General features: G+C 65.2%; 49 protein-coding genes and 1 pseudogene (1 of these 50 only partly in view). 16 read left to right on the top strand and 34 right to left on the bottom strand.

Translation table 11 applies throughout. The features are described 5' to 3' along the window. The 3 genes in view from mmsB to AC1RDJ_RS13495 are tightly spaced (at most 26 nt apart) and all read right to left on the bottom strand, a layout consistent with a single transcriptional unit that may run on beyond the window. Positions 1-638: the 5' portion of a 3-hydroxyisobutyrate dehydrogenase gene (gene mmsB / locus AC1RDJ_RS13505; RefSeq protein WP_493027699.1), read on the bottom strand. 256 nt of this gene lie to the left of the window's left edge; the window shows 638 of its 894 coding nt (coding positions 1-638); it begins with the start codon at positions 636-638; the stop codon falls past the left edge of the window. Positions 639-648: 10 nt separating this feature from the next. Further along, the gene (locus tag AC1RDJ_RS13500) at positions 649-2,163 is read right to left on the bottom strand and encodes a CoA-acylating methylmalonate-semialdehyde dehydrogenase (RefSeq protein ID WP_493027698.1); all 1,515 of its coding nucleotides are present in this window, start codon (positions 2,161-2,163) and stop codon (positions 649-651) included. A gap of 26 nt (positions 2,164-2,189) precedes the next feature. Further along, on the bottom strand, positions 2,190-3,407 hold the full coding sequence (locus AC1RDJ_RS13495; RefSeq protein ID WP_493027697.1) for an ABC transporter substrate-binding protein: 1,218 nt from the start codon (positions 3,405-3,407) through the stop codon (positions 2,190-2,192). A gap of 119 nt (positions 3,408-3,526) precedes the next feature. On the opposite strand from AC1RDJ_RS13495, the gene AC1RDJ_RS13490 reads away from it, so the two are divergent. From AC1RDJ_RS13490 to AC1RDJ_RS13480, 3 genes are all read left to right on the top strand, one after another. Beyond that, on the top strand, positions 3,527-4,444 hold the full coding sequence (locus AC1RDJ_RS13490; RefSeq protein WP_071326533.1) for a LysR family transcriptional regulator: 918 nt from the start codon (positions 3,527-3,529) through the stop codon (positions 4,442-4,444). 52 nt (positions 4,445-4,496) lie between these two features. Further along, positions 4,497-5,027 carry an isochorismatase family protein gene (locus AC1RDJ_RS13485; protein WP_493027696.1) on the top strand — a complete coding sequence of 177 codons (531 nt, stop codon included), beginning with the start codon at positions 4,497-4,499 and terminating at the stop codon, positions 5,025-5,027. Positions 5,028-5,135: 108 nt separating this feature from the next. Beyond that, positions 5,136-7,013, top strand: a complete 1,878-nt coding sequence (locus tag AC1RDJ_RS13480; protein ID WP_493027694.1) for a transthyretin-like family protein — start codon at positions 5,136-5,138, stop codon at positions 7,011-7,013. Positions 7,014-7,228: 215 nt separating this feature from the next. Here the strand turns inward: AC1RDJ_RS13480 and AC1RDJ_RS13475 are convergent, their stop codons facing one another. Then, positions 7,229-8,392, bottom strand: coding sequence for an acetyltransferase domain-containing protein (locus AC1RDJ_RS13475; RefSeq protein ID WP_071324179.1), 1,164 nt, complete (start codon positions 8,390-8,392; stop codon positions 7,229-7,231). A gap of 18 nt (positions 8,393-8,410) precedes the next feature. Continuing rightward, positions 8,411-10,519, bottom strand: coding sequence for a TonB-dependent siderophore receptor (locus tag AC1RDJ_RS13470; RefSeq protein ID WP_493027692.1), 2,109 nt, complete (start codon positions 10,517-10,519; stop codon positions 8,411-8,413). A gap of 187 nt (positions 10,520-10,706) precedes the next feature. On the opposite strand from AC1RDJ_RS13470, the gene AC1RDJ_RS13465 reads away from it, so the two are divergent. Beyond that, positions 10,707-11,399, top strand: coding sequence for a hypothetical protein (locus AC1RDJ_RS13465; RefSeq protein ID WP_493027691.1), 693 nt, complete (start codon positions 10,707-10,709; stop codon positions 11,397-11,399). 114 nt (positions 11,400-11,513) lie between these two features. Here the strand turns inward: AC1RDJ_RS13465 and AC1RDJ_RS13460 are convergent, their stop codons facing one another. Continuing rightward, a complete protein-coding gene (locus AC1RDJ_RS13460; protein ID WP_493027690.1) occupies positions 11,514-12,416 on the bottom strand; it encodes a LysR family transcriptional regulator in 903 nt (300 codons plus the stop codon). A 128-nt stretch (positions 12,417-12,544) separates the two neighbouring features. On the opposite strand from AC1RDJ_RS13460, the gene AC1RDJ_RS13455 reads away from it, so the two are divergent. Together AC1RDJ_RS13455 and AC1RDJ_RS13450 are read left to right on the top strand one after the other, a co-directional pair. Continuing rightward, the gene (locus AC1RDJ_RS13455) at positions 12,545-13,531 is read left to right on the top strand and encodes a zinc-dependent alcohol dehydrogenase family protein (protein ID WP_493027689.1); all 987 of its coding nucleotides are present in this window, start codon (positions 12,545-12,547) and stop codon (positions 13,529-13,531) included. Between the two features lie 80 nt (positions 13,532-13,611). After that, the gene (locus AC1RDJ_RS13450; RefSeq protein WP_071324184.1) at positions 13,612-13,956 is read left to right on the top strand and encodes a hypothetical protein; all 345 of its coding nucleotides are present in this window, start codon (positions 13,612-13,614) and stop codon (positions 13,954-13,956) included. Between the two features lie 22 nt (positions 13,957-13,978). On the opposite strand, the gene bla is transcribed toward AC1RDJ_RS13450, so the two are convergent. The 12 genes and pseudogenes from bla to AC1RDJ_RS13390 form a co-directional block, all read right to left on the bottom strand. After that, complete coding sequence (bla, locus tag AC1RDJ_RS13445; protein ID WP_493027688.1) at positions 13,979-14,914, bottom strand: subclass B3 metallo-beta-lactamase; 936 nt, start codon at positions 14,912-14,914, stop codon at positions 13,979-13,981. 79 nt (positions 14,915-14,993) lie between these two features. Continuing rightward, complete coding sequence (locus AC1RDJ_RS13440) at positions 14,994-16,757, bottom strand: M56 family metallopeptidase (protein ID WP_493027687.1); 1,764 nt, start codon at positions 16,755-16,757, stop codon at positions 14,994-14,996. Next, complete coding sequence (locus AC1RDJ_RS13435) at positions 16,754-17,158, bottom strand: BlaI/MecI/CopY family transcriptional regulator (RefSeq protein ID WP_493027686.1); 405 nt, start codon at positions 17,156-17,158, stop codon at positions 16,754-16,756. The genes AC1RDJ_RS13440 and AC1RDJ_RS13435 overlap by 4 nt, the downstream gene beginning before the upstream one ends. 181 nt (positions 17,159-17,339) lie before the next feature. Continuing rightward, positions 17,340-18,839 carry a hypothetical protein gene (locus AC1RDJ_RS13430; RefSeq protein WP_493027685.1) on the bottom strand — a complete coding sequence of 500 codons (1,500 nt, stop codon included), beginning with the start codon at positions 18,837-18,839 and terminating at the stop codon, positions 17,340-17,342. 104 nt (positions 18,840-18,943) lie between these two features. Beyond that, positions 18,944-20,287 (bottom strand): DUF3422 family protein, encoded by a 1,344-nt coding sequence (locus tag AC1RDJ_RS13425; protein WP_071324188.1) that lies wholly within the window; start codon positions 20,285-20,287, stop codon positions 18,944-18,946. Between the two features lie 122 nt (positions 20,288-20,409). Continuing rightward, complete coding sequence (locus AC1RDJ_RS13420; protein WP_493027684.1) at positions 20,410-21,618, bottom strand: multidrug effflux MFS transporter; 1,209 nt, start codon at positions 21,616-21,618, stop codon at positions 20,410-20,412. Beyond that, positions 21,615-22,295, bottom strand: coding sequence for a CerR family C-terminal domain-containing protein (locus tag AC1RDJ_RS13415; RefSeq protein ID WP_493027683.1), 681 nt, complete (start codon positions 22,293-22,295; stop codon positions 21,615-21,617). Before AC1RDJ_RS13415 ends, AC1RDJ_RS13420 begins: the two co-directional genes overlap by 4 nt. 121 nt (positions 22,296-22,416) lie before the next feature. Beyond that, complete coding sequence (locus AC1RDJ_RS13410) at positions 22,417-22,887, bottom strand: copper chaperone PCu(A)C (RefSeq protein ID WP_198043712.1); 471 nt, start codon at positions 22,885-22,887, stop codon at positions 22,417-22,419. 19 nt (positions 22,888-22,906) lie between these two features. After that, positions 22,907-23,503 carry an SCO family protein gene (locus AC1RDJ_RS13405; RefSeq protein WP_289888764.1) on the bottom strand — a complete coding sequence of 199 codons (597 nt, stop codon included), beginning with the start codon at positions 23,501-23,503 and terminating at the stop codon, positions 22,907-22,909. Positions 23,504-23,585: 82 nt separating this feature from the next. Continuing rightward, positions 23,586-23,972: a DUF2946 domain-containing protein gene (locus tag AC1RDJ_RS13400; RefSeq protein WP_493027682.1), complete on the bottom strand. Its 387-nt coding sequence runs from the start codon at positions 23,970-23,972 to the stop codon at positions 23,586-23,588. A gap of 36 nt (positions 23,973-24,008) precedes the next feature. Continuing rightward, entirely contained in the window at positions 24,009-24,599 is a 591-nt protein-coding gene (locus AC1RDJ_RS13395) for a helix-turn-helix domain-containing protein (RefSeq protein WP_289888766.1), read from the bottom strand. 62 nt (positions 24,600-24,661) lie between these two features. After that, positions 24,662-25,347 (bottom strand): annotated as a pseudogene (locus AC1RDJ_RS13390) (Crp/Fnr family transcriptional regulator). 141 nt (positions 25,348-25,488) lie between these two features. Between AC1RDJ_RS13390 and AC1RDJ_RS13385 the strand changes: the two are divergent. Continuing rightward, positions 25,489-27,123: an acyl-CoA synthetase gene (locus AC1RDJ_RS13385; RefSeq protein WP_493027681.1), complete on the top strand. Its 1,635-nt coding sequence runs from the start codon at positions 25,489-25,491 to the stop codon at positions 27,121-27,123. 9 nt (positions 27,124-27,132) lie between these two features. Here AC1RDJ_RS13385 and AC1RDJ_RS13380 read toward each other — a convergent pair whose 3' ends face one another. The 8 genes from AC1RDJ_RS13380 to AC1RDJ_RS13345 all read right to left on the bottom strand — a co-directional run bounded on the left by AC1RDJ_RS13380 (position 27,133) and on the right by AC1RDJ_RS13345 (position 37,881). Next, a complete protein-coding gene (locus tag AC1RDJ_RS13380) occupies positions 27,133-28,545 on the bottom strand; it encodes an MFS transporter (protein ID WP_493027680.1) in 1,413 nt (470 codons plus the stop codon). A 169-nt stretch (positions 28,546-28,714) separates the two neighbouring features. Then, positions 28,715-29,431, bottom strand: a complete 717-nt coding sequence (locus tag AC1RDJ_RS13375) for a ribonuclease T2 family protein (RefSeq protein WP_493027679.1) — start codon at positions 29,429-29,431, stop codon at positions 28,715-28,717. Between the two features lie 191 nt (positions 29,432-29,622). Continuing rightward, positions 29,623-30,723 carry a branched-chain amino acid aminotransferase gene (locus AC1RDJ_RS13370; RefSeq protein WP_493027678.1) on the bottom strand — a complete coding sequence of 367 codons (1,101 nt, stop codon included), beginning with the start codon at positions 30,721-30,723 and terminating at the stop codon, positions 29,623-29,625. A gap of 109 nt (positions 30,724-30,832) precedes the next feature. Next, on the bottom strand, positions 30,833-31,330 hold the full coding sequence (locus tag AC1RDJ_RS13365; protein WP_071324198.1) for a Fur family transcriptional regulator: 498 nt from the start codon (positions 31,328-31,330) through the stop codon (positions 30,833-30,835). A gap of 133 nt (positions 31,331-31,463) precedes the next feature. Next, positions 31,464-33,797 (bottom strand): TonB-dependent receptor, encoded by a 2,334-nt coding sequence (locus AC1RDJ_RS13360; RefSeq protein ID WP_493027677.1) that lies wholly within the window; start codon positions 33,795-33,797, stop codon positions 31,464-31,466. 91 nt (positions 33,798-33,888) lie between these two features. Beyond that, the gene (locus AC1RDJ_RS13355) at positions 33,889-36,285 is read right to left on the bottom strand and encodes a TonB-dependent siderophore receptor (protein ID WP_493027676.1); all 2,397 of its coding nucleotides are present in this window, start codon (positions 36,283-36,285) and stop codon (positions 33,889-33,891) included. Between the two features lie 83 nt (positions 36,286-36,368). Beyond that, complete coding sequence (locus AC1RDJ_RS13350) at positions 36,369-37,379, bottom strand: FecR domain-containing protein (RefSeq protein ID WP_493027675.1); 1,011 nt, start codon at positions 37,377-37,379, stop codon at positions 36,369-36,371. Then, positions 37,369-37,881 (bottom strand): sigma-70 family RNA polymerase sigma factor, encoded by a 513-nt coding sequence (locus tag AC1RDJ_RS13345; protein ID WP_071326538.1) that lies wholly within the window; start codon positions 37,879-37,881, stop codon positions 37,369-37,371. The genes AC1RDJ_RS13350 and AC1RDJ_RS13345 overlap by 11 nt, the downstream gene beginning before the upstream one ends. Positions 37,882-38,160: 279 nt before the next feature. Between AC1RDJ_RS13345 and AC1RDJ_RS13340 the strand changes: the two genes are divergently transcribed. The 4 genes from AC1RDJ_RS13340 to AC1RDJ_RS13325 all read left to right on the top strand — a co-directional run bounded on the left by AC1RDJ_RS13340 (position 38,161) and on the right by AC1RDJ_RS13325 (position 42,068). After that, complete coding sequence (locus AC1RDJ_RS13340; protein WP_493027674.1) at positions 38,161-40,698, top strand: PepSY domain-containing protein; 2,538 nt, start codon at positions 38,161-38,163, stop codon at positions 40,696-40,698. A 128-nt stretch (positions 40,699-40,826) separates the two neighbouring features. Continuing rightward, positions 40,827-41,012 (top strand): hypothetical protein, encoded by a 186-nt coding sequence (locus AC1RDJ_RS13335; protein ID WP_493027673.1) that lies wholly within the window; start codon positions 40,827-40,829, stop codon positions 41,010-41,012. Between the two features lie 198 nt (positions 41,013-41,210). Continuing rightward, a complete protein-coding gene (locus tag AC1RDJ_RS13330) occupies positions 41,211-41,366 on the top strand; it encodes a hypothetical protein (RefSeq protein WP_156894877.1) in 156 nt (51 codons plus the stop codon). A gap of 303 nt (positions 41,367-41,669) precedes the next feature. After that, entirely contained in the window at positions 41,670-42,068 is a 399-nt protein-coding gene (locus tag AC1RDJ_RS13325; protein WP_071324201.1) for a bacteriohemerythrin, read from the top strand. Here AC1RDJ_RS13325 and AC1RDJ_RS13320 read toward each other — a convergent pair whose 3' ends face one another. Beyond that, positions 42,069-42,938 carry a hypothetical protein gene (locus AC1RDJ_RS13320; RefSeq protein WP_493027672.1) on the bottom strand — a complete coding sequence of 290 codons (870 nt, stop codon included), beginning with the start codon at positions 42,936-42,938 and terminating at the stop codon, positions 42,069-42,071. 312 nt (positions 42,939-43,250) lie between these two features. Here AC1RDJ_RS13320 and AC1RDJ_RS13315 point away from each other — a divergent pair, with 312 nt between their 5' ends. Both AC1RDJ_RS13315 and AC1RDJ_RS13310 read left to right on the top strand, forming a co-directional pair. Continuing rightward, complete coding sequence (locus tag AC1RDJ_RS13315) at positions 43,251-45,494, top strand: TonB-dependent siderophore receptor (RefSeq protein WP_198043713.1); 2,244 nt, start codon at positions 43,251-43,253, stop codon at positions 45,492-45,494. Between the two features lie 187 nt (positions 45,495-45,681). Continuing rightward, the gene (locus tag AC1RDJ_RS13310; protein WP_493027671.1) at positions 45,682-47,493 is read left to right on the top strand and encodes a carbohydrate binding domain-containing protein; all 1,812 of its coding nucleotides are present in this window, start codon (positions 45,682-45,684) and stop codon (positions 47,491-47,493) included. Between the two features lie 30 nt (positions 47,494-47,523). On the opposite strand, the gene AC1RDJ_RS13305 is transcribed toward AC1RDJ_RS13310, so the two are convergent. Further along, positions 47,524-48,282 (bottom strand): nucleotidyltransferase domain-containing protein, encoded by a 759-nt coding sequence (locus AC1RDJ_RS13305; protein WP_493027670.1) that lies wholly within the window; start codon positions 48,280-48,282, stop codon positions 47,524-47,526. A gap of 124 nt (positions 48,283-48,406) precedes the next feature. Between AC1RDJ_RS13305 and AC1RDJ_RS13300 the strand changes: the two genes are divergently transcribed. Continuing rightward, on the top strand, positions 48,407-48,973 hold the full coding sequence (locus tag AC1RDJ_RS13300) for a methylated-DNA--[protein]-cysteine S-methyltransferase (protein WP_493027669.1): 567 nt from the start codon (positions 48,407-48,409) through the stop codon (positions 48,971-48,973). Between the two features lie 61 nt (positions 48,974-49,034). Continuing rightward, positions 49,035-49,409 (top strand): DUF1294 domain-containing protein, encoded by a 375-nt coding sequence (locus AC1RDJ_RS13295; RefSeq protein WP_071326541.1) that lies wholly within the window; start codon positions 49,035-49,037, stop codon positions 49,407-49,409. A gap of 16 nt (positions 49,410-49,425) precedes the next feature. Here AC1RDJ_RS13295 and AC1RDJ_RS13290 read toward each other — a convergent pair whose 3' ends face one another. Then, the gene (locus AC1RDJ_RS13290) at positions 49,426-50,145 is read right to left on the bottom strand and encodes a hypothetical protein (RefSeq protein WP_493027668.1); all 720 of its coding nucleotides are present in this window, start codon (positions 50,143-50,145) and stop codon (positions 49,426-49,428) included. Positions 50,146-50,319: 174 nt separating this feature from the next. Between AC1RDJ_RS13290 and AC1RDJ_RS13285 the strand changes: the two genes are divergently transcribed. Then, positions 50,320-50,499, top strand: a complete 180-nt coding sequence (locus tag AC1RDJ_RS13285) for a hypothetical protein (protein ID WP_071324205.1) — start codon at positions 50,320-50,322, stop codon at positions 50,497-50,499. Between the two features lie 144 nt (positions 50,500-50,643). Here the strand turns inward: AC1RDJ_RS13285 and cydX are convergent, their stop codons facing one another. The 5 genes from cydX to AC1RDJ_RS13260 all read right to left on the bottom strand — a co-directional run. Further along, positions 50,644-50,769, bottom strand: coding sequence for a cytochrome bd-I oxidase subunit CydX (gene cydX / locus AC1RDJ_RS13280; RefSeq protein WP_071324206.1), 126 nt, complete (start codon positions 50,767-50,769; stop codon positions 50,644-50,646). A 22-nt stretch (positions 50,770-50,791) separates the two neighbouring features. Further along, entirely contained in the window at positions 50,792-51,946 is a 1,155-nt protein-coding gene (gene cydB / locus AC1RDJ_RS13275) for a cytochrome d ubiquinol oxidase subunit II (RefSeq protein WP_289888793.1), read from the bottom strand. Between the two features lie 13 nt (positions 51,947-51,959). Further along, positions 51,960-53,537, bottom strand: a complete 1,578-nt coding sequence (locus AC1RDJ_RS13270; RefSeq protein WP_493027666.1) for a cytochrome ubiquinol oxidase subunit I — start codon at positions 53,535-53,537, stop codon at positions 51,960-51,962. Positions 53,538-53,648: 111 nt separating this feature from the next. Further along, on the bottom strand, positions 53,649-55,331 hold the full coding sequence (locus tag AC1RDJ_RS13265) for an amino acid ABC transporter ATP-binding/permease protein (protein ID WP_071324208.1): 1,683 nt from the start codon (positions 55,329-55,331) through the stop codon (positions 53,649-53,651). Beyond that, on the bottom strand, positions 55,328-56,352 hold a 1,025-nt coding region (locus tag AC1RDJ_RS13260; RefSeq protein WP_493027665.1), incomplete at its 5' end, for an ATP-binding cassette domain-containing protein. The genes AC1RDJ_RS13260 and AC1RDJ_RS13265, both read right to left, overlap by 4 nt.

Here is a 56,352-nt window from a genome sequence, read left to right as displayed (position 1 = left end):
CGGCCCGAGCTTTTCGCCATCACGTCCGACACCACCTTCGGATCCAGCCCATTGGCCACGCCCAGGCGTATGGCTTCGCTGGTGCCGATCATGAGTATGCCCAGCAACATGTTGTTGCAGATCTTGACCGTCTGGCCGCTGCCCGATGCGCCCGCGTGGAAGATGGCCTTGCCCATGGTTTCCAGGTAAGGGCGCGCCACCGCCAGCGCGGACTCCTCGCCGCCCACCATGAAGGTCAGCGTGCCGTTGGCGGCGCCCGCCGTGCCGCCCGAGACGGGCGCGTCCAGCATCGGCAAGCCCTTCTCCTGCGCCGCGCGGCCCACCTGGCGCGCCGCCTCGGTGGAAATCGTCGAGCAGTCGATCAGCAGGGTGCCGGGCCGCGCCTGCGCCAGGATGCCCGCCTCGCCAAGGTAGGCGCCCAGCACGTGGCGGCTGGCCGGCAGCATGGTGATGACGATGTCGGCGGCCCGGATCGCGGCCCCCTGGTCATCGGAGACGAGGCCGCCGCCGTCGGCAAACTGCTTCACGCTGGCCGGCAGCAAGTCAAAGCCCGTGACGGCATGGCCGGCCCGCACGAGGTTTTGCGCCATGGGCAAGCCCATGTTGCCCAGGCCGATAAAAACGATGTTGCTGCCCATGGCCGCCCCCTTATTTCATCGCAATGGTGGTGTTGACGCCGCTGCCGCCATCGTCCGGGGCAAACCAGCGCGCCGTGACGGTCTTGGTCTGCGTCCAGAAATACAGCGCCTGCTTGCCGTTCGGGCCCAGGTCGCCCAGTTTCGACGCGCGCGAGCCCGTGAAGCTGAAATAGGCGACGGGCACGGGAATGGCCACGTTGATGCCCACCTGGCCGACGTCGATCTCGTTCTGGAACTTGCGCCCCGCCCAGCCGGACGAAGTGAAGATCGAGGTGCCGTTGCCGTTCGGGTTGGCGTTGATGAAGGCGATGGCCTGGTCCAGCGTATCGGTCTCGACGACGCACATGGCGGGACCGAAAATCTCCTGCGTGTAGACGGAATTGGACGCTGCCACCTTCGAGAAAATCGTCGGCCCCATGAAATTGCCGCCCTCGTAGCCCGCCACCTTGTGGCCGCGGCCATCGAGCAGCAGCTGCGCGCCTTCGTCCACGCCGGCCTGGATCAGCTTTTCCGCGCGCTGCATGGCGGCCTTCGACACCATCGGGCCCAGGTCGGCATCGCGGTCACTGCCCGGCCCCACTTTCAGGGCCTTCGAGCGGGCGACGATTTCCGGCAGCCAGGAACGCGCCTCGCCCACCAGCACGACGACGGAATTGGCCATGCAGCGCTGGCCGGCCGCGCCGAAGGCGGCGCCGATCAGGTTATTGATGGCCTGTTCCTTGTTGGCGTCAGCCAGCACCACGCAATGGTTTTTCGCGCCCATCATCGACTGCGCGCGCTTGCCCGATTCGCTGGCGCGGCGGTACACATGCGTGCCCACGTGGGTGGAGCCGATGAAGGAGACGGCCTTGATGTCGGGATGGTCGCACAGCATGTTGACGACGTCGGCGCCGCCGTGCACGACGTTCAGGACGCCGGCCGGCAAGCCCGCCTGGTACATCAGCTCGACCAGGTACATCGACGAGGACGGGTCCTGCTCCGACGGTTTCAGCACGAAGGTATTGCCGCAGGCGATGGCAATCGGGAACATGAAGCACGGCAGCATGACGGGGAAGTTGAACGCCGTGATGCCGGCGCCCACGCCCAGCGGCTGGTAGATATTGTAGACATCGACGCCGGTGGCCGCGTTTTCCGCGATCTCGCCCAGCTGCAGGGTGGCGATCGAGCACGCGTGCTCCACCACCTCCAGGCCGCGCATCACCTCCCCTTCCGCGTCGGGCAGGGTCTTGCCGTGTTCGCGCGTGATCAGCTCGGCCAAGGTAGCGATATTTTCGCGGATCAGGTGCTGGTACTTGAGCATGATGCGCATGCGCGCGGCCAGCGGCGTGTTGCGCCAGGTCTTGAACGCTTCCTTGGCCGTGGCGACGGCCAGGTTGACTTCGTCCGGCGTGGAAAACGGCACGCGGGCGACGATTTCCTGCGTGGCCGGGTTGACGACATCGCGCCATTCGGTGCTGGCGGACGCATGGTGCTTGCCGCCGATATGCAGGGGGACGGCGGGGACTTGGGTCAGGGCTTGGTTCATGTGAGGCTCCGTAAGGTGTTCGGTGATTATTTCTTGACCAGGTTGCATGCGGCCGCATCCATCGGCTTGAAGGCCTGGTCGGCGGGGATGGTCGACAGCACTTTCAGGTAATCCCACGCGCCCTTCGATTCGGCCGGGGTTTTCACCTGTACCAGGTACATATCGTGGATGACGCGGCCGTCGGGGCGGATCGAGGCATTGTTCATGACGGCGTCCTTGATCGGCAGCTGGCGCATCTTGTCGGCGACGATCTTCGAGTCGTCGCTCTTCGCCGCCGCCACCGATTTCAGGTAGTGGTAGACGCTCGAATACACGCCGGCCTGCACCATGGTCGGCTTGGCGCCCTTGTTGAGCGCCTCGAAGCGCTTGGCGAACGCGCGGCTGCGGTCATCGTAGTCCCAGTAAAAACCGTCCGCATAGACCAGGCCCTGCGCCGTGTCCAGGCCCAGCGCATGCACGTCCGACAGGAACACGAGCAAGGCGGCCAGGCGCTGGTCCTTGCCGCTGCCGATGCGGAATTCGCGCGCCTGCTTGATGGCCGACACCGTGTCGGCGCCGCCGTTGGCCAGGCCGATCACCTGCGCCTTCGAGCCTTGCGCCTGCACCAGGAAGGACGAGAAATCGGACGCGTTCAGCGGATGGCGCACGGCGCCCAGCACCGTGCCGCCATTGCGCTTGACGACATCGCTGGCGTCCTTTTCCAGCGAGTGGCCGAACGCATAGTCGACGGTGACGAAGTACCAGGATTTTTGCCCTAATTTTGTCAGCGCCGCCGCCGTGCCGGCCGCCTGCGAATACGTGTCGAACATCCAGTGGAAGCCGTTCGGCGAGCAGTCTTCATTGGTCAGGCGCCCCGTGGCGGGGCCGCTGAACATGGCGATGCCGCCCTTCTCCTTCATCAGCTTTTGCACGGACAGGGCCACCGAGGAATTGGTCAGGTCGGCGATGGCGTCGACCTTGTCGCGGTCGATCCACTCGCGCGCCTTCGAGGCGGCGATGTCGGCCTTGTTCAGGTGGTCGGCCGACAGGATCTCGATCTTCATGCCCTTGCATTCGGCTTTCAGGCAATCCTCGACGGCCATCTGGCTGGCGACGACGGAACCGCGCCCGCCCATGGCCGAATACGGGCCGGACATGTCGGTCAGGATGCCGACCTTGACGACGCCGTCGGAAATCTGCGCCTGCGCGCCGGTGAAGGACAGGGTGAGCGCCAGCGCGCCCAGGGCCAGAACGGTTTGTTTCATGCTTGTCTCCAGGTGGATAAGTTTTCTTATATGTTTAGATGCATTCTGCATGTGTAAAAATATGCGCTCAAGTGAAATTAATGCATAATTCCTTTGCAAAAATGCACAAGGAGAAAAAAGTGCTCGATTGGGACAATGTACGGGTGTTTCTGGAGCTGACGCGCAGCGCCGGCCTCGTGGATGCGGCGAAAAAACTGGGCATCGACCATTCCACCGTGTCGCGGCGCATGCGCAAGTTCGAAGAGCAGGTGGGCACGCAGCTGTTCGACCGCAACTACGTGGGCTACCAGCTGACGCCGGAGGGCCACCGCCTGATGGAATACGCGGAAACGATGGAAAGCACGGTGTTTGCCGCCACCGAGGAGCTGGGCGAACATAACCGGCTGCTGTCGGGCCAGGTGCGCCTGGGCGCCACCGAGGGCTTCGGCGCCGTCGTGCTGGCGCCGCACCTGGCGCACTTTTGCGGGCGCTACCCGCACATCAGCGTCGACCTGATCGCCGTGCCCCGTTTCGTCAGCCTGTCCAAGCGCGAGGCGGACGTGGCCATCTCCATCGAGCGGCCCCAGTCCGGCCCCTACGTGGTGACGAAGCTGTCCGACTACCGGCTCAAACTGTACGCCACCCCAAGCTACCTGGCGCGCCATGCGCCGATCACCAGCGTGGCGCAACTGGCGCAGCACCCGATCATCGGCTATGTGGACGACCTGGTCTTCAGCGCGGAGCTGCGCTACATGGACAATGTGGCGCCCGACTCCCTGCGCGCGTTTCGCAGCACCAGCGTGATCGCGCAATACCATGCGGCGCGCGCGGGCCAGGCGCTGGCCATCCTGCCCTGCTTCGTGGCGCAGCAATCGAACGAACTGGTGCCCGTGCTCGACGGCGAGATCGACCTGCTGCGCGCCTTCTGGATGATCTCGCCGAGCGAGCGGCGCAACATCGCCCGGGTCAGCGCCCTGTGGAATTACCTGCGGACCGCCATCGAACTGAATCATGCCTACCTGATGGGAGAAACGGCCACGCCCAGCTGGCCCGCCTGAACCAGCCGCGGCGCGCTACACTGTCGCCACAGACTAATTAAAGGAGGATGCGATGCTGATGGATGCCAGCCAGGCCGTACTGGTGATAGTCGACCTGCAGGGCCGCTTGATGCCGGCCATCCACGACGCCGGCCTCGTGCTGGCGCAAAACCTGCGCCTGGCAAAGATCGCCCGCCTGCTCGATGTGCCCGTGCTGAGCACGGAGCAGAACCGCCAGGGACTGGGGCCGAATGTGGAGGAAATCGCCGCGCTGTGCCAGCAGACCTTGCACAAGACGCATTTCGGCGCCTGTGCCGACGGCTTGCAGGCCATCCTGCCGCCCGGGCGCAGACAGATCGTCGTCACGGGCTGCGAAGCGCATGTCTGCCTGCTGCAGACGGCCATCGGCTTGCTGGAGCTCGGCTATGACGTGATCGTCGCCATCGACGCCGTCGGCTCGCGCCAGGCGACCAGCCGCGACGCCGCCCTGGCCCGCCTGGACAGGCTGGGCGCCCACCTGGTGACGGTCGAGATGCTGGCCTTCGAATGGGTGCGCGATTGCAAGCACCCGCGTTTCCGCGAAGTGCTGACGTTAATTAAATAATACGCGAGGTTTAAGCCAGATCAAGCCCATCGACGCCCCATTTGCTAGCTTGGTAACAGCGCCGCCTTTCCGCGCGGTGCGCCTGTTCCAACCAGCAAGGGAGCCATCATGGCCTACATCCTACGCGGCAAGCTGTGCGGCCTGATTTGCGCCGAGTGTCCTGAACCGTTGTCCCACGTCATCGTGCGCCTGTACCGGCCGCGCGAGACGCAGAACATCACGGCCCTGGCCGTGGCCAGCGCCAAGGAAACCTTCGCCATCCTCAGCGACGAGGAAGTGCAGGCCAAGGCCCCGTTCCTGCTGGCCGAGGCGCGCACGGATGCCGACGGCAACTACAGCTTCACCCTGGGCGACAACGAGCAATACCATGGCGAGGCCGTCGAAGTCGACATCCTGTGCCCCAGCGTGCCGCACCTGAAGCCGGGGCCGAAGGATCCCGTGCCGCTGCAGTTTTCCATCACCACCCTCCAGCCGCGCTGGCGCCAGGTCGACAATGATTTCCTCGCCGTCTGGGACTACTGCCTGCCGCAACGCTTCTGGTGCCTGGTGCGCGCCCGCTTCGGCGCCTGGACCATCTGCGGCCGCCTGCGCACCTGCGACGCGCCGCACACGCCGATCGCCGGCGCCACCGTGCGCGCGTTCGACGCGGACTGGCTGCAGGACGACGCGCTCGGCGACGCCGTCACCGATGCCACGGGCCGCTTCCGCATCGACTACCTGACGTCCGACTTCACGCTCACGCCGTTCTCGCCCTTCATCAACGTGGAATTTGCCAGCGGACCCGACGTGTATTTCACGGCGCAGCTGGGCAGCGTCACCATCCTGTCGGAAACCCAGGCCGACGGACGCCAGCCGGGCCGCGAAAACGTGGGCCACTGTTTCTGCGTAGAACTGTGTTCGAAAGACGTCCTGCCGCCCGATGTGGAAGGCGTGCCCCACTGGCAGCAGGTGGAAGTGTTCGACATCCACCCGTTTCCCGCGCCGGCCGGCTTCTCGGCGCAAGGCTATGCGGGCGGCGCCGGCGCCTCGTATGTGTTCGGCGGCGGCGTCACCTTGAAAGGCAAGTGCCCGCTGCGCAACAGCGCCATTCCCGCCAACCCGCTCGAATACCGCTTCCTCATCGGCGAATGGACGTGGCCGGGCGGCAGCGACGACCCCACGGCCCTGCCCTCGGTGGCGCCCGCCAGCCTGGCGCCGCTGACGCAAATCCTCGGCACCCATGTCGGCTATGTGTTTTACACGAATGGACTGGGCCTGGGCGACTCGGCACAGGTCATCGTCGATGCAGGCGACTTGAAGCCCGGCGGCTGGATACGCGTCGACGGCAAACCCGTCACGGTGGACATGCGCGACGGCACGACGGCCATCGTCAACGTGGCGCCCAATATCTTCCTGCGCACCTTCGACTTGCTCACCGTAAATACGCCGGCCATCACCAGCCTGCATCCGGCCAAGCTGCCGGGCGGCTTGCCGCTGCCCGACGCGGGCCGCAGCCTGACGGCGGCCGAGAGCGAGCCGATACGCCGCTACCGCCTGGGCTTCGAGGTGCGCGACGGCACCAGCCTGGCGCCCGTGGCCAGCGACGGGCTCGATGCCATCGTCTTCGACAACTCGCCCGTCATCGTGGCGCTGGACCTGGAAGAGCTGCGCAGCAATGCCTGCAACCCCATCGCGGGCGGCCTCGTGCATATTCTGTACACGATCGACCATCCGCACCTGCGCTTTTTCAACATCACGATTTCCAACAACAATGGCATCCAGCATCCGCCGCCACCGATGCCGGCCGCCAGCTTCACGCCACCGCCGCCACCCGGCAATTATTTGTTCCGTGGCGGCGCGGGCGGGCCGCATCTGTCGGGCAACAATGGCGGCTTCCCCGTCAACGTGGCGCTCGATCCGCCATGCGCCTACCGCGTGGCCATCACATGGCAAACGCGGCACTACCTGGCATCGGCGCATAGCATAGACCGCCTCTACTGCAAATAAGGCGTAAAAGCCTGCTGCGCGTCGCCACTGGCGGCCGGCGGTGCGCACGGTGTCGGCGCTCCTGTCTCGACGGCTCCGCCTTGGCGGCGCCATCTCGGCAGTCCCCCCTCGGCGGCCCCGTGCCTGGTACGGTTCCGCGCTTTGGGCCGGCGGGGGCGCCGGGCCTCGCTGCCGCTCGCTACGGCATGCCATGCGTTATTGCTGGTCAGGGCTGGTCAGAAATAGCGCACCCAGGCTTGCTTCGAGTTGCGCTTGTAGCGGGCAAAGGCGCGGCAGGGAAAGTACAGCACGGGCATCAAGGCCAGCGCCAGCAGCCACACTTGCCAGATGTGCTCGACACCATGGCGGTTGCCGTGCTTGGCGCCCAGCACGGCCGTCAGGGTCAGGCCGATGGCCAGCAGCAGGTACAGATGCAGCAGGTAATAAAACATGGGGGCGCCGCCAAACGTGGCGCAGGCGCGCGTGAACCAGTTATCGATGCGTTCCAGCCAGGCCAGACCCAGCAGGCCCAGGCCCAGGGTGAACAGCAGGAAGTCGAGCGACGGCGGATACTTGGTGAAATTAAGCATGCTCATGGCCGTGCGCAAGGCCGTGTCGCCCGCCACCCACGGCAAGGTTTCGCCATAGAGATTCAAACCGCGCAGCACGGCCAGCAGCAGCAAGCCGCCGCCGCCCAGGGCCAGCAGCCAGCGCCGCCTGGCCGCAGGAGCAAAGGCGCGGGCGTACAAGGGACCGGCCGCATAGCCGAGCACGATCACGCCTATCCACGGCAGCAGCGGATAGCTGACCTTGATCTTCATGGCGCCATCGGCCACCAGGTAGCCGCGCTGCAACAGCACCGTCAGCAGGTAATAGGCAACGCTGCCCTCTTCCGCGCGCAGTCCCGTGAGCACATGCTGGCCGGCGATCGTCGCCACGCCCAGCGCCACCAATAGCGGCACAGGCAATCGATGCAGCACGGCCAGCGCCATCATGGCCAGGCCGATGACCCAGATCACCTGCAAGTACAGCACGGCCGGTGGAAAGGCGCCGCTCCACGCGAAGTTGACGAACACGAGTTCCAGCACGACCAGCAGCAAGCCCCGCTTGAACAGGAAACCGGCCGCGCTGCGGGGGCCGGAAGCCGGGTGCGCATACAGCCAGGCCGACAGGCCCGTCAGGAAAACGAACATGGGCGCGCACACGTGGGCGGCCAGGCGCGTGAAGAACAGGGCCGGATCGACGCTGGCAGCTTCCATCGGATCGCTTACCTGGTGGTGCAGGAAGACGGTTTCACGCACATGGTCGAACAGCATGATCAGCATGACGAGGCCGCGCATCACGTCGATGACGGCAATGCGCGTGCGCAGGGTGGCGGGGAAAGTCAGTGGCATGGTCATTATTTTCAGAAACAGCAATTAAAAACGGTAGTGCGCCTGCAGGGTCAGCGTGCGCTCGGCCCCCGGCGCCACCCACAGGGGGCTGTAGGAACTGGCGTAATAGCGGCGGTTGAACAGGTTGTCCACGTTCAAGGCCAGACGCAGCTTCGTCGTTGGCGAATAGGACGCCAGCAGCCTGGCCGTCGTGTAGGCGGGCAAGGTGAACTTGCTGCTGACGGCCACGTCGCCCAGGCGCTCGCCCACGTATTGAACCCCGCCGCCCACGCTGGCCGTGCCCGCGCCCAGCGCGAATTGCTGCTTAGCCAGGATATTGGCGCCATGGCGCGGCACGTTGGCAAAGCGGCTGCCCGTGACGATGGTGTTGTCGCCGCGCGTGACGGTGGCGTCCGTGTACGCGTAGGCGCCCGACACGCGCAGGCCGCGCGCCAGTTCGCCCGACACATCGAGTTCCAGGCCCCGGCTGCCCACTTCGCCCGCCGCGATGGCGAAGTCCGTATTGGCGGGATTCGTCGTCAGCACATTGCTCTTGCGAATGTCGTAGACGGCCACCGTGCCCGTCAGCTTGCCCGTCTCCAGCTTGGCGCCCAGCTCATACGAACGGCTGCGCTCGGCCGGGAACGCCTGGTTGGCGATACTGATGCCGCTGTTCGGCCGGAAGCCCTTTGCCGCGCTCGCATACAGCGACCACGTTTTCGACGGCCGGTACACGAGTCCCGCGCGCGGGCTGGTGGCCGATAGCGACTGGCGGTTGCTGACGTTTAAGCGATTGTTCGTCACGTCCTGCGTGTACGTATCGTGGCGCACGCCGACCAGCGCCTTCCAGTGCGCGCCCAGGTCGAGCTGGTCCTGCAGGTACAGGCCGCGCGCCCGCTGCCCTTCCTGCGTGTCGATGGACAGGGCCAGCGGCGCGGCCTGGCCGCCATACGCGGGCGCATAAATGTCGATCGCATACGGATTGGCGCTGGACGGATTGCGGCGCAGCTGCACGCGATGGTCATCGAAATGATACGCATCGACGCCGGCCAGCACTTCGTGCGCCAGCGCGCCCGTCGTGAACTTGCCCAGCAGTTCGATCCTGGCCGACACATCGGTGGCCGAGAAATCGCGGTGGCGACGCTGGCGGTTCAAGGTACGCCCATCGGCCAAGAGCTTGTTCGCCTCGGTCGAATAGCCGCTCAATGCGCTGTCGCGGTAGGAAGCGCCCGCCTGCAGCGTCCAGGCGTCGGACAGCGCGTGGTGGATGAACAGCTGCTGCCCCAGCGACTTGACCGTCATGGGGCCGTCACCCGGTTCGCCGAGAAAGCGCGACACGGGCACGGCACCGAGCCGGCCGTTCACGGCCAGCACGCCGCGGTCGAACGGCGCGCGCTGCCGCACCGCCTCGATTTCGTACGACACGCTCGTGTGCTCGCCAGCCAGCCACAGGAACGAGGGCGAAAACAGGCTGCGCTCGACGGTGAGCGTGTCGCGGAAGCTGTGTCCCGCCTCATGCGCCGCATTCAGGCGGTAGGCGACGGTGTCGCTCAACGGCCCCGTCAAATCCAGGGCCGCGCGGCGCGTGCGGAAACTGCCGAGGGAAACATCGGCGCTGTATTCGGGCGCGAACTTCGGCTTCTTCGTCGCGATATTGACGGTGCCGCCCGGCTCGCCCCGGCCGTACAGGGCCGACGCCGGACCTTTCAGCACTTCCACGTTCTGCGTATTGGCGCCGTCGCGCATGCCGTTGTAGCCGCGGCTGGAGCTGAAGCCGTTGACCATGTAGTCGGAGCCGAAGTTCGGGTCGCCCGTGAAGCCGCGCATGGCATAGCTGTCCCACAGGCCGCCCAGCGGACTTTGCCTGGCGATGCCGCTGGCCAGTTCCAGCGCGCCGGCCAGGGTCGTCACGCCCGCGTCGCGCAGCAAGTCGCCGGTGAGCACGCGCACGCTTTGCGGCAAGTCCATCAACAAGGCGTCCGTCTTGGTGGCGCCCGTGGCCGACAGGCTGCGGTAATGCTGGCGCTCGCCGCTGACGGTGACGACGTCCGGCAGCGGCACTGCCGCCGCTTCGGCATCGGGCCCGGCCGCCAGCGCCAGGGGGCTGGCGGCGGCCAGCAGCAGCGCCATCGGACGCCGGAAAGGGAGGGACATGGAAATTCCTGAGAAAGAATGAGATGCAAACGGATTGCATTATAAATGATAATTCATTCTCATTAATGACTTCCTCGGCATCGCCACCTTCCTGCAATTGATACAGCACAGACCTTGGCACGCGCGCGATAACCATTCCCGCGTTTGCGCATCACACTGAATGTCGACCTCAAACCGGAGAATTGGCATGCTACGTACAATCAATTGCCTGCATCGCCTGCCGCATATGCTCTTGCTGCTCGCATTATCACTGAGTGCCCAGGCACAGTCGTTCAAGCTGTGGCAACCAGGCACGTTTTCGGATTTCGCATACAAGCCGGCAAGCCTGTGCGCGGATTGCTATGTACAGCTGGTGGAAGTGACTGCGCCCGCCACGGGCATCGTTGTGAGCGGCAGCGATCCCGCCTGCGGCACCAATGAAGTGACGACATTCTTTGATGTCGTCGGTGCGGCCGTGGCAACGCACATCGATCCGGATGCGTCCGCCAACCTGGCAGAACTGGGCAAGCGCCTGGTTTACCGCTCCGTGCGTAATCTGGTGGGCGGTTCATTCCAGACATTTCTCGACGCCAATGGTCCTCGTAGTCCATATGCCAACTGCGCGCCGCTTGCCGCACTCATTCCCGCCGATGCGATGGTGACGACCATACATCTGGGTATTAACGACCTTGCCGCCGGACCCGGCAGCTGCCTGCCCGGAACAGACTGTTCCACAGGCTATGCGCGCTTTCTCAATGTTCCAGAGGTAAGGTCGGTTGCCAATGGCGGGCAAATCGTTGCCACCACGTTTGCCAACTGGTCACGCGACAGAGACAGGGTGGGCAGGATGTTCGTCGTCTTTCGTATGCCGCATGGCAAGATACCGATCACCTATGAGTGACTGCGAAAATATTCCACACCAGACATAGGATGTAAGGCTGGTCCGACCGCACATGGGTGTTTTGAGCACGCCGAAAAACAAGGTGGGTTCATCCTGCCCGCAAGGTATCGTCGTTCATGCTTGTTCGCGAAAAATCTGCGCGAGAAATTCGACGAACACTTGCACCTTGGCCGCGCGCAGCTGGCGCGGGTGGAACAGCGCCCACACGTCGGGGCCGCGCGTGCGGAACGGCTGCAGCACGGGCACCAGGCTGCCCTCGCGCAGGGGTTGCAACACGGAAACGGAGAGCGCCTGCACGATGCCGCAGCCGGCCTGGGCGGCGGCAAGCATCGATTCGATATGGTCGAAGGCCACGGTGGCGGGCGGGGTATGCGCCTGGATGCCGCCGTCGTCCTCGTCCTGGAACAGCCACGGCCGCACCTGGCGCGATTTCGGATATAAAAAATGCAGGCAGGCAAACTGGTCCAGTTCCTGCGGCGACCGCGGCATGCCGTGCCGGGCGATGAAGTCGGGCGACGCGCAGCACAGGTAATCCATGGCAAACAGGCTGCGCGCCACCAGCGCGGAATCCTGCGGCGCGCCGATGCGCAGCATGACGTCGACGCCCTCCTCCACCATGTCAATCAGGCGGTCGCTGACCGTCAGGCGCAGGGAGATGTCGGGATAGGCGGCGATAAAGCGGGGCAAGGCGGGCGCCACCAGGTTGCGGCTGATGCTGCTGGGCATATCCACGCGCAGGCTGCCCGAGGGACGCTCGGCCGCCTGCTGCAGGCCCGATTCCAGCGCCGCCATGCCAGCCAGCACCTGGCGCGCCTGCGCATGGCATTGCAAGCCTTCGGCCGTCAGCGACATGCTGCGCGTCGTGCGCTGCAACAGGCGTACGCCAAAGTGCTTTTCCAGCGCCGCCACCTGGTTCGTCACGGACGAGGTGGAAATGCCGAGGCGCTGCGCCGCCTTGCTGAAGCCGCCCGCCTCGACCACGGCGCAAAACACTTGCATCGCTTCCAGCCTGTCCATGCCCGCTCCCCTCGCTCATCGTAGCTGGCGATTATCCACGATACTGAAATAGTGCATCGCGCCACGCCCCGTTTTTCTTTGCCGGCATGCCGCCTAGACTGGCCGCATCACCCCAACCGGAGAAACTGATGCAAGCCCTCGTCCTCAACACCTTTGCCACCCCCATGACCATCGCCTCCCTGCCCGTGCCGCGGCCGGGGCCGGGACAGGTCCTCGTGCGCATCGCCGCCAGCGGCGTCAATCCGCTCGACACGAAAATCGCCGCCGGCGCCGCACCGCATGCCCGGCCGCGCCTGCCCGCCATCCTCGGCGTCGACCTGGCCGGCACGGTGGCGGCCGTCGGTGACGGCGTGACGCAATTTGCCATCGGCGAGCGGGTCTACGGCATGGCGGGCGGCATCGCCGGCATTCCCGGCTCGCTGGCCGAGTACGGCGTCTTCGAGGCGGCCCTGCTGGCGCCCGTACCGGCAGCGCTGAGCTTGCGCAAAGCGGCCGCCCTGCCCCTCGTCTTCATCACGGCCTGGGAAGGACTCGTCGAGCGCGCCCACGTGAAGGCGGGCGACATGGTGCTCGTGCACGGCGGCGCGGGCGGCGTGGGCCACATGGCCGTGCAGCTGGCCGTGAGTGTGGGGGCCAAGGTATTCGCCACGGGCAGCGCCGCCAGCCGCGGCGCCATCGAGGCGCTGGGCGCCCGCTTCATCGATTACACCACCAGCACGGTGGACGACTACGTGGCCGAGCACACGGGCGGCGCCGGTTTTGACATAGTCTACGACACGGTGGGCGGCGCCACGCTGGAGGCCAGCTTCAAGGCGGCAAGAATCCACGGCGGCCACGTCGTCAGCTGCCTGGGCTGGGGCACGTTTTCCCTGAGCCCGCTGACGGCGCGCGCGGCCAGCTATTCGGGCGTGTTCACCCTGCTGCCGCTGCTGAGCGGCAAGGGCCACGCGCGCCATGGCGCCATCCTGCGCGAAGCGAACAGGCTGATCGAGGCCGGCCAGCTGCAGGTGCGGCTCGATCCTCGCCGCTACACGCTGGGCACGGCTGAGGAAGCGCATGCGGCGCAGATGGATGGCAGCGCGCGCGGCAAGCTGGTGGTGGAGTTGGGTGACTGAGCGATGAACCATGGCTTGTCTATCCCAGGTTCCGGGATTAATATGCAAGAATATGTTTGCATATTAATCCGGGGTCAAGAATGCGGGAAAAATTGGAAAAAATGCTGGCGGATGGGCGCGACAATGCGCTGCTGCGCTTCGGCCTGGGCGACGCCTGCCTGAAGGATCATGATGCGGAGCAAGCCGCCATCCACCTGGCGCAGGCAACCGTGCAGCAAGCCGGCTATTCGGCCGCCTGGAAGCTGCTGGGCAAGGCCTTGCACCAGCTGGGCCGGCTCGAGGAGGCCGAGGCCGCCTGGACGAGCGGCCTGGCCGTGGCCCGGCAGCAAGGCGACATGCAAGCCGTCAAGGAAATGACGGTGTTTGTCAAACGCCTGCACAAGGCCAGGGACAGCCAGGCGGACGCTCCTCCCGCCGCACCGTAGGCGCCGGCGGGAAGGCCGTCATTTAGTGCGCGTGCGCTGCGTCCACGGCAGCCGTTGGCGCCGCATCGCCCCGTTCTTTCGCCAGTTTCTTGGCCAGCAGGCTGCCCGCTTCGGCCGCATAGGCGCGGCAGGCGCTGGCGTCGATCAGGGGATTGCTGTCGCCGCTGCGCTTGGCGGCCTTGCCCAGCACGTCCGTCGTGCCCGGATGCACGGGGATGATGATGTCGCAGGGCAAGGCAGCGACCTTGGCGATGCTGGCTTCGAACGAGGCCGAGATATCGGGCGTGCCGCCCTTGCCCGTGCCGGTGTAGCGGAAGTCGCCGCTGGAATACGGGTTCAGGCTGTCCGCATACACGACGTTCAGGCAACGCTGGCCTTCGCACGAGGTCCACGTCCACGTCGTGCCGCCGGGCGTGTGGCCGGGCGTCATGTGAGCCGTCAGCGCCAGCGCTCCCACCTTGACGGCCTCGCCCTCGCCCACCACGCTGACCGTCTTCACCTTGGCGACATGGACCACCGGCTTGGCCTGGTATTGCGGATCATCCTTGCCGTTGGTGCCGCTTTGCAGCACCGGGGCGCTGGCCGCGCTGGCCACCACGGTGGCGCCGCTGGCGCGCTGCAGCGCGGCGATGCCGCCCGCATGGTCCCAGTGCGCATGGGAATTGAGGATGTATTTCACGTCCTCGATGCGGAAACCGAGCGCCTTGATGTTTGCCACGATCAGCGGCGCCGATTGCGGCAGCGCGCCGTCGAGCAGGATATGGCCCTGCGGGCTGGTCACCAGCACGGCCGACAGGCCGGCCGTGCCCACATACCAGGTATTGCCATAGATATTGAATGGCTTGACGGCGGCATTCCACTCCTTGCAACTATCGCAATCGACAGGTTTGTCCTGCACGGGTGCCGGCGTTTTCGCCTGCACCGCGCCCGTTGCCATGGTCGCAACCGTAGCCAGCATCAACTTCGCCAATAGTGTCATCTTCATCTCCAGTGTGTAAAAAAGAAAGGCGGCCGCGACGCGGCGCGCCCGGGGTCCCTCAATGCATGCGGCCTGTGCTCCCGGCCAGGGTGTCGCGGATGTTTCCGGCGTCGAGCGAGCGCCGCTGCGCGCCATCGGCGTCGAGCAGCACCACGGTGACGTTCTTGCCGCCGCTGCGCATGCGCATCGTCAGGCAGCTGCCGGCCTCGTTGCTGCTGCCCGTCTTCGACAGCAGGATGTCCCAGCCCTTGCCGCCTACCAGCGGATTGGTGTTGTGCAAGGTGCGCACCTTGCCGTCGACGGCCACGCTGGCCTGCGGGTGGCTGGTGATGCGCGCGATATCCGGATAGCGCGCGGCGGCCGCCACGATCTTTGCCACCTCGGTGGCTGTCGACGTATTCGCCTGCGAACTGCCCACCGCATCCGTCAGGGCCGTGCGGGTCAGCCCCAGGCTGCGGATCTTCGCTTGCAATGCCTGATGAAAGGCCGCGCTGCCACCCGGATAGGTGCGCGCCAGCGCGGCGGCGGCGCGGTTTTCGGATGGCAGCAGCGCCAGTTGCAAGAGCACGCCACGCGGCACCGCCACGCCGTCGGCCAGCAGGCTGTGGCGCTGCAGCGATGAGTCGCCATCGGCGCGCACGATGCGCAGCCGTTCATCGGGATCGAGCCCGGCGTCGAGCACCACCATGGCCGTCATCAGCTTGGTGATGGAGGCGATCGGCACCACGGCGTCGGCATCCTTCGCCATCAGCACCTTGCCGCTGGCGTCATCAAACACCAGCATGTGTTTCGCGTTGACGGGAAGCTCCAGCATGCCGGCGGCGGCGTCGGCCAGGGTCGCCACACTGACGGCAGGCTGTCCATGTGCCTGCAGCAACACGGTGGCGCAAGCGAGCAGCAAGGCGGGCAAGGCCAGCTTCCAGCCGCCCGTGTCCGGCACGGGCGCCATCAGGCGCCGTATGCGCGTCAGCAGCACGCCGCCCCGGGCCGACATCGCCAGGCCAGGCTGGCTCAGCGTGGCCGCCTGCCGCGACAGCTCGTGCAGCGCCGTGGCCAGCTGCTGCGGATCTTGCAGCGCCTGCGCCGCCAGTTCGTCGGCCACCAGTTCACGCTCCACGCGCATGCGCGCCGACAGCCACCAGACGACCGGATGGAAGAACAGCAGCGCCTCAACCAGGCTTTGCAGCAGATTCACGAGGTAATCCCAGCGCTGCACGTGCGCCAGTTCATGCGCCAGCAAGGCTTCCAGCAGTGGCACCGGCATGCCGCTCAACAAAGAGGCCGGCAGCAGGACGATGGGACGCCAGCAACCGAGGACGACGGGGCTGCCCAGTCCCGCATGCAGCTTGAGCGGAATGGCACGGTGCAGTCCCATGCGCAGCGCCAGCGCATCGAGGCGGGCTTGCCAGACGAGAGGTGCGGCCACGGCCTGGCGGCGCAGCCGGGCGACCCAGGCCAGGCCCAGGCCCAGGCGCAAGCTCATCAGGCCGACGCCGGCGCTCCAGGCCACCACCAGGGCCGGCATCCACGCCTGCAGTTCGGCGCGCCAGGCGGCCGGCGCGGCCATGAACGGCGACCCCTGCGCGGGTCCCTGCCCCAGCAGGTACAGCAGGTGCAGGACAGGAATACACAGGCACAGCAGCAGCGCCAGCGCACACACGGCGTAGCGCCAGCGCGCGCTGGCATGACGCAGCAGCCACAGCAGGACGGCCGACACGGCGCCGACGACCAGTGCCTGCCAGACAAAATACAGCAAGGCCCAGCCCAGCGCGGGAACCACCGCGTGCCAGTCCATGCCCATGCTCATGGCAGACAGGCTCATCGCGCGCCGCCGTCCTTGCCGTCATCCTTGCCACGCAGGATTTTTTCAATTTCCACGCGTTCGGCGTCGCTGACATGCTCGCGCAGGGCCGTCAGCACCAGCGCCTTGCCGGAACCGGAAAACACCTTGCCGATCAAGTCCTTGAGCAAGCTGGTCTGCAGCTTTTCCTGCGCCTCGACGGCCGTATACAGCTGCGGCCGCTGGCTTTCATCGCGGCTCAGCAAGCCCTTGCCATGCATCAGTTGCAGCTGGCGCAGCACGGTGGCGTAGCTGGCGTCGGCGCGCTCGGCCGCCAGGGCGTCATACACGGCGCGGGCATCGGACGGACCGCGCTGCCACAGGATGCGCAACAGGTCCAGTTCGGCGGCGGTGGGATGGGGAGTGGGAGTATTTTTTAACATGCCGCTAGAATACCCAGTCTAGAACTCAATGTCTAGAACTTTTTTTCTAGATTGGCGAGTCAGACTGACAACGCCGGACAACACCGTAGCGGGCGGAAGGGAATGGTGGCTGAGAAGCGGAACTGCGCATGAGCACGACGAGCATCGCAAGTCCCGACGCGCAGCAGGTTTTGCCGCGCGTTTAAAATTCACGCAAGCGGTCGAACCGTTCCAGCAAGGCCGCCTCATCGACCAGCGCCGCCCCCTGCCCGCCCGCTTGCTGCAACTGCTGGCGCAGCTGCGCCAGCAGGTCCGCCAGCACCGTGTAGATTTCCTCGCGCTCGACCGTCTCGATGATGCTCGCACGCCGCGCGATCCTGTTGAAGGCATCGACATAGGCGGTGACCATCGCTTCCAGCGCGGCGGTGGCGGCCGGCGCCGCCATGGCGACGTCGATGTCGCGCGTCACGGCCAGCATGTTCTTGTAGGCCAGCGCTGCCTTTTTCGCATACGCGGGGGAAATATGCTCGCGGCCATCCCAGTCGCGGAAGGGGTTGAGCAGGTTTTCAGCCAGCCATTCCGGCTTGCGCGCCTTGCTGATCGACAAGTCGAGTCCTTGCGCCGCCGCCTTCTTGTAAGCGGCCTTGATGCCCTTGGCCGCATCGGCGGGCAAGCTGGTCATCCACAAGGCTGACAGCTGCGGCAATTGCGCGGCCGATGGAAACTCGTCCGCCGTGAAACCGAACAGGTCATAGGTGGTAAGCATCCGCAGCTGGGTCAGCTGCGCAAGGCTGCCCATCTGCGACGCCAGCCCCGGCTTGCCCCAGATGCGCAATGCCGTCAGGTGGGGAAAGCGCTGCGCCACGTGCGCCAGGTCGGCTTCCTTCATGCCGAGCAGCGACAGGCCGCCCAGCCGCTCGAGACCGTGGAACGGCGGCAAGGCGTGCGTGCACTGGAGTGTCAGATGGCGGCCATCGGCGTCATCCGCTATGCGCAGCGCCGGCGATGGCGCGCTGCGCAGCGCGAGAAGGCCCAGGCCTTCGTTCAAGACCAGGCTGGTGACGCCATCGGGCTGCAGGATCAACCGGTTCAAGCCGCTGCCGCTGAAATCGAGCGCGTGCACCGTCGATGATTGCCAGTGCAGCTCATTGATGAAGGGATTGCCCTTGATAAACTCCATCAATGCCTGCGTGCCGTCACTGGTCTCGATGGACATCAGGCAAGGCAGCTGCGCCAGCTCGGACAGATCGTCCAGCGCCCGCAAGGCGCTGTCGTTGATTTTCGTCGCGTCCTGCCGGAAGACCTGGCCGCCGAGCGTCACTTCACGCTCGTCCGACGCGGCCTTGAATTGCTGGCGCCGCACCGGATCGATGCGCTCCCAGTTCCGCTGGCGCAGCACGCTGTCGCCGACGTTCCAGCCGCTGCGGTAGCTGTTGACTTCCACATCCACCAGCGGCGCGATATTGCCAACGAGGGTATGGCCAGGCGGCACGTTCGCCGTGGCATAGCAGTGATCGTGGCGATTGTTCCAGAAGAAATAGTCGCACAGCAGCGGCCGCATGGCTTGCACGGCCGCCGCATCGGGCAAGGCGTCGCCGGTCCAGTCCAGCTCCAGCACGGCAGCTACCGGCCTGGACGATGAAGCATCCTTGATGCGGGTGACCTGGCAAGCCACATACTGCTGCAGCTCGGACGAAAACACACTGTAAACGTCTCCAACATTGGCTAGCACGCAACTTCCTTTTCAGAAGACCTGATGGTCGAATGTTGAAAGATAGCAAAAATGATGGCCCGGTGTCGTCCGGCTCAGTCCGTGTGCAGCTTGTGGTGCATGCGCCGCAAGCCCAGCCACACGGCGGCCGCCACGAACGGCACCAGCGCGCCGACGAGGATTTCCGGGTTCACGGGCAAGCCCATCACCTTGGCCGCCTTGCCCGTGTAGCTGAACAGGCCGATCACGTAATAGGAAATGGCGGCCACGGACAGGCCCTCCACCGCTTGCTGCAGGCGCAGCTGCTGGGCCGCGCGCGCGTTCATCGATTGCAGGATTTGCCGGTTCTGCAGTTCCTGCACGATGCCCACGCGCGTGCGCAGCAAATCGTTGGTGTTGGCGATGCGCTGCGCCATCGCTTCCTGGCGGCTGGCCATCGCCTCGCACGTGTTCATGGCCGGCGTCAGGCGGCGGTCCATGAATTCCTCGACCGTGGGGATGCCCTCGATGCGCACTTCGCGCAACTCGTCGATGCGCGCCTTGACAAGGCCCATGTAGGCTTTCGAGGCGGAAAAACGGTAGCTATTGTCGAGCGACAGCTTTTCGATGCGGGCCGCCAGGCGCGTGATGCGGTCGAGCAAGGCTTGCTCGGACACGCCTTCATCGGCCTTGCTGACGGCGGCGCTGTCGTCCGTGTCCACCATGGCGGCGGCCAGGGTCGCCAGCTCGTTCTCGATGGCATTCAGCGACGGCGCCGCCTGCATGGCGTAGGGCAAGCCCAGCAAGGCCATCATGCGGTAGGTTTCGATTTCCAGCACGCGCTGCACCAGCCGGCCCGACTGCTGCGAACGCATGCCCGCGTCGCGGATGACGAAACGGCTGAAACCATCGGACTGAATGGTGAAATCCGTCCACAGCTCGCCGCCCTGCAGCACCTTGCTGCCGGCCAGGGTATTGCCCTCGAACACGCGCGACAGGCCTTGCATGAAGATTTCGGCTGGTTCAGTCGCTTGCTCGAGCACCACGTGGGCGGCCACCATCAGCTTGCCCTTCAAGCCCACCAGCCACTGCTGCGGCAATTGCTCCAGGGGCATGCGCTCGAACGCCTGCTCCAGGGGCAGCGCCGCGTCCGGGTGCTCGGCAAACGTGTAGGTGGCAAATTCCGTGTGGCATTCCCATTTCAGGCGGAAGCGGCCAAAGTCGTAATAAAAATACTTGGCTTCGGCGGCGGGCGGCGTGACGCCGAAATGCGTGCACAGCGCTGCCAGCGTGGCGTGCTGGGCCGACATATTCGACACGCCGGGGGCGGAGTCGTCCTTGTAGACGGCCAGGTGGGTGATCAGCTCGGGAGCGTCGAGCTGCAAAAAGGGCCGCGAATGGATTTCCGCGGCCAGCGGCACGCGCAAGGCGTGGTTCAGACTGGAGTTAATCAAGTGCATGATAGCCAAAGGTAAAGTTGCAAAACTGCTTAGACCCGCGCGCGTGCCGTGGCGCCCGCGGCACGGGTCTGATTGTCACAGTGTAACAAAGCAGAAAGCATGCCCACCTTTTAGCAAGCCCGTCATGCTGTTTTGACAATCCCCGCAGCGCCCTCCACCGCGCGCTGGCGCGTGCCCAGCCACCAGAAGAATGCGGCCAGCACGACGGCCGAGGCCTGGCCCAGCGCCAGCTTCAGGCTGCTGTCGAACAATAAGGGGGCGACAAAGCCGGACACCAGGGCAAACACCAGCATTTGCACGAAATTCTGCAGCGAAGCGGCCAGGCCACGCATCTGCGGGAAGATGTCGAGCGTGGACATGGTCATGCCCGGCAAGGCCAGCGACATGCCGAACGCATACAGCATCACGGGCACGACGGCAAACGGCACGCTGGCGGCGAAGCAGTGGTTATACGCAATGTTAAGCGCCCCCGTGGCGGCCATGACAAGCAAGCCCCAGCGCACCAGCACGGTGCTTTTCACCGCATGCGCGAGCTTGCCGGACAGGGCCGAGCCGCCCACGAGGCCGGCCACCATGGGGATGAACATCCAGCCGAACGCCGTCTCGGGCAGGCGCAGCAGCTCCAAGATGAAATGCGGCGCGGAAGCGATGTACAGGGCGAAGCCGCCAAAGGCGAAGGCCACGGCCAGCGAACGCAGGAGGAATTCCCCGTGGCGCAGCGCCTGCCAGTAATTGCGCGCGATGTTGCCCGGATGAAAAGGCTGGCGTCGCTCGATGGACAAACTTTCCGGCAAGCCTTTCAGGCAAGCGAGCGCCAGCAGCACGGTGACGGAAAACGTGAAGACAAACGTGGATTGCCAGCCGTACGCCACGTGCAGCCAGCCGCCGATGATGGGGGCGATGGCGGGCGCGATGCCAAACACCATCATGATATTGGCCAGCATCTTTTGCGCGGCCGCGCCCGACAAGCTGTCGCGCACGATGGCTTGCCCGATCACCCTGCCCGCCCCGGCCGACGCGCCCTGCATGCCGCGGAAGAACAGCAGCCAGCCAAAGCTGGGCGCGAATGCGGCGCCGATGGAGCCGGCGGCAAAGAGCACGAGCGACGCGAGGATCACGGGACGGCGGCCGAACGAGTCGGACAGGGTGCCATAGAACAGGGTCATGAAGGCGTAGGCGGCCAGGTAGACGCTCAGGGTCTGCTGCACCAGCACGCTGCTGACGTCGAAATGCGTGCTAATCGCAGGAAACGACGGCAGGAAGGTATCGGTGGCGAACGGGCCCAGCATGGACAGCCCGGCCAGCACCAGGGTCAGGTTTCTCGCCTTCATGCGCCCGCCTGCGCGGTGTCGCCGCTGTCGTGCTGGCGGCGCAAGCCGTCCAGGGCCGCCAGGGAAAACTCGGCGATATGCCGCGCGATGCTGGCGATACCCGCCTCGTCATAGGTGATTTCCGGCGCCACGATCTCGTGCACGATGCGCGAACGGGCATAGAACACGGCCTGGCCGATCACGCTGAACACGCATTTCTGCACCACCTGCGCCGGCATGGCCGGCCCCACCACTGCACGGATCAGGCTGGTAAACAAGGCGTGCTGCGGGCGCACATTGCGTTCGGCCAGCTTGTGGATGGCGGCCGTCGGTTCGATCAGCTCGCGCGCCACCAGGCGGCTGAACAGCGACGCCGGGCCCGAGCGCAGCATGTCGAACACGAGCGCCTCTATGGCCAGACGCAACTGTTGCACTGGCGGCAATTGCGCCTGCGCGCTGGCGGCGGCCACGTCGGCCGCCGAGGCGCGCGCCAGTTCGCGCGCATAGTCAAACGCGGCCAGGTGCAGCTCTTCCTTGCTATGAAAATAATAATTGACCATCGCCACATTCACGTGGGCCGCCTCGCAAATCCTGCGCACGGACGCCACTTTGTAGCCTTCGTCGGCAAACAGCTGGGCCGCCGCCTGCAGGATGCGCGCGCGCGCCGGTTCGCCTTCGTTTTCCTTCTCTTGCCGCATGCCATTCCCATCATTTAAACAGCTGTTTAATATTCTGCGAAATTATATCAAACAGCTGTTTAATTTTCAAATGGACGCAAAAAAGCCCGGCGTACCGGGCTTGTGCAAGGCATGGCAGCGATCAGTGCTTCATGGCTGGCATCGGGGTTGAGGTGGCGCCCAGTGGGCGGGCCACGGCGTTCACTTCGATGGTTTCTCGGTGCTTGTCCTCGCCTTCGAGCACCAGGGTCAGCGGGATCTTGTCGCCCGCCTTCACCTGGCCTTTGAGTTCCAGCAGCATGACGTGGTAGCCGCCCGGCTTCAGCTCCACGGCCTTGCCGGCTGGCAAAGCGATTTCCTTGACCTGGCGCATGCGCATCATATTGTCCGTCATGCTCATTTCATGGATTTCCGCCACGCCGGCCACGGACGAGCGCACTTCCAGCAGGCGCATGGCTTTCGGCGCCGTGATCTGCATGAAGGCGCCCGTGGCCTTTTGCTGGGGCACGGTGGCGCGCACCCACGGGTCGGTGATTTGCACGCTGCTTTGTGCGATGGCGGAGAAAGACAGCACGGTCAGGGCCGTGGCCAGCAGGGTTTTCAGGTGGGTCATGATTGTTTCCTCGGTGTAGTTATAAGGTGTATTTCGATGTCATCAAGGTCTTGATGTCCTGCACGCACTCGTCGCCAGTCAACTGGTGTTTCAAGCCCAGGCGCATGCGCCCCTCTGTATCGAGCACATAGCTGATGGCCGTATGGTCCATCGTATACGAGCTGCCGCTGGGCACGCGGCGATAAAACACTTTGTAGTTGAAGGCCGTCTGCGCCGTTGCCTGCGGGTCCGTGCGCAAGCCGAGGAAGCTGGGGTCGAAGGCGCGCATGTATTCGCCCAACAACGCCGGCGTGTCGCGCTCGGGGTCGATGCTGATGAAGATCACTTGCAGCTTGTCCGCATCGGCGCCCAGCTTCTGGCGGATTTCCAGCGCGCGCGACAGGGCCGTCGGGCACACGTCCGGGCATTGCGTGAAGCCAAAGAAGACCATCACATACTTGCCCTTGAAATCAGCCAAGGTATACACCTTGCCGTCGGGGCCGCTCAATTTGAAATCGGGCTTGTAATCGCCGCCCGTCAAGTCGAGGCCGTTGTAATGGGGTTTCGGCGCTTGCTCGCAAGCGGCAAGCGTGAGCAATCCCGCCGTGCCGGCGAGAAGGAAAAGACGACGTTTCATAGCATTTCAGGCCCGATGGGCGTAGTTGATACAGGTTAGGACGTAGTGCCTTGGCGCATGGCCGCAGGCAGAGAAGTAGCGTTCAGGCCAGCGCGGGCGGGCCGCGCGGACTGGCACTGAGCCAGGCGAACTGCGGTTGCGGCGCCTGGTAAGACAGGGGCGGATAGCGGTCGTGGCCCGTGATGACGGCCAGCGGAGATGAGGATGGCGGCGGCAAGCCCACGCTGCCCGCGTGATTCATGCAGAACGGGCAATGCTCGATGTGGTGCAGCACGGAATCGGTGGGGGATGTGGCGGCCGGCGCCAGGTCCGCCTGCGTGTACACGGCGCCGCTGGCCGAGCAGATCTCGACGGCGGCATTGTTCGAATTCGCGTGCAGCGAGGCAAACGCATACGACAGGGAGGGCGACAGCGCATTGAGCAGTATCGCCAGGCAGGCGAACCACATATGCCACTGTTTGCGCTTCAATAAATGTCCCATGGACACGATTATAGCGGAGTATCGCTATCCGGGCGCAGGCGCCGGTCCGCGCAGAAACAGGCTGGGCCGTACACCGGCCACGTCCACGCAGGCATCGCAAAATGCGGGGATCGAGGCAAAGCCGGAGCCGGCCGCCACTTGCGCCAGGTCGCGCGCGGCCTCGCCATGCCCTTGCGCGGCCGTATGCAAGGCATGCGCGAGGCGCTGCTCGCGCACCAGGCTCAATAACGCTTCGCCTTCGGCAAACAGGCGTGCCCTGGCCTTGTGCGGCGTCACCTGCCACAGGGCGGCCAGGCGCGCCGCCGTCCACTTGCCTTGCGGCGAATGGAAGATATGCTGCGCCAGCGCCTGGCTCCAGCGCTTGCCGCCGCCGTGGCCGCCCTCCGCTTCATCGTGCTCCAGCGCCAGGGTGAACACGGCCGGCTTGCCGCGTCCCGGCATCACGTCGCAGGCAAAGCGCAGGAAGGCGGGCACGACGAAGCTGTCGCCGCTGCCCAGTTTCTTGGTGGCGATTTCATTATGCAAAGTCACAAACCCCTGGCGCACGGTGACGCGCAGCCGGAGCGGAAAGCGCAAGCCCAGCAGGTGCAAGGGATGATCGGAAACGAGGGCCATGCGTCAAGTCGGTTCAGTGAGCGAGGCGCCAGCATGCCATAGTTCGCGCCGCCAGTCTGTCATCACAGCGACGCCACGCCATAATGGCGCAAGCCATCGAGGTCGACCACGCGGATGGCCTGGTAGGCGATGCTGATCAGGTTCAGTTCGGCCAGATGGCCCAGCGCCTGGTTCACGCGCTGGCGCGAAATGCCGGTCAGCAAGCCGATTTCTTCCTGCGACAGCTCAAGCACGCTGGACGTGCGCGGGTATAACATGGGATGGAACAGTTGCGCGATGGCTTGCGCCACCTGGGCATCCACGGCAGCAGGCGCTGGTTCTGGATGGTGGCGATGAATTGCCCCATACGTTCGTTCAACTGGCGGATGACGAAGGCATTGAAGGACAGGCTTTCGGCCAGCAGCAGATGGAACAGGTCGGCGGGCACGAGGATGATGGTCGAAGCACGCACGGCCACCACGTCATAGCGGCGCAGTTCGCGCTTGAGCACGCTGCCCTCGCCGCACCAGCCGCCGGCCGGCACGCCGGAAAACGTGGCGCCGCGCCCATCCGCGTTGTAGACGGCCAGCTTGATCAAGCCCGTGTGCACGCCGATCCAGTGTTGCGACGGCTCGCCGCGCCGGGTGATGACGGCGCCCGCCTCATGCTGCCGGAGGACGCTTTGCGCGCGCAGCAGCGATTGATGCCGCGCCTCGAGGGCCAGGAACCAGTCGTGGCTGTCGAGTTCCGCTACCGCACTGCCTGTCATTTCCTTGCTGTCCATGCCATCCTTCAGTTACTGGCCTTCACTTGTCACTAAGATGACAGTGATTTTTAAGCGCCGGTGCTATGCTAGCCCGTATCAATCCCGAAACAGGGAGCTGCAGAATTTTTTTACCAGGAGACCAGCATGACACCCGATTTCAACACCGGCCTCGGCAAAAACAGCGCCAACTACGCTGCCCTCACCCCGCTCGACTATATCGCCAGGGCAGCCGCAGTATATGGCAATCGCCTGGCAATTGCACATGGCGCCGTGCGCCAGACGTGGCGCGAGACGTACGCGCGCACGCGCCGCCTCGCCTCCGGCTTGATCAAGCTGGGCGTGGGCACGGGCGACACGGTGGCCGTGATGCTGCCGAACACGCCCGCCATGGTGGAAGCGAGCTTTGGCGTGCCGATGGCCGGCGCCGTCCTCAACGCCCTGAACATCCGCCTCGACCTGGCGTCGCTGACCTTCATGCTGCGCCATGGCCAGGCGAAAGTCTTGCTGGCCGACACGGAATTTGCCGAGCTGGCGCGCCAGATGGCGGCGCAGATTCCCGGCCTGCGCGTGATCCAGGTCAATGACGTGCTGGGCCCGGAAGTGGAGGCCTTCGCCGAACTCGACTACGAAAGCTTGCTGGCCAGCGGCGACCCCGCTTACGACTGGCAGCCGCCGGCGGACGAGTGGAACGCCATCGCCCTCAACTACACGTCCGGCACCACGGGCGACCCGAAAGGCGTCGTGTATCACCACCGGGGCGCGGCCTTGAACGCGCTGTCGAACATATTAGAGTGGGACATGCCCAAGCATGCCGTCTATCTGTGGACCTTGCCCATGTTCCACTGCAATGGCTGGTGCTTCCCGTGGACCGTGGCCGCGCGTGCCGGCGTCAACGTGTGCCTGCGCAAGTTCGAACCCAAGGTCGTCTTTGACCTGATGCGCGACTTGCGCATCACCCACTATTGCGCCGCACCCATCATCCACGCGGCCCTGGCCAACGCGCCCGCCAACTGGCGCGACGGCATAGACTGGACCGTGCGCGGCATGGTGGCCGGCGCGCCGCCGCCAGCGGCCATGGTGGCGAAGATCGAAGCCATGGGTTTCGACCTGATCCACTCGTATGGCTTGACGGAAGTGTACGGCCCCGCCGCCATCTGCGCCGAACAGGATGAGTGGGCCGTCCTGTCGCAGGAAGAGCGGGCCGTGCTGAAATCGCGCCAGGGCGTGCGCTACCACCTGCAAAGCGCCGTGGCCGTGATCGACCCGGAAACCATGGAGCACGTGGCAGCCGACGGCGAACAGATCGGCGAGATTATGTTCCGTGGCAACATCTGCATGAAGGGGTATTTGAAAAATGAAAAGGCGACGCAGGAAGCGTTCGCCGGCGGCTGGTTCCACACGGGCGACCTCGGTGTCATGTATCCGGACGGCTATATCAAACTGAAGGACCGCAGCAAGGACATCATCATTTCCGGCGGCGAGAATATTTCCAGCGTGGAAGTAGAGGACGCGCTATACCACCACCCGCAAGTGCTGGCCGCCGCCGTCATCGCCCAGCCGGACGAAAAATGGGGCGAAACGCCATGCGCATTCGTCGAACTGCGCGAAGGAGCCACGGTGACGGAAGCGGAACTGATCGCCTTCTGCAAGAACAAGCTGGCCGGCTTCAAGGTGCCGAAAGCCATTTATTTCGGCCCCCTGCCCCGCACTTCGACGGGCAAGATCCAGAAATTCGAATTACGCAAGCGCATGCAGTCGGACAAGGCCATCGACGTCTGAGCGATCCCGTCAGTCGCGCTTGCCGGCCAGCCACGCCGGCTGCGCCACCGCCAGGCGCGCAAAGCTGGCGATGCTGGCCACGGCGGCAAAACCTGCCGCCAGGCACAGCGCATACGTCGTGCCGCGGCTGGCGGAAACCGTGAAGCAATACGCGACGAGCGCGGCGCCCGTGGCTTGCCCGATCAGGCGCGACGTGGCGACCACGCCGCTGGCGCCGCCGGCCCGCTCGGGCGGCGCGCTGCCCATGATGGCTTTCAGGTTGGGCGCCTGGAAGAAGCCGAAACCGATGCCGCACAGGGCCATGCGCCAGCCGATGTCGAAGGCGCTCGGGTGCGCCGGTATCCATACGAGTGTCAGCAAGCCGCCGGCCAGCACCGCCAGGCCGATGCCGCCCAGCACGCCGGGCGCATAGCGGTCGCTGAGGCGGCCGGCCACGGGCGCCATCACGGCCACCAGCACGGCCCACGGCGTCATCAAGAAACCCGTCTCGATGGGCGAGCGGCCCAGGGTCACTTCAAAATAAAACGGCAGCGACACGAACGCCAGCCCCTGCGCGGCAAACGTGCAGATGGCCGTCAGCGACGACAGCAGGAACAGGGGACGGCGGAACAGGTCGATCGGCAGCATGGGCGCCGCGTGCCCCGCCTGGCGGCGCAGCAACAGGACAAAGAAAATCACCACGGCCACCAGTTCCGGCAGCAAGGTGGCAACCGGCGCGTGGTGGGCGGCGTCGCCAAACAAGAGAATCAGCAGGCCGAAGGCGCCCACGTTGTACAGCGCCGTGCGCAGGTCCAACGTGTGCCCGGAAAGCCGGGTCGCCGGCAGCATGCGGCTGGCCAGCAGGAAACCGAGCAAGCCCAGCGGCACATTGATGGCAAACAACCATGGCCACGACGCCGTCGCCAGGATCAGCGAGGCGGCCGTGGGTCCGACGGCGAAGGCGACAGCCACCACCAGCGCATTGTTGCCGAACGCCCTGCCCAGCAAATGCTTGGGATACAGGGCGCGCAGCAGCGCCGTATTGACGCTCATCATGGCGCTGGCGCCGACGCCTTGAAATAGCCTTGCCACCACCAGCGACGGCAAGGACCACGCCAGCGCGCAGGCCAGCGATGCCAGGGTGAACAGAACCATGCCGGAGATAAACACACGGCGGTAGCCAACGATCTCGCCGAGCGCGGAAAACGGCAGCAGGGTCGCCACCATCGCCAGCTGATACACATTCACGATCCACACCGAGGCGGCCGGCGTCGTGTGCAGTTCGCTGGCGATGGCCGGCAAGGCCGTGTTGGCAATCGCCGTGTCGAGCGACGCCATGCCCACCCCGATGGCCAGCGACAGCATGGCCCACAACCGCGCATTGGGCGGCAAGCCGTCCTCACCCACCGGGACGGCTGGTCCCCTGTTTTGCTTGAACATCATTGATCCGATACGAATGCCATGCCGCGCCGCCAGCCACGCTTACGCCGGGCATCTTCTTGTTAGCGGCCAATCATGTGGCCGCAGGCAAGACACTAGCATGGATGAACGGAGTCTGCCGGACAGCCCCGCCGTGGGCCGGGCTGCCTGTTATCGGATGGCTACGCGAATTTCATTTCTTGCAATCGATGACTTTAAAATCTTTCGAATAGCAGATACGCAACTCGCCCGAGTGCTTTTCATAGCCGAGCCAGCGGCCTTTCAGCTGCGGGTTATGCTGCTTCATCCACTGGAACAGCACGTTTTTCGGCATGGTACTGTCTGGCAACTTCAAGGCCTGGAACAGTTCGCGCTCTTTCTCGAAATACTGCTTGGCCGTGTCGAAGTCGCAGGCGCCATGCTTTTCCCATTCGCCCTGCAGCAAGGCTTCGCCCGGCTGCATGCACATGTAGGGCAGGATGTCCGACGGCGCCAGCTTCGGCAAATTGCCCTTGCAATAGCGCGGATGCAGTTCCGTCTTGCGCGGCGGCGTCACGGAAATATCGTCGCAGCTGGCCGGATTGTCCGACTGCGCCCACAAGCCATGCACGATCCAGCCGAAGTGATTGCTCTCGGCGCACTGGAAGGCGGCCTTCTTTGACACTTCGCCACGGCGGCGCTGGCTGTCGCAAAAGCCGGGCGACCACGACAGCGCCAGCATGAAGTAGTCGGTGGGCACATTCGTGCTTTGCTTGTAGCACGTGTTTTTCTCATCCGACGGCTTGACGTCGTAATCGTAGTAGCTGACGTTGCGGGGAATGGCGCACGTGGCATCGGCCGCGTGGGCGGCACCGGCGGACAGGCTGAGGAACACGGCGGCCAGCGCGGGCAAGACAGAGCGGATTTTCATCGAGTTTCCTTCAGGATATAAAAACGCCGGCAACACAGTGCCGGCGCGCTCAAAACGAACAACATCAGTCACGACACCTGACAACACCGTAGCGAGCGGCAGTGAGGCTCGGCGCCCCCTTGCGGCCAGGAAGCGCAACCGTACTCTACCGCAAAGCGCGCCGCGCAGCAGGCTTGCTCAGCTGGCATCTACTAGCAAACGGTATGCATCCAGCCATGCGTATCGGGCGCCGTGCCATGCTGCAAGCCCAGCAGCGCTTCGCGCAGGGCCAGGGTGACGGCGCCATTTTCATTGTGGTTGATGGTCATTTCAAAGCCGTTGGCCTTGGCCACGCCCACGGGCGTGATGACGGCGGCCGTGCCACAGGCGAACACTTCGGTCATGCGGCCCGAGGCGATATCGTCGCGCCATTGCTGGACGGACAATTTACGCTCTTCCGTGGCATAGCCGAGGTCTTTCGCCATTTCCAGCAGGCTGCGGCGGGTGATGCCTGGCAGCAAGGTACCCGTCAATTCCGGCGTCACGACGGTGACTTTTTCGCCATCCTTGTAGACGAAGAACAAGTTCATGCCGCCCATTTCCTCGATGTACTCGCGGTGCACGGCGTCGAGCCACACGACCTGGTCGCAACCTTTCTCTTGTGCTTGCGACTGGGCCATCAGGCTGGCCGCGTAGTTGCCCGCGCACTTAGCTTCACCAGTGCCGCCCGGCGCGGCGCGCACGAAGTCTTCGCTGATCCACACGGTGACGGGTTTCACGCCTTTCGGGAAATAGGCGCCCGCCGGCGAGGCGAACAGCACGAACAGGTATTCTTCCGATGGACGCACGCCCAGGTAAGGGTCGGTGGCGATCATCAGCGGACGCATGTACAGGCTTTCGCCCGTGTTCTTCGGCACCCAGTTGCGGTCTTGCGCAATCAGCGCATCGCCCGCTTCCAGGAACAGCTCGACAGGGATGGCCGGCATGGCCAGGCGCGCGGCGCTGCGGTTGAAGCGCTCGGCATTTTGTTCCGGACGGAAAGTCTTGATGCTGCCGTCAGGCTGGGCAAACGCTTTATACCCTTCGAAGATGGCCTGGCCGTAGTGCAGGGACGAGGCGGACGGGTCCAGCATCAGCGGGCCGTAGGCCTTCAGTTCGCCTTGCTGCCACTTGCCGTCGCGGTAAGGAATCACCACCATGTGATCGGTGAAGATGCGGCCGAACGCAGGGTTGACCATGCGCGCGGCGCGTTCGGCGTCGGACAAGGGGTGGGCGGACGGGGTGACGACGAGATTCGGTGTGGAAGTGGTCATGGCAGCAGGGAAACGAGTAAAGAGTATCCCTATTGTAGCGCCTAATGCGCGCGCCGAGGAGGCGGCGCGGCCGCCTGCCATTGTTGCGCCGCGCCAAACAGCGGCGCCGTCAGCAGGCCCGCAACGGCCTGCCCCGCCCCGCCTGCGCTTCCTCGGCGCAATGGCTGCAGCGCATCTGCACGGACACCACGTTCGCGCCGATTTCCATGCCATGCGACACGGCCGCCTGGCGCAGCTGCTCCACCAGCGGCGCATCCTGCACCAGCACGCTGCGCTCGCACACGCGGCACACCAGGTAACAGCTGTCCGCCTCGACATGCTCGGGCTTGATCAGATAGCGTGCCTTGTTGCCGCTGGCACTCGCCTCGCGCTCGCGCAACAGCAAGCCCGCCTGTTCCATTTCCTTGAGCACGCGGTAAATCGTGCCCAGGCTGACGGCGATGCCCATGTGCAGCAGTTGCTGGTAAATGCCTTCCGCATTCATCGCCTGTCGCTGCGTGCCGGCCAGCACTTGCAGGATGCAGACGCGGGCACTCGTCGGACGCAGGCGCGCGCCGCGCAGGCGCTCGAACACGCGGCCACCGTCCTGGTATTGAATGTCTTGCATGGAATTCTCCGCTTGTGCGTTCAGCTCTACTGTCATTGCCAAGCGAGAACGTCAAAAGGGAACCGGGGAATGAAAAAAAAGCGCCATTCCATCCACTGGAACGGCGCCTTGCGCTACATCAGACGGTCAAGCATCAGAACTTCATGTTGGCCGTCAAGGTTGCCGAGCGGCCTGGCGCCACGCCGGCGTAGTGCGGCGACGAGACCTTGTCGAAGTACAGCTTGTTCGTCAGGTTCTGGATGTTCAGCTGCAGGGTCACATTGCGGCTGACGACATAGCTGGCCATGGCATCGAAGCGCGTGTAGGCCGGTGCATACTTGTTGTTGGCCACCGAGGCGTAGACCTTGTCGACGTAGTTCACGCCGCCGCCCACGGTGATGGCTGGCGTCACCGCATACGAGGTCCACAGCGAGGCGCTGTTTTTCGGCGTGGTGGGGAACTGGTTGCCGTTGTATGGCGATGGCGCATACACGGGCACAGCCGTCGTGCCCGTATTGACGTAACCATTGTTTTCCACGATGGCGTTCAAATGCGTGTAGCCGCCGAACACCGACCATTCCTTCGTGATATTGCCGCTCACGCCCAGCTCGATACCCTTGACTTGCTTGTCGCCCACGTTTTGCGTGGTGCCGTCCGGCGCCGTCACGCGCGCGTTGCTCATGTCGCTCTGGAAATAGGCGCCGCTGAGGGACAGCCGGCCGCCCGGCAGCACTTCCCATTTCGTGCCCAGCTCGAAGCTCTTGCTCTCCTGCGGCTTCAGGTTCTGGATGGCGACCGTCAAGCCGTCGATGCCGTCGCCGCCGTCATTGCCCGGTGGCGTGGACGAGGTGCCGTAGGAAACATACACGCTGCTGTTGGTCGATGGCTTGTACACCAGGCCCGCCTGGTAGCTGGCGAACGTGGCGTGCACCTTGGCGCTGCTGGCGGCGGTGACCTTGTTGTCGAGCGTGTATTGCGGCGTGTTCAGCGAACTCTTGTAGTCATCCCAGCGGATGCCCACGTTGAGCAGCCATTGCGGCGTGAACTCCAGCGTGTCGAAAGCGTACACGGAGCGCGTGTTGGTGACGATGTTCGTGCGGGCTGGCGACACCGTGCGCGTGTAGACCCACGGGTCATTGGCGTTCGGGTTGAGCAAGGGCGCGCAGTTGTACAGGGTGGCCGCGCCATAGGTCGGGCAGCTGGAGCCGACTTTTTCCAGCGGGTTGTTCGTCCCCGGGCTGAACAGATAAGAGCTGCGGTCCGTTTCTTCGCGGCCGATTTCCAGGCCCAGGGTATAGGTGTGCTTCACGCCGCCGGCCAGGAATTCGCCGCCCAGGCTGGTCGCATTGGCCAGCGCATCCGTGTCGGTCGTGCGCGTGTTGGCACGGCGCCAGACGGTGCCGTACAGCATGGTGTTGCCCTTGGAATCGTCGGGCTGGGTCCACACGTAGTCATTGCTGGTCTTGCCGTAACGGGTCACGTTGCGCAGAACCAATTTATTACCGAAGTCGTGGCGCACGTCGATGGTGCCGATATCGCTCTGCGTGTCACGAAAATCGCGGTTCACCAGGCCATAGAAGGTCTCGCGCGGCACGTTGACGGGCGTGCCGTTGCCGTTTTTCGATACGTTCGCGCCCGAGGAGAACGGGTTGTTGAACGGCAAGCCAGTGTCCGGCAATTCGCTCGACTGCATGTGGTAGTAGCTGAGCGTCGCCTGGGTGGCCGATTTCAGGCCGAAGGTGATCGACGGCGCGATGCCCCAGCGGTCGCCATTGATGTAGTCGCGGCCGGCAACGTGGGCGTCATGCGCCATCACGTTCAGGCGCACGGCCACGTCGTCGCTGATGACGCGGTTCACGTCGGCCGTGGCGCGGCGGTACTTGGCGCTGCCCAGGCCCACGCTGGCATTGGTGAAGTTGTCGACTTTCGGCGTCTTGCTGATCAGGTTGACGCCGCCGCCCGCAGACGAACGTCCACCGTAGGCCGAGTTCGGCCCCTTGACGACTTCGATTTGTTCCAGCGCAAAGATTTCACGCGATTGCGACCCCGTGTCGCGGATGCCGTCGATATACGTGTCCGTTTGCGCGTTGTAGCCGCGGATAAACAGGTTGTCGCCCACGGGATTGCCGCCTTCGCCGGCGCCGATGGTGATGCCCGGCACGGTGCGCAATGCGTCCGTCAGCGAGACGGCGCCCGTTTGCGCAATGATTTCGGCGGGAATGACCGTCACGGATTTCGGCGTGTCGAGCAGCGGCGCCGTCAGCTTGTCGCTGGCCGATTTGACGGGCGCCTGGATCAGGCGGTCAGCCGTGCCGACGACCTTGACTTCCTGCAACTGCTGCGGCTTGTCCGTCGTTTGCGCGTGCAGCGCCAGCGGCATGGCCAGGGTGGCAAACGCGGCCAGGACCGTGCCATGCAGACGCGGCGTGGAGGTGGTCTGGTGCTTGCGGCTGCGGATGGTAACGCCCGCTTTGTCTTTCGATGTCATCGCTATCTTTCAATCTATCGGATGGAATAAGTTGGCTGGCTACTGCCCCCCGGCAGTTGGCTGGCTCGTTGATTGCTTGGGTACTACAAAACTAGAACCGCCACCGCGCCGTCATGCGCAGCGCCCGGGGCGAGCCGGGCGCGATGTTGTCGTTGCTGTGGGCGGAGGCGACATATTTTTTATTGAACAGGTTTTCCACATTCAGCTGCAGCTGGAAAGGACCTGGCGGCTTGAAGTACACGGCGCCGTCGAAGCGCGTAAAGCCGGGCAACGCCACCGTGTTGGAGACGGAGGCGAACACGGCGCTGCGGGCGATCACGCCCAGCGCGGCGCCCCAGGCCGGCGAAAAATCGTAGCGGTTCCACAGTGACAGGCTGTGCCTGGGCACGTGCGCCACCGTGGCCCCTTCCAGGGCGGTGGCCGATTGCGTGGCCGTCAGCACGGCGCGCTGCCACGCATAGCCGCCGGCGATGCTCCAGCCAGCTTGGACCTTGCCGTTGACTTCCAGTTCCAGGCCTTCGCTGCGCTGGCCGTCAACCAGCATGGCCCGCGTCGCGTCCGAGGGGTCGGTGACGGCGACATTGCTGCGCTCGAGCCGGTACAGTGCCGCGCTGGCCGTCAAGGCCGGCGTGACATCCCACTTGGCGCCCAGTTCCACGTTGCGAAAGCGCTCCGGCTCGAACACGGCGTTACTGGGCGTTAACGACGCCAGCTGTTCGCCCGCGCGCGGCAGGAAGGACTGGCTCGCGCTCGCATACAGCGACAGCGCGGGAAACGGTTGATAAATGAGGGCGGCGCGCGGCGACCACGGCGTATCCGCACGGGCGATGCGCGCGCCATTGCGGCGGTTGACGAAGTCGACGGCAAAACGCTCGTAGCGCAATCCCGCCACGGCCTGCCATTGCGGGTTGAAGCGCAGCTGGTCTTGCAGGTAGATGGCGGCCGTGTCCGCCACGCCGTGGTTGTCGGCATCCGTGGCGCTGGGGCGGAAGGTCACGGGCAAGTCCGTCACCGGGTGCGCCGTGGGCAGGCTGATGTGCGTGACGTTGTCGCCCAGTGTCGTGAAATAGCCGGTGTTGCGCAGATTGTCCGTCGTCTGGCGGCCCAGTTCCAGGCCCGCCGTCAGCCGGTGCCGCAGTGCGCCCGCCCTCACGGTCCATTCCACGTCCGTCTGGTTGAACAGGTTGCGCCGCACGGTGGCGCTGTTGTAGGCCAGCACGGTTACGCTGGCACCATCCGCGCTGACGGGACCGGGAAAGGCATTCTGGTACAGCTTGTCGTAATCGGCCAGGCGTGTGCGGTTGCGCACGCTTGCACCGCCGCCCAGGTCATGCTCGATGGATACGCCCAGCGCGTCGATGTAGGCCCACGACGGGCTGCTGCCGGCGATGCCGAAAAAAGTGGACGGGGCCGTCTCGAACGGCCGCCCCTGGTAAGAAGGCACGCCCCGGTCCGTCACGCGGTCGTCGCGAAAGCGTTCATAGCTGGCCACTACGCTGGTGCGCGGCGACAGACGCCAGGCCACGACGGGGTTGATGGCGCTGCGGCGCACGTTGACGCCCTGGCGAAACGAATCGCTGTCTTCCGCCATGGCATTGACGCGCACGGCCACATCGCTGCCGAACGCGTGCTGCAAGTCCAGCGCCGCGCGCCGGTTGCGCCAGGCGCCCAGGCTCACGCTCGCTTCGCCATCATTGATCCATTGCGGCTGCTTGGTGGCGCGGTTGATGACGCCACCGCCGCCGCCGCGACCAAAGACCATGGCGTTCGGTCCCTTGATGGCTTCGACCCGTTCGATATTGTAGAAATCGCGGTAGTACTGCACGTCATCGCGCATGCCATCGAGATAGAAGTCCGACGTCGAACTGTTGCCGCGCATCACGGCCGTATCGCGGTTGCCCTCGCCTGCCGCCGTGCCCACGCCCGGCATGTAGCGCATGGCGTCGGCCAGCGTGCGCATGTCCTGGTCGCGTATCAGTTCGCCGCTGACGACGCTGATGGCTTGCGGCGTGTCGCGCAAGGCCGTGTCGTTGCGATGCGCGGCGGCCGAGCCGGCACGGCGGTAGCCGTCATCATTGCCTCCCTGCACGGTGACGGGCGCCAGCACTTGCAGGCCGGCCCCGACTCCATCGAGGTCGGTGCGCAGGGGCGCGGGCGCCAGGCGGACGATGTAGCTGCCATCGGGCAATTGCACGGCCACCAGGCCTGTGCCCGCCAGCAATTGCTGCAAGCCCTGGCCCGTGGCCACGGTGGCGTTCAAGCCGGCGCTGCGTTTGCCCTGCGTCAAGCCGCCTTCGGCCGACAGCAGGATTCCCGCCTGGCCCGCGAACTGGCGCAAGGCCTGGCCCAGCGGCGCGGCGGCGATGCGGAAGCTGCGCAGCGTCTCTTCCGCCGCCGGCGCCATGGCAGGCGCGGCCAGCAGCGCGACGGCCACGGACAGCGGCAGTAGGCGGCGGGCAAACGGCAGATAGATGGGCGACAGCGGCACGGCATTCCTTATTGAAGTTGAGCAAGCTACTTCTACCTTGCCAAACAACTTTTCAAAAGGGGAACCGCATCTGGAAAAATATTTTATTTATTCTGTGGCAAGGGTTCGACGGTGACCCACCAGTCATGCAGGCGATGAATTCTGACCGGCAAGGTCGCCTCCAGCGCGGCCAGGATGCGGTCCGTGTCGGCCAGCGGATAGCTGCCCACGAGGCGCAGGTGCGCCACTTCCGGTGCGCAACCCAGGTGACCACGCCGGTAGCGCGACAGTTGCGCGAGGAAATCGTCGAGCCGCATCTGCTCGGGCTGCAAGCGGTACTCGATCCAGGCGGCCGCATTCGGGTCGACGGCGAACGGTTCGCCGACAGCGCCGTCGCCAAAACGCACTTGCCGGCCCGCCGGCACGATGCGCGGCGCACCGCCATCGCGCGGCGCCACCTCGACGCGTCCCTCGTAGACGGCCAGCAAGGTGGCATCGCCCTGCGGCTGCACGCTGAAGCGCGTGCCCAGCGCGCGCAGGCGGCCATGCACGGTGTCGACCACCAGCGCACGCGCCGGCTGCCGGCTGTCGCGCGCGGAAACGATATAGATTTCCCCCTCATGCAGGGCGATGCGGCGCAGATTGTCGCCGTAATCGACATCGAGGGCCGTCGCCGTGTTCAGCCACAATTGCGAACCGTCGGCCAGCGCCAGCTGGCGCACGCTGCCAATGGCCGTTTTTTCGGTCGCGTTCAGGCTGGCCACCCAGCTGCGCGTGTCGCGCCGCAGCAGCATGGCGCCGCCCAGTCCCGCCGTCAGGCACAGCGCCAGCAAGCCCTTCACGAGGCTGCGGCGCTGGGCGTCGTTCCGGCGCGGGCCCGCATCGTCGAGCGCCTGGCGCGCCGCTTCGCCAGGCAGCTGGCGAAATTCGGCGCTGACGGCTTCCACCCTGCGCCAGGCGGCGCGGTGGACGGCAGACATGGCATGCCAGCGTTCCCACTCTTGCTGGTCAGCATGGCTGGCGTCTTCGCCGCGCAGCACGGCGAACCACTCGGCCGCTTCCTGCAGGATGGCGTAGTCGGCGGATGGCTGCGCCTGAGCCGGTTCAGGTGCCATCGTCCATGCACAGCATGCATTGCAGCATGGCTTGCGCCATATACTTTTTCACCATGCGCTCGGACACTTCCAGCTGGCCGGCGATCTGCGCATAAGTAAGGCCATCCATCTGCGCCAGCAGAAACGCCTGGCGCGCGCGCGGCGACAGCGTGTCGAGCATGGCGTCGATGCGGCACAGGGTTTCGACGACGAGCGCCCGCTCCTCGGGCGACGGCGCCGTCAGCTCGGGCCGGCTGGCGAGGGCGGCCAGGAACGTGCGCTCCAGGGTCAGGCGGCGCCAGTGATTGACGAGCAAGCCATTGGCGACCGTGCTCAGGTAGGCACGCGGTTCGCGCAGGCTGTCGGCCGACTGCGTGGCCAGCATGCGCACGAAGGTGTCTTGTGCCAGGTCCGCCGCACCGTCGCGGCAACCGAGCTTGCGCCATAGCCAGTTATACAGCCAGCCATGATGGCTACTGTACAGGTCACTGAAAACGTCGAGGGAGGGAGAAATGGTGGACACGGGCAAACAAACAAAGGGGCTGCCAAACTTGCCGGTCAAGTGGGTCAGCACTGCATCATGATCACGAATGAGAATGATTTTCATTTTCACACAATTTCACGACGATGTAAATTATCAAGACGTCATCTGCAGCATGCCGGGGCGCGAACCGCGCCTTCCGCGCAACAGCTGGCCACCCTGCCATCATTTGCGAATGATTCTCGTTTGCGTTAAAATGCCAGCCTTCCACCATCGTCCCTGCCATGCCTGACGCCCATGGCTGCACTATCGAAAGCCGCCATGACCTCCTCTTCCTCCCTGCCCCAGCCGCAACTGCGCGCCGCTGCCGACGATGCGCAGGACGCCAGCCAGGCCAGCCAGGCGCCCGCCGCCAGCGCGAAACGGCGCGCATGGCACTGGAGCTGGAAGCAGGTGTGGTTTCAATTGCACTGGTTTATCGGCATCACGGCCGGCACGGTGCTGGTGATCATCGGCTTGAGCGGCGCCACGCTGGCCTTCAAGGATGAATTGCTGGACCTCATGAACCCTGGCGTGCGCCATGTCGCCGTGGAAACGCGCGCGCCGCTGACGCCGGCCCAGCTGGGCCGCCTCGCCGAGACGGAACACGGCCAGCGCGTCGCCTCGATCACCATGTATGCGGAAGCGGGCGCGGCTCCCCGTTTGTTCTTCGCGCCGAAGAACGGCCAGCGGCGCGGCGAGTCCATTTACGTTCATCCGTACACGGGCGCGACGCAGCCGGCGCTGGCGGGCGCGGGCTTTTTCGAGTGGACGGAATCGCTGCACCGCTGGCTGCTGCTGCCGCGCGATCCGGGCCGCCAGGTGGCGGGCGCGCTGGCCCTGTGCCTGCTGGGCCTGGCCTTGTCCGGCCTGTACTTGCGCTGGCCGCGCCGGCCACTGGACTGGCGCACCTGGCTCACCTTCGATCCGGCCCTGAAAGGCCGCTCCTTCCTGTGGAATCTGCATGCCGTGGCCGGCACCTGGTGCCTGGTCGTGTATGTGGCGCTGACCCTGACGGGCATCTACTGGAGCTACGATGTGGTGCGCGACCATGTCGACGCCTGGGCCGGCAAGCCGCCCCGCGTGGCGCAGGCGCCGGCGAAAAAGGGACCGGCCAGGGAGAAAAAAGACACGCCCGCCGTCGACATCGGCCTGGCCTGGAGCACCTTCCAGCAACACGCCGCCGGCTGGACCCTGGCCAGCGTGCGCCTGCCCACGCGCGCCGGCGACGCCGTGCAATTCACGTGGCTGGCCAGCGACGCGCCGCACGAGCGGGCGCGCAGCCGCCTGTCCATTTCCCCGGCCGACGGCACGATCACGGAAAACGAGCCGTACAGCCAGCAGGCGCTGGGTGCGCGCCTCGTCAACATCATTTATCCGCTGCACATGGGCACGTATTTCGGTTTGCCGGGCCGCATCATCGTCACCTTGGCCAGCCTCGGCCTGCCCCTGTTCGCCATCACGGGCTGGATGCTGTACCTGGGCCGCCGCAAGGCCAAGCGGGCCGTGCAGGCGCAGCGCGCCATGCTGGGCGCCGGCGCGCCAGGCAAGGCGAACACGGGCCTGCCCACGCTGGTGGCCTACGCCAGCCAGTCGGGCCAGGCCGAGCGCCTGGCGCTGGAAAGCGCGCGCGCCCTGCAGCAGGCGGGCGTGGCCGTCGACGTGCAATCGCTCGACCAGCTCGATCCCGCGCAATTGCGCCAGTATGAACGGGCCCTGATCGTCGCCAGCACCTTTGGCGAAGGCGAAGCGCCGGACGGCACGCGCCGCTTCGCGCGCCTGCTGCGGCAAACGGCGGGCTCGCCGCTGGCGGGCCTGGAATTCGGCATGCTGGCCCTGGGCGACCGCCATTACAGCGCCTTCTGCGGCTTTGGCCACGGGCTGGACCAGCAGCTGCGCGCGCTGGGCGCCACTGCCCTGTTCCCCCTGATCGAAGTGGACAAGCACGACGCGCAAGCGCTGGCCGACTGGTCCAACGCGCTGGCCCGCTGCAGCGGCAGCGCCATCGACGCCATCGGCGTGCAGGAAGCCGCCTCGTATGACGAGTGGCGCCTGGTGCGCCGCGTGCTGCTCAACCCGGGCAGCCTGGGCGGCGAACTGCATGAAATCACGTTGACGGGCCCGGCCGGCGCCAGCTGGGAAGCGGGCGCGCTGGCGGAAATCATTCCTTGCAATGCAGATGGCAGCGATGGCGACGCGCAGGCTGCGCCGCATGCGCCGCGCAGCTACTCGCTGGCCTCGCTGCCGCAGGATGGCGAACTGCAATTGCTGGTGCGCCAGGAACGCCATGCGGGTGCGGACAACGAGGGCCATGGCCTGGCCTCCGGCTGGCTGACGCGCTTCGCGCCGCTGGATGGCCCCATCCGCCTGCGCCTGCAAGCCAACCCCGCCTTCGCCCCGGCCCTGGCGGATGTGCCCTGCATCTATATCGGCAACGGTTCCGGACTGGCCGGCCTGCGTTCGCACTTGCGCGCGCGCAAGCAGGCGGGGCTGGCCCGCAACTGGCTGCTGTTCGGCGAGCGCCAGCAAGCCGTCGACAGCATCTGCGCCGCCGAGCTGGAAGGCTGGCTGCGGGACGGCCACCTGGCGCGCCTGGACCGCGTCTTTTCGCGCGATGACCGGCGCGAGTACGTGCAAGACCGCCTGCGCGCCAGCACGGATGACTTGCGCGCGTGGCTGGAACAGGGCGCCATCGTCTACGTGTGCGGCAGCCTGCACGGCATGGCGGCAGGAATCGATGCTGTGCTGCAAGAAATTCTGGGCCAGGATGGCGTCGACGCCCTGATGATGGCCGGGCGCTACCGCCGCGACGTGTATTGAGCCAGCACAAGGTGGTGGCCTGACCGTCCGCCAGTGTGGTCCGGCGCACAGTCAGGGCCAGCCATCGGCATACAGTGGGGGCATGGCGGCAGGTGCGCCGCCCCCACTCCCTGCCTGCGAGGTCTCCCATGAAAAACCCCTGGATGAGCATGTACCTGAGCGCCGCCAACCGCATCGCCAACACGGCGCGCGGCCACGCCACGTCGGCCGTCAAGCGCGAGGCGGCGAAGAATACCCGGCAATTGACGCAAGTGTGGTTCGATTCCTTCCTGCCGGCTGCCGGCAAGCCGCGCCGCGGTCGCAAGGCGAAATAGCGCTCCATCGGGCCACGCCGGCGGGCAGCTTGATGCAGTGCGTCACAGCAATTAGTTGAACTTTCAATCAAGTGAACTAAACTGCAAGCATGGTGATACGTAAGGCGTACGCAGTCAAAATACGTCGCCGGCTACGTAGATGGAGTGACCGGCAGGCGCCGCATCCCCGCGCCGCCACCGGGACACCGGGAGACGATCATGTTGACGCTCAAAGTGCTGGCCTGCCTTGCCCTGTCGGCCCTGTTGCTGGTTCCCCTCGTGCTCAGGGATGCCATGCAGACGTCGGCAGTGCAACAGCTGCAGGTGCCCAATGTGGATGCACAAGGCATGTTTGCCCACTGGCCCAGGCACTAAAAGACGCGCGGCTGAGAAAACACCGCTGGCCGCGTTGCCTTGACTTGCCGTACTAGCGTACTGTCTGCGTCAAGGACGCCTTGCCAGCCGCGTTTTTCAGCGGCGCTCGCTCGTGGCTTGCCTCTTTTTAAAAACCGCTTTTTTGCGGGTGGGGATGTGCTCCCCCTCTCATTTATTTTCTCCGTCTTTCCCGCGTCTCCTCTTCGTCACATTTTTGATCCAGATCATGGATTTCCACCTTCGCTGCGTCCACACTGGAACAGTCCGCCTTGCATCGCAACGGACTTAACCGGGAGTATCGGCATGGGAAAATCGCACTGGAAGGATGAGATGGCGCTGGGCGTGCCCGCCATCGACGAGGCGCACGAAGCGCTGTTTGCGGAACTGGCGCGGCTGGCGCACCTGAGCGACCAGCACTTCAGCGTGGCGTTCCGCGAGCTGATCGCGGCCGTCGAGCGCGATTTCCGCGAGGAAGAGGATTTGATGGAGCAGATCGGTTTTCCCTCGCTGGCGAACCACCGCGAACAGCATGCGCGCGTGCTCAGCGGCTTGCACCATGCGTGGGCCGCCGTCGACGAGGGCGACTTGGCACAGGGACGCCATGCGCTGTCGCTATTGCCGCAATGGCTGATCTTTCACCAGGCCACCATGGACCTGGCCCTGGCGGCGGCGCTGGAGCTCGTACAGCGCCAGCCGCAATGACTACAGCAGCAGGACCGTGGCCTGCTCGGGCAAGACGACGCGGTAATGGCCCGGATATTTATCCTCGCCATCGAAGATCTTGCAAAACACGGGCGCGTTGATATCGTTGACGGCCGGCTCGTTCATGGGCAAGGTGGCGATCAGCTGCTCCCCATCCATCAGGTGCAGTGCACCGCCCCGCTCGGCCGCGCAAAAAGCCAGCGACTGCACTTCGCTGGCGAACGGCCGCTTGTACCACGGCGTGATGGCGCGCACGGCGCGCCGCGCGTCCCGCAACACCTGGCCGACGCGCGTCACGTTCCATGCGTCGCGCGCGACGGCAGGCTGGATCACGATGTTCGCCGTCAACTCGCCCCTGCCCTTATTCACCAGGAAACTGCCATCCTGCGCGGCGATATCGTCGTTGAGGGGCACGACGAACACCCCGCCTTCGGCGACCTTGATCGGCAGCGGCGCGCCATTGCCCACCAGGGCCACGCGCACGTCGTCGATGGTCGCGCTCAGCTTGGCGGGAATCAGGCGCAGGGCCATGACCACGCTGCCGCTCGACACTTGCCACACTTTCCTGGCCGTCTGATAACTGTCCCGGTACGCCATGAAGCGCACGCGCGGCGCCTTCGCATCGCTATTGGCCGTGATCGTCACCGTTTGCGAGGGCAAGGCTTCCACGGCCGGGACTGGCACCGGCACCGCGGCGGGATCGGTCGCCGGCATAGGCGCCGCGACTGCGGCGGGCACAGGCTCGGCCACGGCGGGCGGCACGCTGGCACTGTGCTGCGGCGCGGAAACCGCCGGCGGCGGCGCGAGCTCCTGGGCCTGGCCCAGCGAGACGACACACAACCATCCTGCACAGGCTATCCATGTACGCATGCATTTCTTTCATTAAGGAAAATATTTTGTCAGCGCCTGCATTATCGCAGAAGCCCCGCCAACGCGCCGCTACCGGCCCGCATGCACTCTCTTGGTGCACACGCTTGATTATTTGGCAAATACCACTTATATTGATAATGATTCTTATTCACGAATTGTGACAGGAATCATGCACGTCCTTTCCACCGCCATGCGCAGTGGAACTGCTATCCAAGCCAGATTCCGGGCCAGCGTCATGCCATCCCCCCAGCTACTGCGCACCTCGCCAGACGAGATAGGAACACCCACGACTAAAAATATTCCAGGAAAATGATGCAATCGACTACCACCGTCTTCTCTTCTTCGCGCCAGCCCGCCTTGCGCCCCCTCCCCCACCTGCTACAGATCGCCCTGCTCAGCCTTGCCGCCGGCGTGGCCGTGCCGGCGCTGGCGGCCGACACGGCGCCGGCCGACACCGCCGCGACCATGCCGGCCGTTACCGTGATAGGCCAGTCGACGGCGACGACGGAAGGCACGCAGTCGTACACGGCGGGCGAAACGCGCAGCGCCACGCGCATGGAGCTGTCGCTGCGCGAGACGCCGCAATCGGTCAGCGTCATCACGCGCCAGCTGCTCGATGACCTGGGCGCCGTGCGCCTGGACCAGGCGCTGGCGCAAACGACGGGCATCCAGGTGGGCCAGAACGATACGGAGCGCACGACGTTTTACGCGCGCGGCTTCGGCATCAACAATATCCAGATCGACGGCATGGCGCGCGGCGGCAATGCGCCGCTGCAAGACACGATCCTGTACGACCGCATCGAAGTGATACGCGGCGCCACGGGCTTGATGGGCGGCAAGGGCGACCCGTCGGCCACCATCAACATGGTACGCAAGCGGCCGACCAGGGAATTCCAGGCCAGCGCCGGCCTCATCATGGGTCGCTGGGATGACCAGCGCTTCGAGGCCGATCTCTCCACGCCCCTGAATGCGGACGGCAGCGTGCGCGCCCGCACCGCCCTGGCCTGGCAAAAACGCGACTCCTACCTGGACATGTACCACGAACGCAAGACGGTCGGCATGGTCATCGTCGAGGCGGACTTGCGTCCCGGCAGCCTGCTGACGGCGGGCGTCGACTTCCAGGATAACAAGCCCACGGGCGCCACCTGGGGCGCCGTGCCCTACTGGAACGCGGATGGCAGCCTGGCCAACTTGCCGCGCAATACCAGCTTCACGACGCCATGGAGCACCTGGGCCAACAAGCAGCACACGGTCTTCACTTCGCTGGACCAGCGCCTGCCCGGCAACTGGAATATGCACCTCGGTTATGCTCGCACGGAAAGCACGAACCGCACCACCGTCGCCTACGCGGGCGCCGGCCATCCCGACCCGGCCACGGGTGCAGGCATGCGCCTGTGGACGGGCGCCTGGGGCGCCGGCAAGAACACGGGCGACAATTTCGACGTCTACGCCAGCGGTCCCTTCACCTTGCTGGGGCGCAAGCACACGGCCATCGTCGGCTGGAACGGCGGCAACCAGCGCGCACGCTCGCTGGGCGGCGAGGCGGAAATCAATTACCCGGACTTCATCCCCGATTACCGCAGCTGGACGGGCAACATTCCCCGTCCCGTGTTCCACCCGGACGGCTCGCACACGGAAACGGTGACGCGCCTGGCGGGCGGCTACGTGGCCACGCGCCTGAGCCTGGCCGACCCGCTGCACGTGATCATCGGCGCGCGCAGCAGCACTTACCGCACGGACACGCGCAGCTACAACACGCAAGGCGTATACACGGGCAGCGGCGACTTCGCGGAAACGCGCAATGAAGTCACGCCGTATGTGGGCGCCGTGTTCGACATCAGCAAGCAATATTCGGCGTATGCCAGCTTCACGCAACTGTTCAATCCGCAGACGAGCAAGGACCGCAACGACAAGTTCTTGCCGCCGGAAACGGGCGACAACGCCGAACTGGGCATCAAGGGCGAATTCTATGACGGCAAGCTGAACGCCTCGGCCGCCCTGTTCCACACGAAGAAAAAGAACCTCGCCGAACTCGACCGCTCGGTGCCGCCCGGCTTCCTGCTGCCCGACGGCAGCCAGGCCATGGTGGCCAATGGCGCGGGCGTGACGGCCAAGGGCGTGGAATTCGACGTCGCGGGCCAGATCACGCCGGCCTGGGAAGCGAACGGCGGCTACACCTACCTGCACGCGGCCGAAGCCGATGGCCGCCGCGCCGCCACCACGCAGCCGCGCCACCTGCTGCGCCTGGCCACCAGTTACCGTTTCGACGGCCGGCTGGCAGGCTTGAAAGTGGGCGGCAGCATGACGGCGCAAAGCGCCACCTACAGCGAATCGTGGTACGGCCGTCCGCCATCGGGCGACATCACGAATATCCCGCAGGCCGGCTACGCGCTGTACAACGCCATGGCCAGCTATGCGCTCGGCAAGCACGCCAGCGTGCAGCTGAACGTCAACAACCTGCTGGATAAAAAATACTACCGCAACGTGGGCTTCTTCGACGGCGTGTTCTGGGGCGAGCCGCGCAATATCAGCCTGTCCGTGCGCAGCACGTTCTAAACAGGCGGATCGCCGGCGCCGGCACGGCGGACGGAACAATGTCCGCCGTGCCGGCATGGCAGTGGTCCACTGCCATACAAAGGCGCATTGATGGACATGGCATTGAAATAGCCAACAATCATCGATGAATGCGCCCTTGTTTTAATGTTTTTTTGATATTATCAAAAATTTAAAACAGGGATCTCCGATGAACTTGAACAGAACGACCATCTGGACGGCGCTGGCAATGGCATGCGCGACCGTGCTGCCCGTGCTTTCCGCAATCGCGGCCACGCCCGCCTGCACGAACTGCTTTGAAAAACGCTGGATATATTATGGCGGCAATATTACGGCGGCCGCTTCCACGGCCGACGCCAGTTTCAACAAGGTCATCGAACTGATTCATGTCGCCAAGGCGGAGGGGTATAACGGCATCGCCCTCAATGCGGGCGGCAGCGGTTCCTATGTGGCCATGCTCAATCCCGTCACCGCGGCCAGATATCCCCATTACTTCCCCAATTTTGCCCTCGTGGTGCAGGCGGCCAGGGACAACGGCATCGAATTGATACCGGTCGGCGGCGGCCCGGAAGTGCCCGTCAGCGCCGCGCCGGACTTGATCGAAGCCTTGCCGACCATCGACACGCCGTTCATCGTGCAAGACGGGCGCGCGGTGCCGGTCGGCCTGTCCGCCATCGACGACACCAGTTTTGAAAACAACAGCCCGGCATGGGAATTGTTTGAAAAAGCGGTCGGCAACACGGTCTATGACCATATAGGCGCGCATACGGGCCAGCGCTCGCTGAAGTTCAGCAAGGCGGGAAACAGCAATATGGCCCGCCTGCACCGCAAATTAAGCAATCTGCGGCCGAATACCGCCTACCGTGCATCGTTCTGGGTCAGGACGAAAGACTACAATCCGGACGCCGCCTTCAGGATACAGATTACCGATCCCACGGCAAAGGCGCCCATGTACGCGAATGCCAGCGCCGGCCTGGGCTGGGGTACGCAGCAGAATGGCGCCTGGAATGGCAACGGCAACACATTGGCCAGCAACCAGGATTGGCAACAATATAATCTGGACTTCAATACGGGAAATAATCCCCTCACGTATTTGTACATCGGCAGCTGGAAGGCGGATCTGCTGCAAGCCGGCGCCGTCTGGCTCGATGATCTGGAAATCAGGCAGATCGGCCTGGCGCATACGATACGCCGCAATCCCGCCACCCTGCCCGTCACGGTCAAGTCGGAAGACGGCAGCATCACCTATGTGGAATCGCTCGATTACGTCGTTGGCGTGGAATCGCTGAGCCTGCCCGCGCAAAGCAGCATCGGCGAAGGGGCCATCCTGCGCGTATCGGCCTATCAGTCGGCGCAGAACATGACGTCCATGTGGGGCACGCCGGCCAGCGCCTGCTATCAGAAATTCTTCGACATCCAGAAACAGTATTACGACAATATCCACGGCCTGCTCGGCGGCCCGACGAAATTCTTCCTCTACTACGATGAAAACCGGGTATTCAACTGGGATCCGGCCTGCGGCAACGTCACGGCCGGCAAATACCTGGCAAATATGATCGAGAAGCACCAGGAAACCCTGCTGCAAGCGTATCCGAACCTGGAACTGTATGTGTGGAACGACATGTTCGACCCGAAGATGAACGCCATTGCCAAATACTGGGCCGTCAACGGCGACGCGAGCAATTCATGGGAAGGCTTGAAAACGAATACGGTCATCGTCAACTGGAGCGACGAAGGGACGGCCAAGCGCAAGGCGTCGCTGGAATTCTTCCATGGCCGCGGACACCGGCAAATGATCGCCGGCTACTATGACGACAGCGCCCTCACCACGGGCAATGTGCATTCCTGGATGGAGGCGCTGGCGCAGGCGGAAAGCAATGGCGTGACGGGCGTCAACGGCTTCATGTACACGGCCTGGCGCGGCAATGCCGGCTATGCCGACGTCAAGGCCGTCGCCGACTACATCAAGCTGCATTATCCGCAGCGCTGGCCGCAGCAGTAAGTCCCCCTGGCGCGCCGGCGGCCGCCGCCTTTACTGCGGCGCGCTGCGCCAGTGCGCGGGCGCCGGCAGGCAGAAGCCATGCAGCAAGGGACCGCCGACGGGCGCCAGCACGGCGGCGCTCACGTGTTCGAAGGCACGCTGGCCGGCCGGCAAGTCGGCCGCCGCCAGGCGCAGCGCGCCGTCCAGCTGGCCGGCGATGGTGGCGTCAACCGCCTGCAGCCGGCGGAACAGATGCTTGCCGCCGCCGCTCCAGGCACCGGCCGCGCGCAGGTGCAGGTCGGCCAGCAGTTCGTACAGCTGGCAGGCCACGGCCAGCGCCTCGCCCGGCTGCGTGCTGTCGACCAGGTCTTCCAGCGCGGTGGTGATGGCGTAGCGCCGCCGCCGCAAGTTGTCCATATCGAGCACGGGCGGCCCGGACGCGTCGATGGTTTGCGCCAGCGCCAGCAAACGCGCGTAATGCGGGCCGGACGCGACGATGTTTTCCCCTTCGGTCACCATGTTGACCAGCGGCACCGTGCCGCGCGGCGCATCGATTTCTTTACAGAAATATGTGAACGTGGCCACGTCATGCGCGAACAATTCCACCGTGCGCCCTTCGGCCACGATCGTCGAGCGCCAGGCGCAATCGACATGTTCGAACAGCAGCAGCAAGTCGATATCGGACGTGGGCGTCTGCCGGCCCGTGGCAAACGAGCCGCCGATGATGGCCGCCACGGCCGTGGGATAGCGTTGCTGCACCAGCCGCACGGCTATCGCGCGGATGTCGTCGTAGGTAGGGATCGTCGTCAAGGCCAGCTTTCCGTGCAAAAAACGCTATCCTACACGCGATATGCAGCATGCCGCCATCCTGCTACACTGGCGCTCATCTCATTGACCACGGCCTGGGCCGCGGCGGCATGGACAAGGAACGACAATGGAAACCGTATGTAAGGTGATACCCTCGCCCGTGGGCGAGCTGACCCTGGTGGCGCGCGGCGCGGACCTGGCCGCCATTTTGTGGGAAAACGACAAGCCGAACCGCGTGCGCCTGGGCGACATGCGCGTCGACGACAACTGTGCCGTGCTGCAGGAAACGGCGCGCCAGCTGGGCGAATATTTCGCCGGCACGCGCCAGCAGTTCGACGTGCCGCTCGATTTTGCCGGCACCGCCTTCCAGCAGGCAGTGTGGCAGGCGCTGCTGACGATTCCCTATGGCCAGACGCGCAGCTATGGCGAGATCGCGCGCCAGATCGGCCGCCCCGCCGCCGTGCGCGCCGTGGGCGCCGCCAACGGCAAGAACCCCATTTCCATCATCGCTCCCTGCCACCGGGTCATCGGCGCCACGGGAGAATTGACGGGCTTTGCGGGCGGCTTGCATGCCAAGGAAACCTTGTTGGCGCTGGAAGGCATATCGCTGTCGAGCGACCGCGAAGCATTGAAGACGGGCCACGCCAGCCGCCGCGCCGTGCAGATTGATGCGGCGCAAGGCTGCCTGTTTTAGGTCGCCTGTTTTTTATCACGGATGGATGACCACGCCATCCGCTCCAGCAACCCTACCCACCATGCCTTATCTAGCCATCCTGCTGTTTGCCATCCTGTATCTACTGGCCACTTTCTTTTTCCACATCCCCGTCCTCGTCGCCCTCGTGTATGGCGTGCTGAGCCTGTGCTGCTTCATCGCCTATGCGCTCGACAAGGCCGCCGCCAGGGAAGGACGCTGGCGCACGTCGGAGCGCACCTTGCTGCTGCTGGGATTATGCTGCGGCTGGCCGGGCGCCGTGCTGGCGCAGCAATGGCTGCGCCACAAGTCCGGCAAGCGCGCGTTCCGCGTGCTGTTCTGGCTCAGCGTCGCCATCAATATCGCGGCCTTCGTGTACTGCAGCATGCATTATGCGGCGCCCGATATCGGCACGGAAGTCGCCCCCATCGAGCTGTAAGGCCGCGTCCGGCCCCTTATTCGCCCAGCAGGCGCAACGATTCCAGCCAGTCGGCCTTCCACTCGCGCAGCAGGGGCTGCGTGGCGAACGCCTTCTTCAGGTGCGCCATCGGCACGCGGTGCACGTCGTGCAGGCCGAACGCCAGGGTGACGGGATGCCATACATGACTGTTCTTGCCGCCGCGCGAATTCTTGCGCACGCGCGCGCCATCGTCGCCAAAGATGCCGACGCCACTGGCGAGCCCCTGCTCCAGGTTCACTTTTCCCACGCCGGCAAAGGCAATCAGAATCTGTTCGCGGTCCAGGCCCTTCAAGGCGCTGGGCAAGACAAACGGCGCCTTGTCCGTTTCGGACCCGGCCGGCGGCGGCTGCAGCAGTTCCTTGACCAGACGCAACAGATCGCGCTCCTGGAAGTGCAAGCCGGCGTTGGACACGCGCATGCCCGGCGCCGGCAATTCGATGGCGATATTGCCGGAGTCGCGCGTCAGGCGCAGCCGCACGTCGTCGGCGCCCGACGCCAGGTGTCGCTTGTCCTCGATGAAGACGACGGGCGCCGCGTAGCGCGTGACACCGTCATGGAACAGCTGCGCCCACGCATCGCTGTAATCGAGCCAGACATAGGGCAAGCCGCCCTGCTCGAGCAGGCGTGCCAGGGTCCACGGCGTGCCCGTCTGTTGCGCCAGCCAGGCGCAGGCTTCGGCAGCGGTGGCGCGGTATGGCAGGGATATGGTGGTCATGGCGGTTCCATCGATCAAAGTGGAGCGCAGTGTAGCAGACGCCGCCATGGCGGCCAAAGCCAGCGCATCGGGCGCGCCTTTTTCATGCGATGTGCTAGGCTGGATGCAGCTGCACATTTCTGCACGCGCCTGTGCCAGCCCGGCAGCATGGCGCACCATAGCGAGGGGAAGATCATGCAATCCAGCACCAACGCCGCCACCACACCCGCCCCGCCACCGGAGCGCGATTCACCCACGCCGGCCCGCGAAAGCCATGCCGAGGAAGCGCTCGATGAAGCGCTGAAAGAAAGCTTTCCTGCCAGCGACCCGATCGCCATTGCCGTGCCGAAACCATCGAACAAGGCGCCGGCCTGACGGCCAGTCCTTCCAGCATCACACCAGCCACCGTTGCGGTGGCTTTTTTGTTGCTGGCGGAATCCGGCATCGAAGCAAAAAGCCCCGCCGGGCGGCGATGGTCTAGGCATCGCGCCGGGCGGGGCTCGTCAATCGCGAAGGCGATTAGTCGGACGTGTCGCGGTACTGCTCCGGCGTCGTGTCGCCGTCGGCTATTTCATACCACATCGCATTGAGCACGGCGAAGGTTGCCGCCAGAGGCAGGCCCAGTATCCAGGCGAAATACCACATAATTATTTCCTTTCGTTAATTCTTAGTAGGCGTGACCGCTGTCGTCTTCGATGGCCTTGCCGTCCACCTTGCCCCACAGCACTTTATATACCCAGGTCGTGTATGCCACGATCAGGGGAATGAAGATGGCCGTGACGACCAGCATGATGAACAGGGTCAGGTGGCTGGACGAGGAATCCCACACCGTCAGGCTGGCGCGCGGGTCGATCGACGAGGGCAGGATGAACGGGAACATGGCCGCACCCACGCCGAGGATGATGCCGGCGATGCCGGCCGCGCTGGCCAGCAGGGCGGGCACTTCGCGGCGCGCGCGCAGGAAGGCGAAGGCCAGCAAGGGCCCCAGCAAGCCCAGCGCAGGCGCGATCCAGATCCACGGATGGGCCGCGAAATTGTGGAACCAGGCGCCGACGTGCACTTCCGCCGTTTTCAGCAGCGGATTCGACGGTCCATCGACAACGATGGCGCTGGTGATGCGGTAGCCATCGACCCACAGCCACAGGGCCACGCCGGCCAGCGCATACAGCGCCACGGTGGCAATGGCCGCCACGCTGCCGTAGCGGCGCGCGCGCTCGGCCACGGCGCCATCGGTTTTCACCTGCAACCAGGTCGCGCCATGCAGCACCAGCATGGCGACCGACACCAGGCCGCACAGCAAGGCGAATGGGTTGAGCAAGGCAAAGAAGCTACCGTCATAGAAGATGTGCATGTCCGGCGAGAAGCGGAACGGCACGCCTTGCAGCACGTTGCCGATGGCCACGCCGCAGATCAGGGCCGGCACGAAGCCGCCGACGAACAGGGCCGCGTCCCAGCGCGCGCGCCAGCGCGGATCTTCGCGCTTGCTGCGGAACTTGAAGGCCACGGGGCGCACGATCAGCGCCACGAGGATGACGAACATGGCCAGGTAAAAGCCCGAGAACGAGACGGCGTACAGCTGCGGCCAGGCGGCGAAGATGGCGCCGCCGCCGAGGATCAGCCATACCTGGTTGCCTTCCCAGACGGGCCCGATGCTGTTGATGACGACGCGGCGTTCGAGGTCCGTCTTGCCGACGAACGGCAGCAGGATGCCCGTGCCGAGGTCGAAGCCGTCCGTGATGGCAAAGCCCACCAGCAGCACGCCGATCAGCAACCACCAGATCAGGCGCAGTGTTTCATACGAAATCATTTCATGCAAAATCATGGTCTGGCCCTCCTTAGGCGCGTTGAGTACGAGTGGCTGCGGCAGCTGGCGCGGGGGCCGGCGCATGCTCTTCCGGCCCCTTGCGTATGGCCTTGAGCAACAGCTTCATTTCGATAATCAACAGCACGGTGTAGATGGCGGCAAAGCCGGCGATCGTGAGCAGCAAGGTCGTCGCGCCCAGGTTGGAGACCGCCACGGCCGTCGGCAGCACGCCTTCGATGACCCACGGCTGGCGGCCCACTTCGGCCACGATCCAGCCGGCCTCAATGGCCACCCACGGCAGCGGGATGGCGAACACGGCCACCTTCAGCAGCCAGCGGTGCTTGTCCAGCGTGCGGCGCGTCGACAGGATGAAGAAAGTGCCGGTGAGCAAGATAAAGAACATGCCCAGGCCCACCATCACGCGGAAGGACCAGAACAGGGGCGCCACGGGCGGCACGGTGTCGAGCGCGGCCTTGCGGATCTGCGCATCCGTCGCCTGGCGCGGATCGTCCACGTAGCGCTTCAGCAGCAAGGCATAGCCCATGGACTGGCCTTTCGACTCGAACATGTCCTTCGCCTCTTGCGGCACCGGGCCGCCCGGGGCCACGCCACGGATGGTCTGCAGCGCGTCATACGCCTTGATGCCGTCGCGTATCAGCAGTTCGCCGCGGTCGACCAGCTGCTCGATGCCGGGGATTTCCGTCGTCAGCGAACGCGTGCCGATCAAGCCCATGACCATCGGGATGTGCACGGCGTAGTGCGTCTCGCGCGCTTCCTGGTCGGGGAAGCCGATGGCCGTGAAGGCGGCGGGCGCCGGCTCCGTGGTCCACATGGCTTCGATGGCGGCCAGCTTCATCTTCTGGTGTTCGGACGACAGGTAGCCGCTTTCGTCACCGAGCACCACCACCGACAGCGAGGCGGCCAGGCCGAACGAGGCGGCCACCGTCATCGAGCGCTTGGCCAGCTGCACGTGGCGGCCCTTCAGCAGATACCAGGCGGAAATGCCCAGCACGAAGATCGACGCTGCCGTATAGCCGGCCGACACCGTGTGCACGAATTTCGCCTGCGCCACGGGATTGGTCAGCACGGCGCCGAAGTCGCTCACTTCCATGCGCATGGTTTGCGGATTGAAGGCGGCGCCGACGGGATTTTGCATCCAGCCGTTGGCGATCAGAATCCACAGGGCCGAGAAATTCGAGCCGATGGCCACCAGCCAGGTGGTGATCAGGTGTCCCCGCTTCGACAGCTTGTCCCAGCCGAAGAAGAACAGGCCGACGAAGGTCGCCTCCAGGAAGAAGGCCATCAACCCTTCGATGGCCAGCGGCGCGCCGAAGATATCGCCCACATAATGGCTGTAATAGCTCCAGTTCATGCCGAACTGAAATTCCATGACGATGCCGGTGGCCACGCCCATGGCGAAGTTGATGCCGAACAAGACACCCCAGAACTTGGTCATGTCGCGCCAGATGGGGCGGTTCGTCATCACGTACACGGTCTCCATGATGGCGAGGATGACTGACAGGCCGAGCGTCAGCGGAACGAATATAAAGTGGTACAGGGCTGTCAGCGCGAACTGCAGTCTGGATAAAGCGACAATATCGAAGTCCATATGATTTCCTTGGTGTTTCCCTACTGTAATTGTAAACTTGGTATCAACATGATGCTGTTTCGATTGGCATGCTTGTTGTAATGAAGTCAGCCGCTACGTCCGGCATCTGCATCAATCTCCGCGCAAGCCGGCCAGCGCCGCCGCGAAACCGTCCGTGCCCCGCTGCAGCTGCTCGACGATGCGCCCGTCGCGGATGCGGATCAAACGGTCGGCCAGCGCCGCTTCGCGCCGCAAGTGGGTTGCGATCAGCAAGCTGCGCCCTTCGCAGCGCGCGCGCAGGCGCTGCAGGACGTCGCCCGCCGTCTGCGCATTCAGGGCCTCGGTGGCCTCGTCCAGCAGCCACAAGGTCGACTCGTGCAGGAACAGCCGCGCCAGGGCCAGCCGGCGCGCCTGGCCGCCGGACAAGCCCAGTCCCCCTTCCCCCAGCATGGTGTCGAGGCCGCCCGCAAACGCGCGCACCTCGTCCTCCAGGCCGGCCGCCTGCAGCGCTTCCCACAGGCGCGCGTCGCTGGCGGACGGATCGGCCAGGCGCAGGTTGTCGCGCAGGCTGTCCTGGAACAGTTCCGTCTTCTGGGTAAACAGGCAGGCGCGCGGCGCATGCACCTTGCCCGACAGCGGCGCCAGTTCGCGCGCGGCGATGGCCAGCAAGGTGGACTTGCCGGCGCCGCTGGGGCCGATCAAGGCCACGCGTTCGCCGTCCGCGATATGCAGCGATACGTCATGCAAGATGGCAACATTGCTGCCCGCATGCGCGGCGCTGACGTGTTCCAGGCGCAAGCCCGGCGCCGTGTCAACAGGCGCCGCCGCCACCGCGTGATGACCGAGGCGCGGCGCCAGGCGGCGCATGGCCAGCAGCATGCGCCCTGCTTCCAGCGCGCCGCGGCGCAGGCCGGCAAATGGCTCGACGGCCGTCAGCGCGACCAGCAGGGCCAGCGCCGCGGCCGGCATGCTCAGCGCCTGCTGCTCCACCAGCGCGGCCACGGCCAGCAGCATGCCGGCCAGGGTCAGGCTGCCTGCCACGCCGTAGGCGGCGCCGGCCGCCGTGTCCAGCTTCAGCAAGGCCACGTCGGCTTGCGCCAGCGACCGGTCGATCTGCGCCAGCGCCTGGCACTGGGCGTCGATACGGCCCGCCATCACCAGGTCCGTCTGCCCCGCCACCAGGTCGATGGCGCCCGAACGCAGCCTTTCGATGGCGCGCGAACGCACGATGGCGGGACGGCGCGCGCCGCGCACGACGCGCCAGCCGATGCCGCCGCCGGCGGCCAGCAGCCAGGCGGCCAGGCCGAGGCCCAGTTGCCACTGCATCACGCCCAGCGCCACGCCGGCCAGCAAGGCCGCGCACAGGGCGGAGAAAGCGGGTACCAGCAGGCGCAGGTACAGCGACTCGAGCGCGTCGATATCGGCCGTCAGGCGGAACAGCAGCTTGGCGGGCTGGCGCAGCAAACGGCTGGCCGCCTCGGGACGCGACCAGCCGCGAAACAGCTGCACGCGGATGCTGGCCAGCGCGGCGAACGTGGCGTCATGCGTGACGAGACGCTCCGCATAGCGCGAACCCGTGCGGCCGATGGCCAGCAGGCGGATGCCGGCCGACGGGCCGAACACATCGAACACGATGGCCGTCGAGGCATGCAGGCCGGCGACCGAGGTGGCCGTGATGAACCAGCCGGACAAGCCCAGCAACGCCATGCCGGCCACCACCGTCAGGGCCGCCAGCAAGGCGCCCCCGATCAGCTTGCCGGGCTGGGCCAGCAGCAATTGCCGCAGGACGGGATGCCATATGCGGGAAGTTGTCATGCGCGCGCCTCTGCCTTCTGCGCCAGGGAGCGGGCCGGCGCATCGACGCGCACCGTGCGCTGCAGCCGGCTGGCCAGCACGGGGTCATGCGTGGCGACGATCAGGGTCTTGCCCCTGGCCAGGAGCAGCAAGGCATCCGTGACGCGCGCCGCCGTTTCGCTGTCCAGGTGCGCCGTCGGTTCATCGACGAGCAGCAAGTCCGCATGCGGATGCAGGGCCACGCGGGCCAGCGCCAGGCGCACAGCTTCGCCGCCCGACAGGCCCTGGCCGCCATCGCTGAGCATGACGGCCGGCTGCGCCTGCGCCACGGCGGCCAGGTCGGCCAGGTGCAGCGCCTGCGTCACTTTTGCCTGCGTCGCAACGGCGCTGGCATCGGTGCGGCCCAGCGTGACATTCTGGCTGACGGACGCGGCAAACACGTGCGGACGCTGGCCCATCCAGGCCATGCGCTGGCGCAAGGTATTGACGGTGCTGTCGTTCAGGCGCACGCCGCCGATGCGGATCTCGCCACCGCTGGCGGGCAGCAGGCCGGCCAGCAGCGACAGCAAGGTGGTCTTGCCGGCGCCGCTGGCACCCAGCAGGGCCACGTGCTCGCCGGCGCGCACGCTCAAGTCGAACTGCGCGAACACGGGCGCTTCGCCCGGGTGGGCAAAGCGCAGTTGGTGGATGTCCACGGCGGGCGGCGCGGCCACCGCCATGGCGGCGGCGGAAACGGCGGCAACCGCCACGTCGGCGCCGGGCAAGGGCATGCCGCCCTCGGCCAGGTCGTGCAAGCCGGCCAGGCCCGCCTCGCCGGCCGCCTTGTCGTGCCAGACGGCGGCCAGTTCGCGCAGCGGCTCGAAAAAGGCGGGCGCCAGCAAGAGGATGAACATGCCCTGCGCCAGGCTCAGCTCCCTGCCCCAGGTGCCGAAATGGATGCTGCCCAACAGGGAAAAACCGATGAAGGCGGCCACCACGCGGAAGATTTGCCACACATCGCCCAGCGAGGAAAAATATTCGCGCCGGTCGCCGGGAATGCGTG

Source organism: Janthinobacterium sp. GW822-FHT07H10 (assembly GCF_058798675.1).
Note: the sequence above shows the minus strand (reverse complement) of the source record. Positions and strands in the feature narration are given on the sequence as shown.

What these genes read in the sequence shown, in the direction of transcription:
- AC1RDJ_RS13425 (WP_071324188.1), bottom strand. Translation starts at nt 20,287, where the DNA reads ATGCACTTGATTAACTCCAGTCTGAACCACGCCTTGCGCGTGCCGCTG.
- AC1RDJ_RS13455 (WP_493027689.1), top strand. Translation starts at nt 12,545, where the DNA reads ATGCAAGCCCTCGTCCTCAACACCTTTGCCACCCCCATGACCATCGCC.
- AC1RDJ_RS13295 (WP_071326541.1), top strand. Translation starts at nt 49,035, where the DNA reads ATGCCTTATCTAGCCATCCTGCTGTTTGCCATCCTGTATCTACTGGCC.
- AC1RDJ_RS13405 (WP_289888764.1), bottom strand. Translation starts at nt 23,503, where the DNA reads ATGAAACGTCGTCTTTTCCTTCTCGCCGGCACGGCGGGATTGCTCACG.
- AC1RDJ_RS13310 (WP_493027671.1), top strand. Translation starts at nt 45,682, where the DNA reads ATGAACTTGAACAGAACGACCATCTGGACGGCGCTGGCAATGGCATGC.
- AC1RDJ_RS13300 (WP_493027669.1), top strand. Translation starts at nt 48,407, where the DNA reads ATGGAAACCGTATGTAAGGTGATACCCTCGCCCGTGGGCGAGCTGACC.
- AC1RDJ_RS13465 (WP_493027691.1), top strand. Translation starts at nt 10,707, where the DNA reads ATGCTACGTACAATCAATTGCCTGCATCGCCTGCCGCATATGCTCTTG.
- AC1RDJ_RS13375 (WP_493027679.1), bottom strand. Translation starts at nt 29,431, where the DNA reads ATGAAAATCCGCTCTGTCTTGCCCGCGCTGGCCGCCGTGTTCCTCAGC.
- AC1RDJ_RS13475 (WP_071324179.1), bottom strand. Translation starts at nt 8,392, where the DNA reads ATGACCATGCCACTGACTTTCCCCGCCACCCTGCGCACGCGCATTGCC.
- AC1RDJ_RS13365 (WP_071324198.1), bottom strand. Translation starts at nt 31,330, where the DNA reads ATGCAAGACATTCAATACCAGGACGGTGGCCGCGTGTTCGAGCGCCTG.
- AC1RDJ_RS13385 (WP_493027681.1), top strand. Translation starts at nt 25,489, where the DNA reads ATGACACCCGATTTCAACACCGGCCTCGGCAAAAACAGCGCCAACTAC.
- AC1RDJ_RS13450 (WP_071324184.1), top strand. Translation starts at nt 13,612, where the DNA reads ATGCGGGAAAAATTGGAAAAAATGCTGGCGGATGGGCGCGACAATGCG.
- AC1RDJ_RS13290 (WP_493027668.1), bottom strand. Translation starts at nt 50,145, where the DNA reads ATGACCACCATATCCCTGCCATACCGCGCCACCGCTGCCGAAGCCTGC.
- cydX (WP_071324206.1), bottom strand. Translation starts at nt 50,769, where the DNA reads ATGTGGTATTTCGCCTGGATACTGGGCCTGCCTCTGGCGGCAACCTTC.
- cydB (WP_289888793.1), bottom strand. Translation starts at nt 51,946, where the DNA reads ATGATTTTGCATGAAATGATTTCGTATGAAACACTGCGCCTGATCTGG.
- AC1RDJ_RS13350 (WP_493027675.1), bottom strand. Translation starts at nt 37,379, where the DNA reads ATGGCACCTGAACCGGCTCAGGCGCAGCCATCCGCCGACTACGCCATC.
- AC1RDJ_RS13325 (WP_071324201.1), top strand. Translation starts at nt 41,670, where the DNA reads ATGGGAAAATCGCACTGGAAGGATGAGATGGCGCTGGGCGTGCCCGCC.
- AC1RDJ_RS13320 (WP_493027672.1), bottom strand. Translation starts at nt 42,938, where the DNA reads ATGCGTACATGGATAGCCTGTGCAGGATGGTTGTGTGTCGTCTCGCTG.
- AC1RDJ_RS13315 (WP_198043713.1), top strand. Translation starts at nt 43,251, where the DNA reads ATGCAATCGACTACCACCGTCTTCTCTTCTTCGCGCCAGCCCGCCTTG.
- AC1RDJ_RS13370 (WP_493027678.1), bottom strand. Translation starts at nt 30,723, where the DNA reads ATGACCACTTCCACACCGAATCTCGTCGTCACCCCGTCCGCCCACCCC.
- bla (WP_493027688.1), bottom strand. Translation starts at nt 14,914, where the DNA reads ATGCTGGCTACGGTTGCGACCATGGCAACGGGCGCGGTGCAGGCGAAA.
- AC1RDJ_RS13495 (WP_493027697.1), bottom strand. Translation starts at nt 3,407, where the DNA reads ATGAAACAAACCGTTCTGGCCCTGGGCGCGCTGGCGCTCACCCTGTCC.
- AC1RDJ_RS13410 (WP_198043712.1), bottom strand. Translation starts at nt 22,887, where the DNA reads ATGACCCACCTGAAAACCCTGCTGGCCACGGCCCTGACCGTGCTGTCT.
- AC1RDJ_RS13340 (WP_493027674.1), top strand. Translation starts at nt 38,161, where the DNA reads ATGACCTCCTCTTCCTCCCTGCCCCAGCCGCAACTGCGCGCCGCTGCC.
- AC1RDJ_RS13480 (WP_493027694.1), top strand. Translation starts at nt 5,136, where the DNA reads ATGGCCTACATCCTACGCGGCAAGCTGTGCGGCCTGATTTGCGCCGAG.
- AC1RDJ_RS13380 (WP_493027680.1), bottom strand. Translation starts at nt 28,545, where the DNA reads ATGATGTTCAAGCAAAACAGGGGACCAGCCGTCCCGGTGGGTGAGGAC.
- AC1RDJ_RS13420 (WP_493027684.1), bottom strand. Translation starts at nt 21,618, where the DNA reads ATGAAGGCGAGAAACCTGACCCTGGTGCTGGCCGGGCTGTCCATGCTG.
- AC1RDJ_RS13435 (WP_493027686.1), bottom strand. Translation starts at nt 17,158, where the DNA reads ATGTTAAAAAATACTCCCACTCCCCATCCCACCGCCGCCGAACTGGAC.
- AC1RDJ_RS13470 (WP_493027692.1), bottom strand. Translation starts at nt 10,519, where the DNA reads ATGTCCCTCCCTTTCCGGCGTCCGATGGCGCTGCTGCTGGCCGCCGCC.
- AC1RDJ_RS13265 (WP_071324208.1), bottom strand. Translation starts at nt 55,331, where the DNA reads ATGACAACTTCCCGCATATGGCATCCCGTCCTGCGGCAATTGCTGCTG.
- AC1RDJ_RS13285 (WP_071324205.1), top strand. Translation starts at nt 50,320, where the DNA reads ATGCAATCCAGCACCAACGCCGCCACCACACCCGCCCCGCCACCGGAG.
- AC1RDJ_RS13335 (WP_493027673.1), top strand. Translation starts at nt 40,827, where the DNA reads ATGAAAAACCCCTGGATGAGCATGTACCTGAGCGCCGCCAACCGCATC.
- AC1RDJ_RS13500 (WP_493027698.1), bottom strand. Translation starts at nt 2,163, where the DNA reads ATGAACCAAGCCCTGACCCAAGTCCCCGCCGTCCCCCTGCATATCGGC.
- AC1RDJ_RS13440 (WP_493027687.1), bottom strand. Translation starts at nt 16,757, where the DNA reads ATGAGCCTGTCTGCCATGAGCATGGGCATGGACTGGCACGCGGTGGTT.
- AC1RDJ_RS13485 (WP_493027696.1), top strand. Translation starts at nt 4,497, where the DNA reads ATGCTGATGGATGCCAGCCAGGCCGTACTGGTGATAGTCGACCTGCAG.
- AC1RDJ_RS13270 (WP_493027666.1), bottom strand. Translation starts at nt 53,537, where the DNA reads ATGGACTTCGATATTGTCGCTTTATCCAGACTGCAGTTCGCGCTGACA.
- AC1RDJ_RS13460 (WP_493027690.1), bottom strand. Translation starts at nt 12,416, where the DNA reads ATGGACAGGCTGGAAGCGATGCAAGTGTTTTGCGCCGTGGTCGAGGCG.
- AC1RDJ_RS13360 (WP_493027677.1), bottom strand. Translation starts at nt 33,797, where the DNA reads ATGACATCGAAAGACAAAGCGGGCGTTACCATCCGCAGCCGCAAGCAC.
- AC1RDJ_RS13330 (WP_156894877.1), top strand. Translation starts at nt 41,211, where the DNA reads ATGTTGACGCTCAAAGTGCTGGCCTGCCTTGCCCTGTCGGCCCTGTTG.
- AC1RDJ_RS13415 (WP_493027683.1), bottom strand. Translation starts at nt 22,295, where the DNA reads ATGCGGCAAGAGAAGGAAAACGAAGGCGAACCGGCGCGCGCGCGCATC.
- AC1RDJ_RS13395 (WP_289888766.1), bottom strand. Translation starts at nt 24,599, where the DNA reads ATGGCCCTCGTTTCCGATCATCCCTTGCACCTGCTGGGCTTGCGCTTT.